At 39.4% G+C, this 57671-nt stretch carries 51 protein-coding genes and 2 CRISPR repeat arrays (2 of these 53 only partly in view); of the genes, 13 read left to right on the forward strand and 38 right to left on the reverse strand.

Annotation, left to right across the window (positions count from 1 at the left end; translation table 11 throughout):
• Positions 1-147 carry the beginning of a glutamate decarboxylase gene (locus MSHOH_RS10285; protein ID WP_048139423.1) on the reverse strand. It extends 1260 nt beyond the left edge of the window, so only the first 147 of its 1407 coding nucleotides appear in the window; its start codon is at positions 145-147; its stop codon lies beyond the left edge, outside the window.
• A 715-nt stretch (positions 148-862) separates the two neighbouring features.
• On the opposite strand from MSHOH_RS10285, the gene MSHOH_RS10290 reads away from it, so the two are divergent.
• Positions 863-1498 carry a DUF2284 domain-containing protein gene (locus tag MSHOH_RS10290; protein WP_048139425.1) on the forward strand — a complete coding sequence of 212 codons (636 nt, stop codon included), beginning with the start codon at positions 863-865 and terminating at the stop codon, positions 1496-1498.
• 285 nt (positions 1499-1783) lie between these two features.
• Here the strand turns inward: MSHOH_RS10290 and MSHOH_RS10295 are convergent, their stop codons facing one another.
• Both MSHOH_RS10295 and MSHOH_RS10300 read right to left on the reverse strand, forming a co-directional pair.
• Positions 1784-2755, reverse strand: a complete 972-nt coding sequence (locus MSHOH_RS10295) for an MBL fold metallo-hydrolase (RefSeq protein ID WP_048143364.1) — start codon at positions 2753-2755, stop codon at positions 1784-1786.
• A 195-nt stretch (positions 2756-2950) separates the two neighbouring features.
• The gene (locus MSHOH_RS10300) at positions 2951-3826 is read right to left on the reverse strand and encodes an SAM-dependent methyltransferase (protein ID WP_052730813.1); all 876 of its coding nucleotides are present in this window, start codon (positions 3824-3826) and stop codon (positions 2951-2953) included.
• Positions 3827-4332: 506 nt separating this feature from the next.
• Here MSHOH_RS10300 and MSHOH_RS10305 point away from each other — a divergent pair.
• Positions 4333-5538, forward strand: coding sequence for a tetratricopeptide repeat protein (locus MSHOH_RS10305; protein ID WP_048139427.1), 1206 nt, complete (start codon positions 4333-4335; stop codon positions 5536-5538).
• A gap of 99 nt (positions 5539-5637) precedes the next feature.
• Here the strand turns inward: MSHOH_RS10305 and MSHOH_RS10310 are convergent, their stop codons facing one another.
• Complete coding sequence (locus MSHOH_RS10310) at positions 5638-6150, reverse strand: NAD(P)-binding domain-containing protein (protein ID WP_048139429.1); 513 nt, start codon at positions 6148-6150, stop codon at positions 5638-5640.
• Positions 6151-6542: 392 nt separating this feature from the next.
• Here MSHOH_RS10310 and MSHOH_RS24310 point away from each other — a divergent pair, with 392 nt between their 5' ends.
• The gene (locus tag MSHOH_RS24310; protein WP_239451326.1) at positions 6543-6812 is read left to right on the forward strand and encodes a hypothetical protein; all 270 of its coding nucleotides are present in this window, start codon (positions 6543-6545) and stop codon (positions 6810-6812) included.
• A 246-nt stretch (positions 6813-7058) separates the two neighbouring features.
• Here MSHOH_RS24310 and MSHOH_RS24315 read toward each other — a convergent pair whose 3' ends face one another.
• From MSHOH_RS24315 to MSHOH_RS10325, 3 genes are all read right to left on the reverse strand, one after another.
• The gene (locus tag MSHOH_RS24315; RefSeq protein WP_162197586.1) at positions 7059-7211 is read right to left on the reverse strand and encodes a hypothetical protein; all 153 of its coding nucleotides are present in this window, start codon (positions 7209-7211) and stop codon (positions 7059-7061) included.
• 2 nt (positions 7212-7213) lie between these two features.
• Positions 7214-8029, reverse strand: coding sequence for a pyrroline-5-carboxylate reductase family protein (locus MSHOH_RS10320; protein WP_048139431.1), 816 nt, complete (start codon positions 8027-8029; stop codon positions 7214-7216).
• A 183-nt stretch (positions 8030-8212) separates the two neighbouring features.
• A complete protein-coding gene (locus MSHOH_RS10325; RefSeq protein WP_048139433.1) occupies positions 8213-8707 on the reverse strand; it encodes a hydrolase in 495 nt (164 codons plus the stop codon).
• A gap of 173 nt (positions 8708-8880) precedes the next feature.
• Between MSHOH_RS10325 and MSHOH_RS10330 the strand changes: the two genes are divergently transcribed.
• Positions 8881-9705: a class I SAM-dependent methyltransferase gene (locus tag MSHOH_RS10330; protein WP_204245412.1), complete on the forward strand. Its 825-nt coding sequence runs from the start codon at positions 8881-8883 to the stop codon at positions 9703-9705.
• A gap of 187 nt (positions 9706-9892) precedes the next feature.
• Here MSHOH_RS10330 and MSHOH_RS10335 read toward each other — a convergent pair whose 3' ends face one another.
• The 6 genes from MSHOH_RS10335 to MSHOH_RS24320 all read right to left on the reverse strand — a co-directional run bounded on the left by MSHOH_RS10335 (position 9893) and on the right by MSHOH_RS24320 (position 13752).
• A complete protein-coding gene (locus MSHOH_RS10335) occupies positions 9893-10663 on the reverse strand; it encodes a carboxymuconolactone decarboxylase family protein (protein ID WP_048139435.1) in 771 nt (256 codons plus the stop codon).
• 192 nt (positions 10664-10855) lie between these two features.
• Positions 10856-11512 carry a hypothetical protein gene (locus MSHOH_RS10340; protein ID WP_048139437.1) on the reverse strand — a complete coding sequence of 219 codons (657 nt, stop codon included), beginning with the start codon at positions 11510-11512 and terminating at the stop codon, positions 10856-10858.
• Positions 11513-11573: 61 nt separating this feature from the next.
• Positions 11574-12224 (reverse strand): hypothetical protein, encoded by a 651-nt coding sequence (locus tag MSHOH_RS10345; protein ID WP_048139439.1) that lies wholly within the window; start codon positions 12222-12224, stop codon positions 11574-11576.
• A gap of 359 nt (positions 12225-12583) precedes the next feature.
• Positions 12584-13153 (reverse strand): plasmid pRiA4b ORF-3 family protein, encoded by a 570-nt coding sequence (locus tag MSHOH_RS10350; protein ID WP_048139440.1) that lies wholly within the window; start codon positions 13151-13153, stop codon positions 12584-12586.
• A gap of 69 nt (positions 13154-13222) precedes the next feature.
• Entirely contained in the window at positions 13223-13498 is a 276-nt protein-coding gene (locus MSHOH_RS26135; protein ID WP_449405453.1) for a DUF3024 domain-containing protein, read from the reverse strand.
• Positions 13499-13572: 74 nt separating this feature from the next.
• On the reverse strand, positions 13573-13752 hold the full coding sequence (locus MSHOH_RS24320) for a hypothetical protein (RefSeq protein ID WP_048139442.1): 180 nt from the start codon (positions 13750-13752) through the stop codon (positions 13573-13575).
• Positions 13753-14177: 425 nt separating this feature from the next.
• Between MSHOH_RS24320 and MSHOH_RS10360 the strand changes: the two genes are divergently transcribed.
• Positions 14178-15752, forward strand: coding sequence for a peptidoglycan DD-metalloendopeptidase family protein (locus tag MSHOH_RS10360; RefSeq protein WP_162197626.1), 1575 nt, complete (start codon positions 14178-14180; stop codon positions 15750-15752).
• 383 nt (positions 15753-16135) lie between these two features.
• Here MSHOH_RS10360 and MSHOH_RS10365 read toward each other — a convergent pair whose 3' ends face one another.
• The 11 genes from MSHOH_RS10365 to MSHOH_RS22775 form a co-directional block, all read right to left on the reverse strand.
• Complete coding sequence (locus MSHOH_RS10365; protein WP_048139446.1) at positions 16136-16993, reverse strand: hypothetical protein; 858 nt, start codon at positions 16991-16993, stop codon at positions 16136-16138.
• Positions 16994-17016: 23 nt separating this feature from the next.
• On the reverse strand, positions 17017-17343 hold the full coding sequence (gene crn3 / locus MSHOH_RS10370) for a CRISPR-associated ring nuclease Crn3/Csx3 (protein ID WP_204245413.1): 327 nt from the start codon (positions 17341-17343) through the stop codon (positions 17017-17019).
• 40 nt (positions 17344-17383) lie between these two features.
• Positions 17384-18061 (reverse strand): CRISPR-associated endonuclease Cas6, encoded by a 678-nt coding sequence (locus tag MSHOH_RS10375; RefSeq protein WP_048139450.1) that lies wholly within the window; start codon positions 18059-18061, stop codon positions 17384-17386.
• 64 nt (positions 18062-18125) lie between these two features.
• Positions 18126-19991 carry a TIGR03986 family type III CRISPR-associated RAMP protein gene (locus MSHOH_RS22150; RefSeq protein WP_052730814.1) on the reverse strand — a complete coding sequence of 622 codons (1866 nt, stop codon included), beginning with the start codon at positions 19989-19991 and terminating at the stop codon, positions 18126-18128.
• A 5-nt stretch (positions 19992-19996) separates the two neighbouring features.
• Positions 19997-20638 (reverse strand): type III-D CRISPR-associated protein Csx19, encoded by a 642-nt coding sequence (csx19, locus tag MSHOH_RS10385; protein WP_048139452.1) that lies wholly within the window; start codon positions 20636-20638, stop codon positions 19997-19999.
• Complete coding sequence (locus tag MSHOH_RS10390; protein ID WP_048139454.1) at positions 20635-22122, reverse strand: RAMP superfamily CRISPR-associated protein; 1488 nt, start codon at positions 22120-22122, stop codon at positions 20635-20637. The genes csx19 and MSHOH_RS10390 overlap by 4 nt, the downstream gene beginning before the upstream one ends.
• Positions 22122-23879: a hypothetical protein gene (locus MSHOH_RS10395; RefSeq protein ID WP_048139456.1), complete on the reverse strand. Its 1758-nt coding sequence runs from the start codon at positions 23877-23879 to the stop codon at positions 22122-22124. The genes MSHOH_RS10390 and MSHOH_RS10395 overlap by 1 nt, the downstream gene beginning before the upstream one ends.
• 1 nt (position 23880) lies before the next feature.
• Complete coding sequence (locus MSHOH_RS10400; RefSeq protein ID WP_052730815.1) at positions 23881-24546, reverse strand: RAMP superfamily CRISPR-associated protein; 666 nt, start codon at positions 24544-24546, stop codon at positions 23881-23883.
• Positions 24533-25942 (reverse strand): Cas10/Cmr2 second palm domain-containing protein, encoded by a 1410-nt coding sequence (locus MSHOH_RS10405; protein ID WP_158024116.1) that lies wholly within the window; start codon positions 25940-25942, stop codon positions 24533-24535. Before MSHOH_RS10405 ends, MSHOH_RS10400 begins: the two co-directional genes overlap by 14 nt.
• Positions 25943-26289: 347 nt before the next feature.
• Positions 26290-27096, reverse strand: coding sequence for a hypothetical protein (locus MSHOH_RS10410; protein WP_158024117.1), 807 nt, complete (start codon positions 27094-27096; stop codon positions 26290-26292).
• 207 nt (positions 27097-27303) lie between these two features.
• Positions 27304-28437 carry a reverse transcriptase domain-containing protein gene (locus MSHOH_RS22775; protein ID WP_158024118.1) on the reverse strand — a complete coding sequence of 378 codons (1134 nt, stop codon included), beginning with the start codon at positions 28435-28437 and terminating at the stop codon, positions 27304-27306.
• A 247-nt stretch (positions 28438-28684) separates the two neighbouring features.
• Positions 28685-30133: a CRISPR direct-repeat array (repeat unit 37 nt; unit sequence GTTTCAATCCTTATTTTAGTGGAAGCTACTTCTCGAC).
• Between the two features lie 606 nt (positions 30134-30739).
• On the opposite strand from MSHOH_RS22775, the gene cas1 reads away from it, so the two are divergent.
• The 4 genes from cas1 to MSHOH_RS10435 all read left to right on the forward strand — a co-directional run bounded on the left by cas1 (position 30740) and on the right by MSHOH_RS10435 (position 33488).
• Positions 30740-31750, forward strand: a complete 1011-nt coding sequence (cas1, locus tag MSHOH_RS10420; protein WP_275425580.1) for a CRISPR-associated endonuclease Cas1 — start codon at positions 30740-30742, stop codon at positions 31748-31750.
• Between the two features lie 41 nt (positions 31751-31791).
• Positions 31792-32097, forward strand: coding sequence for a CRISPR-associated endonuclease Cas2 (cas2, locus tag MSHOH_RS10425; RefSeq protein WP_048139461.1), 306 nt, complete (start codon positions 31792-31794; stop codon positions 32095-32097).
• A 138-nt stretch (positions 32098-32235) separates the two neighbouring features.
• A complete protein-coding gene (locus tag MSHOH_RS10430) occupies positions 32236-33015 on the forward strand; it encodes an HFX_2341 family transcriptional regulator domain-containing protein (protein ID WP_048139463.1) in 780 nt (259 codons plus the stop codon).
• A gap of 101 nt (positions 33016-33116) precedes the next feature.
• The gene (locus tag MSHOH_RS10435; protein ID WP_048139465.1) at positions 33117-33488 is read left to right on the forward strand and encodes a hypothetical protein; all 372 of its coding nucleotides are present in this window, start codon (positions 33117-33119) and stop codon (positions 33486-33488) included.
• Between the two features lie 70 nt (positions 33489-33558).
• On the opposite strand, the gene MSHOH_RS10440 is transcribed toward MSHOH_RS10435, so the two are convergent.
• Complete coding sequence (locus MSHOH_RS10440; RefSeq protein WP_239451329.1) at positions 33559-34170, reverse strand: hypothetical protein; 612 nt, start codon at positions 34168-34170, stop codon at positions 33559-33561.
• A 443-nt stretch (positions 34171-34613) separates the two neighbouring features.
• On the opposite strand from MSHOH_RS10440, the gene MSHOH_RS10445 reads away from it, so the two are divergent.
• A complete protein-coding gene (locus MSHOH_RS10445) occupies positions 34614-35732 on the forward strand; it encodes a hypothetical protein (RefSeq protein WP_048139467.1) in 1119 nt (372 codons plus the stop codon).
• A 311-nt stretch (positions 35733-36043) separates the two neighbouring features.
• Here MSHOH_RS10445 and MSHOH_RS26015 read toward each other — a convergent pair whose 3' ends face one another.
• From MSHOH_RS26015 to nifS, 7 genes are all read right to left on the reverse strand, one after another.
• Positions 36044-36250 carry a Fic family protein gene (locus MSHOH_RS26015; protein WP_082089310.1) on the reverse strand — a complete coding sequence of 69 codons (207 nt, stop codon included), beginning with the start codon at positions 36248-36250 and terminating at the stop codon, positions 36044-36046.
• A gap of 36 nt (positions 36251-36286) precedes the next feature.
• Complete coding sequence (locus MSHOH_RS23720) at positions 36287-36505, reverse strand: hypothetical protein (RefSeq protein ID WP_158024120.1); 219 nt, start codon at positions 36503-36505, stop codon at positions 36287-36289.
• Between the two features lie 74 nt (positions 36506-36579).
• Positions 36580-39830: direct repeats of the CRISPR family, unit length 37 nt; unit sequence GTTTCAATCCTTGTTTTAGTGGATCTTGCTCTCGAAT.
• A 282-nt stretch (positions 39831-40112) separates the two neighbouring features.
• Entirely contained in the window at positions 40113-40721 is a 609-nt protein-coding gene (locus MSHOH_RS10455) for a metal-binding protein (RefSeq protein ID WP_082089311.1), read from the reverse strand.
• Between the two features lie 2993 nt (positions 40722-43714).
• On the reverse strand, positions 43715-45310 hold the full coding sequence (gene metX / locus MSHOH_RS10470; RefSeq protein ID WP_048139476.1) for a homoserine O-acetyltransferase MetX: 1596 nt from the start codon (positions 45308-45310) through the stop codon (positions 43715-43717).
• A gap of 418 nt (positions 45311-45728) precedes the next feature.
• Positions 45729-46643, reverse strand: coding sequence for a quinolinate synthase NadA (nadA, locus tag MSHOH_RS10475; RefSeq protein ID WP_048143373.1), 915 nt, complete (start codon positions 46641-46643; stop codon positions 45729-45731).
• 134 nt (positions 46644-46777) lie between these two features.
• Positions 46778-47167 (reverse strand): Fe-S cluster assembly scaffold protein NifU, encoded by a 390-nt coding sequence (gene nifU / locus MSHOH_RS10480; protein ID WP_048139478.1) that lies wholly within the window; start codon positions 47165-47167, stop codon positions 46778-46780.
• Positions 47168-47263: 96 nt separating this feature from the next.
• A complete protein-coding gene (nifS, locus tag MSHOH_RS10485) occupies positions 47264-48448 on the reverse strand; it encodes a cysteine desulfurase NifS (RefSeq protein ID WP_048139479.1) in 1185 nt (394 codons plus the stop codon).
• Between the two features lie 426 nt (positions 48449-48874).
• Between nifS and MSHOH_RS10490 the strand changes: the two genes are divergently transcribed.
• The 3 genes from MSHOH_RS10490 to cysE all read left to right on the forward strand — a co-directional run bounded on the left by MSHOH_RS10490 (position 48875) and on the right by cysE (position 51602).
• Positions 48875-49234 carry a transcriptional regulator gene (locus tag MSHOH_RS10490; RefSeq protein ID WP_239451330.1) on the forward strand — a complete coding sequence of 120 codons (360 nt, stop codon included), beginning with the start codon at positions 48875-48877 and terminating at the stop codon, positions 49232-49234.
• Positions 49235-49670: 436 nt separating this feature from the next.
• Positions 49671-50597 carry a cysteine synthase A gene (gene cysK / locus MSHOH_RS10495; RefSeq protein WP_048139484.1) on the forward strand — a complete coding sequence of 309 codons (927 nt, stop codon included), beginning with the start codon at positions 49671-49673 and terminating at the stop codon, positions 50595-50597.
• A 42-nt stretch (positions 50598-50639) separates the two neighbouring features.
• On the forward strand, positions 50640-51602 hold the full coding sequence (cysE, locus tag MSHOH_RS10500) for a serine O-acetyltransferase (RefSeq protein ID WP_048139486.1): 963 nt from the start codon (positions 50640-50642) through the stop codon (positions 51600-51602).
• A 327-nt stretch (positions 51603-51929) separates the two neighbouring features.
• Here the strand turns inward: cysE and thiE are convergent, their stop codons facing one another.
• The 6 genes from thiE to MSHOH_RS10535 all read right to left on the reverse strand — a co-directional run.
• Positions 51930-52646, reverse strand: coding sequence for a thiamine phosphate synthase (gene thiE / locus MSHOH_RS10510; RefSeq protein ID WP_052730817.1), 717 nt, complete (start codon positions 52644-52646; stop codon positions 51930-51932).
• Positions 52647-52897: 251 nt separating this feature from the next.
• Positions 52898-53683: a hydroxyethylthiazole kinase gene (thiM, locus tag MSHOH_RS10515; protein ID WP_048139490.1), complete on the reverse strand. Its 786-nt coding sequence runs from the start codon at positions 53681-53683 to the stop codon at positions 52898-52900.
• A gap of 173 nt (positions 53684-53856) precedes the next feature.
• Positions 53857-54663 (reverse strand): formate dehydrogenase accessory sulfurtransferase FdhD, encoded by an 807-nt coding sequence (gene fdhD, locus MSHOH_RS10520; RefSeq protein ID WP_048139492.1) that lies wholly within the window; start codon positions 54661-54663, stop codon positions 53857-53859.
• Between the two features lie 44 nt (positions 54664-54707).
• Positions 54708-55904 carry a cysteine desulfurase gene (locus tag MSHOH_RS10525; protein WP_048139493.1) on the reverse strand — a complete coding sequence of 399 codons (1197 nt, stop codon included), beginning with the start codon at positions 55902-55904 and terminating at the stop codon, positions 54708-54710.
• A 465-nt stretch (positions 55905-56369) separates the two neighbouring features.
• Complete coding sequence (locus MSHOH_RS10530) at positions 56370-57101, reverse strand: (Fe-S)-binding protein (protein WP_048139495.1); 732 nt, start codon at positions 57099-57101, stop codon at positions 56370-56372.
• Positions 57101-57671, reverse strand: the 3' portion of a protein-coding gene (locus MSHOH_RS10535) for a GTP-binding protein (protein WP_048139497.1). 134 nt of this gene lie beyond the right edge of the window; the window shows 571 of its 705 coding nt (coding positions 135-705); its start codon lies beyond the right edge, outside the window; the stop codon is at positions 57101-57103. The genes MSHOH_RS10530 and MSHOH_RS10535 overlap by 1 nt, the downstream gene beginning before the upstream one ends.

Raw genomic sequence — 57671 nt, forward strand, 5'->3', positions numbered from 1 at the left:
TGCCCTCGGGCTCATGCCCTCCTCAGGAAATTCATACTTGGGAACTCCTTTTTCTCTTGTTTTTTGGATATATCTGGCACTGTATGCACCGACATGATGTTTTTTCGACTCATCCAAACTTTCCAGATTAATTTTCCTAGAAATCATAATTTTGACCCCTCTCAGATACAGTAACAAAATCCTCTGTCTTCCCCAGCTTACTTTGAAAAAAAGAAAGTACAAAGCTGCTGGAAGGATAGTCCAGGCTTCTAATTAATTATCTTTCCTTATTTTAATAATAATCTTTTTATTATTTTTAATTCTAACATTTGCATCTTACTTCTGAAAATTTCCATAAATGCTGCTTTTATTTTGATAACAGTTTTATAATTTTTTAACAACAACTCTCTGAAGAGATTTTATGATAATCACAGAAATGACTTAGCACCCTTGACCCCTGCCTTTTTTTCAGGCAGGGGCAAAAAAGAGTTGCAGGTGCTTTCGACAATTTAGGAGGCGGTTAAAATTTGTGTCTGTCGGGTAGAGACACTTATCTATACTCTCAACTATTATTTAACAATTTTGTTTGTAATTTTGCTATTTGTTATTAATATTATTCGTCATTGTATTAATCATCTTGAAACAGGAAATTTCTGAAAGTTGACAATATCTGTTGTTTAAACTATTGGAATATTAGAAGTAAGCCAAAGAATTCGAAATTTCAGATCCTGATAACGAAAAAAAAGAAAAAAATAGAGCAAACTTTTAGTGAGACAAAAATATTTGAAAAAAGCTAAGTAGTATACGGTCTTCGGGAAAATGGTAAAGAGATAAAGTAGCTTAATGTTACTCTTGAGAAAATAGGTTTTGAGAAGGGAAGATTATGCCGTTTCGAGATATAACCCCTGATGAGCTTGAGTTTCTTGTGAAAAAAGCCCTTGAACTGGAAGCTGTTGATGCAAAAATAATCCCTACCTATCAGGTCTTTGTAGAGAAAAGAGTGGTCTTAAAATGCAGGGGATGTATAGGGTACGGAAAAAAACTGACCTGCCCGCCCCACGTCCCCACTGTTGACGAGTTCAGGGAAATCCTTAAAGAGTACAGATATGCCCTGCTTGTAAAATTCAGATCCCCTGCAGTAGCAGACGAGGAAATCGCAAAAGCCCCTTATAAGACCTGGCTTGATCCTGCCGAACCTGAAGAAACAAGAGAAAAAGCATCGAGATTCTGGTCTGATTATTTTGATTACAGCAAAAAGATGCTTCTCTCAATGCTCGAGCTTGAAAAAACAGCCTTTAACGAAGGTTTCACCTTTGCAGTTGCATTTGTTAACGGTTCTTGCAGGCTCTGTGAGAAGTGCAATGTGGAAAAAGGAATCTGTATACACTCGAACATGGCAAGAATCCCGGAACATGCTGTTGGGATAAATATGAAAAAGACGGCAGCAGAAGCAGAAATGCCATTAGTATTCCCTATCAAAGGGCAGCCCGAGCCAATGTCCATCCTGCTTATTGATTAAAGACGGGAAAAGAGAGAAGCAGTTTTAAATAACTGTTTACATAATAAGTCAGAGTGTTATGCCCCTGACAGGTCAGAAAACTAGTAATAGATGCACTAGCAGTTCTAAACTCCTTTCAGTAAAAAGAAAAACCTCACATGTTTGAGAAATACTTTCCCTGAACCTGAAAATCTTTTAATCAACAGTAATAGAAATGCCCCTGCAAGTCTTTCCAGTGGTTCTTCAAAAAAGAAACGAAAAGAAGTAAAAAACAGAAGCGGAATTAAGTATATAAAAAATTCCAGTTTAAAGACTCTCGCCAAAAACATAAGTAGTGCCGACAGTGTTGAGCAGGAACTGTTCAGGCATCTCTTCGGCAAACTGGTTTATTGCTTTCCAGCCAGTGCAGTGCATGGGCACGATATGGTCAGGGCCAATCCTTTTCATTTCATCAATCGTGGGCTGGATAATAGGGTCAAAGAGTCGCCCGGTCAGATGGAAACCTCCGAGGACTGCATGAACCTTGTCTGTTCCTGTTATTTTTTTTGCGTACTCTACGGTATTGATAATCCCTGCATGGGCGCAGCCACTGATAACGACAAGCCCTTTGCCTTTCAGTTTTATCACAAGCCCCTGGTCATCCCGGAATGGGTCAGTTATCCAGTTTCCGTTAATATTAGCCTCAGCCCAGGGAAATCCTTTCTCGAATGGGATTTTGCGCTCAATCTCCCCTGTTGTGTGGATAAGACTGTCAGCAATCGGGAAAGCTTTTTTGGATTTTACAATATCAGCTCCCGATCCCTTCAGAACATCTTCATCGAGTGCGGGTATCATGGCAGGGTGCCCGATTACAGGAATATTAAAGCGGCGTTCAAGAAAGGCATCGGGATGAAGAATAAGTGGGATTTCTTTATTCTGTTTTTCACTTACGTGTTTCAAAAGCTCTGCAAGCCCGAGAAAGTGATCAGGATGTCCATGGCTAAGGGCAACAGCTTCTATTCTGCCAAGATCAGCCTTTAAAAGCTTTGCGTTACTAAAAAGGCAGGCTGGAGTAACTGCTGCATCCATCAACACGGTATGCTCCTCATTCCCGGCACATACTTTGATTAAGCACGAAAATCCGTGTTCGGCGAAAAGGATCTGCGGGAAATAAGGTAATTGAGGCCGTTTGCATACGTCAGTGCTTTCTATTTGAAATATATCCGTATAATTATCCATGAGGACTGTTATTTCCAGCCGGTCAGCTTCCCGAATATCCAGTTTATTCGTATCACTCATATTACTCATATGTAACACCCAGCAGTTTTGTCTTTCTGACTGTTTTTAGCCATTATATATGTTCAATGGCTGGAATCTTTATAAGTCTTTCAAAATTACATGTATGGGTACTGGTAATATTTCAAGCGATCCTGTGTTCCTCAATTAGCCTGTCAAGTAGTTAACCTCTATTTGTTTCTAAGTTCGTCTCTGAACTCATTTCCAGTTCATTTCTTTATCAGTCTGCACTTTCCTCGCTGCTACCGCTATCCAGTCCCCTCCTTCCCTGTAGGATTCTCCGGAAAGACTGTTCCATACCTGTTCAACTTTAAACCCATTTTTCTCAAGAATTTTGCTTATCGTCTCAAGAGAATAATCGTGTAACCAGAGCCTGTATGTTTTTACCGTTCCATCATCATCGGCGACAATATACTGGTTCAGCCAGGTATTATTTTCCGGATAATCGAATCCTTCTTCCAGCACAAGGTGCCTGCCCGGTCTCCAGAACCCGCCTTCTGAGGCATACCACCTGTTTTGGAGTCCTTCCCGCATTCGCAGCATCCTTGTGGACACGTCAAAAATGAAAAAACCCCTGTCCTTAAGTGCTCTGTGGATAAGGCTCAGAAGTATGTTCCGTTTTTCATCGGAAAAGGTACAGATTTCTCCATATGCCTGAAGTACAGCATCAAAAGTTTCCTCATACTCAATGCTGAAAAAGTCTGCACAGATATAATCGATATCCAGTCCTTCCTTTTCAGCCTGCGTGCGGGCATAGTCTATAGACCTCCGGGAGATATCGATGCCTGTAACCCTCACTCCTTCCAGGCAAAGCCTGCTGCTATACAATCCAGGTCCACAGCCAAGGTCGAGCACCCGGTCCCCTGTTTTCAGGAAGCCTGAATATGTCAGGTGGGAAACCGTTTTTTCGATTTCGGCAGTTCTCCGGCTTGCCCTGTCATGGGTCTGGTCAAGATGAGCTTCAAGCATACTTTTTGAGATGTGTGGATCGTTCCAGAACTGAAGTTCTCCGGGTTCGAAAAGAGGAGGTTTTGAGGTTTGAGAGAAGATAGATGGAAAAAGGTTATGGAGCATCTGGATATATTATTTGAAGTTATGACATATAAAAGTAATAAGATAGTATAAAGATAGTGTAAAATTTTCAGTATATTTTTTATCGTTAATTTGTCTGTGTTTTAATTTATCTGTATTATATCTCAAAGAGTTTCGATTCAGTTTTTCCCACAGGCACGAGTTCAATTTTTTTCCTTTAATAGCCAATATACCTTAATAGCCAATATAATATTTATCTCATCAACAGATACCGTCACTATGATGAGTACTATTCTCAAATAAAAGCAGGCATGAAAGGATTAAATCCAAACCTTGAAGGAGAGTTTTTACTTTCAGATGAGTAATCCAGCAGTAATCCAGCACTTCTGCTCTTAAAATAATTAACAGGATCAGTTTAAAATAAGAGAACGGAGTTTGAAATAAGATTTCCCAAAGAATAAATCAAATTTTACCGCCCATCAGGGGAGGTTGGGTGTGTATCTTGTTACAAAAAAATTACTCTAAAACAATTACACGGGACCGATACTATGGCACGCGATTTTAACGAAAAAAGAGGCGGACAGACAGGTAGACCCGGCAGAACGGGCAAGGCAGGCAAGCCAGATAGGGCAGGCAAAGCAGGTAAAACCGGCAAAACAGGCAGAAAAGGTACGGGTAAGGTGGATAAAGCTAGTGAAACTGCCTATGACAGACTGAACAGGGCTCTTGCACCCTATGAGAAAACCCTTGAGAAAAACCCTGAAGATGCAGCCGCATGGGCCGGAAAAGCCTCAGTGTTTCTAAGGCACAGGATGCATAAGGATTCTTTGAAAGCCTTCGAAAAAGCGCTCGAAATCGAACCTGAAAATCCGGCCTACCTTTATGAGAAAGGTTTCGTACTCCTCCAGCTCAACCGGGAGGAAGATGCCCTGCAGGCCTTTGACAGGTTACTTGAAATAAAGCCGGATAGCGACAAAGCCTGGAACCTTAGAACCTCAGTTCTCTGCAGGCTGGGACAGCACGAAAAAGCTCTTAAAGACTCCGAAAAAGCCCTTGCTTCAAATTCAAGACTTGCAGGTGCCTGGCACTCAAAAGGCTCTGTACTTGCTGACCTTGGCAGATATGAAGAAGCCATACAGGCTTACGATGCCGCCCTCAAAATAAACCCGAGTATGGCAAGAGCCCTGGAAGGAAAAGCTTTTGCTCTCTACAGCCTGGACAGACCGGTTGAAGCCATAATAGCATATGACTCTGCCCTCAATATAAACCCTGACAATGCAAAAACCTGGATTGGAAAAGCAATGGTCCATCTAAAGCTCGGCAAATATAAAAAAGCACTTGAGCCCTGCAACAAAGCTATCTCAATAAAACCCGATTCTGCCGATGCCTGGTACTGTAAAGGCCTGGCTCTCTCTGGGTTAGATAAGAATGAAGAGGCCCTTGGAGCCCTTGAAAGAGCCCTCAGAATCAACCCTGAACATATTGAGGCCCGGAAAACCAGAAATACCGTAAGCTCCAAACTCGGGATCGATCTTGGTGAAGAGGAAGAAGACGAAGAAGTGGAGGAGAGAAAGCCGGAAGTAAGAAGGAGCGTCTGGGCAAGAAAAGAATCCGTAAGTAAGATAATGAAGAGAACTGGAGAGCAGGCAAGAGAGTATAGAGAAGAAGAGACAAAGGGAACCGGAGGACAGGAAAGAGAGAATAGAGGTAAAGTAACCAGGAAAAATATCGGAAAAGGGAAAGAAAAGAAGTAATATTTCGTGCCTTGTATAGCTTGATAGATGAGTAACCCTTTGTATATAAACAATTTGTTAAATGCTTAGCCGCCTGTCTATGAATAGCTGGTCGGATGCTTAACTAATATCAGATAACTGGAGCCTGGCAAAAGTAGATATCTCTTTACTTCTTGCGATGCCTTTTCTTAATGCATCCAAAAATGTATCTCCGTAATTAAGGCTCTCAACTATAGTTTCCGTTATCCCTCCCTTTGTACTCATATGTTCTATGTATTTTTCCTCTTCTTTTTCAGAACCAAAAGCAGGTAAAACATTTTTTGCCCACACATGAATTTCTCTAAAACCAGTGTATTCTTTTTCGATGACTCCTATCGCATGATCTACATTCAGTCTCTTTTTATTCGCAATTAGAAGGGCCGCCGGAAGACATACTCCCACTGTAAAATTTTCAATTAAACCTGCCTTTTTTATACTTTCAAAAGTAGAAATTTTTCCTCCATAAGAGATCATAAGTTTTTCTTTGGGAAATCCACACTCAATAAGCATCTGTGCAAGAGTTTTCCCGAGATGTCCTGCTCCAATTATACTTATCGTCTCATTAATCGGAGGGACATTACCTTTCCAGACCATATAGATAAACCTTCTTTATTCCGAAGGAAAGTTTAGATGAAAGATTTTACGTTTCAGTCTCTCTAATGATTGCTTCTTGGCTTGAGTTATATCTTGCAAAAGCGGCAAAGTGCAGACATCTACATCGAAATGATAATAGTTTTAAAAATGGAAGTGATTTTCGAGTTTTTTATTTTATAACGTTTCTGTATCTCCCCTGGATTATACATCTTTATTCGCAGTTTTTCCTTTAGATGGATTTTTATATCTTGAAGTATCTTCATCCCAAAAAATTGGTCCGATATTACAGGCTCCAACAATTATTTAATAATCTGGAAGACGATTTTATGATACAAAACATTACCCAAGTGTGTAAAGCGAACCACTCGGCAGAAAATCCTTTAAGGCATGGAATGAGTGTTCTGTTAAGCACTTTTAGTGATATGGAATTTGATAGGCCTCTTTATTGCTTTACTTTACCAGGTTTCATCCTTGTAGCAGGCGGGTTATATATTAACCTTAATTCAGTACAGGCATTCTATCCTGATGGGAGCTTGAGTTTAGAATCAACTGTTGTGATACTGCTACTGCCTTTCATAGGGATCTTTATGGCTTTTATCGGAATTTTGATGCATTCGATAACCGGACTGATCAGATATAAAATGAATAACCAGAACAAATAACCAGAATGAATAACCAGAATGAATAACCAGAATGAATAACCAGAACAAATAACCAGAATGAATAACCAGAATGAATAACCAGAATGAATAACCAGAATGAATAACCCTTGAAAGCTTACGAATCCGGAAGAACATCAAGACATTTTACCAGGACATTTTTATAAATAATGTTTTATTGAAACTAAAGACGAAATATAAGAAAAGAAGCATGATCATAGAGATTTCTGTGCTTTCTGTGATTACTTATTAAATCTCGGCAACAATCACAACGTAATTTTTCCCATATTTTTCGGTACAGGCTGGATAGATAGTATTACTACATGTACTACTTTTTAATTTCCATACCCTGGCTTTTTGCATATTCCTCGAAGTCCCTGCACCATTCTCCTGTGCTGGCAAAATTAGAGTGTGAGCCTGGCAGAAGTAGAGATTTCTCTACTTCTTGCAATGCCTTTTTTTAGCGCATCCAAAAATGTATCCCCGGAATTGAGACTGTTAACTATCGCTTCAGTTATTCCTCCTTTTGTGCACATATGTTCAATGTACTTCTTCTCTTCTTTGTCGGAATCAAAATCGGGTATAACATTTTTAGCCCAGATATAAATCTCTTCAAAATCAGCGTATTCCTTTTCAATGGCTTCTATCGCATAGTCCATATCCAACCCTTTTTTGTCTGCAACCATAATGGCTGCCGGAAGACATACTCCCACTGTAAAAGTATGCATCATTTCTTCATCCTGGAGTTCATAGGCTTTTAAGCCCAGAACGGATAAAATTTCTGTTAAAGTATAATTTTGTGGATAAACCGCCGCAATACCCTTACCCTTTCTTATCGTATCCGGTCCGCTAGGCATTATTCTGAAAACATCAATACCCAGTATCTCTTCCAGCAAAACCGATGAAATACCGGCCATGCAGGAGACGACAAGGGAACTGCCTGTAAAAGGAAGGCATTTAAGCTCCTTAAGAGCCTGAGGTTTAACCGCAATAAATATGATTGTTGATCTCTGGCAGATCTCGTTATTATCGGCTATATTCTCAACAAGCTTTGCCTCTTTTATACTCTCGAAGGTGGAAGGCTTTCCACCATAAGAAACCATAAGCCTCTCTCCGGGAAATCCGCACTCAACAAATGTCCCTGCAAGAGTTCTCCCAAGGACTCCGGCCCCGATTATGCCTATAGTTTCATTAACCAAAAGAATTTCATTTCCATCCATGTAAAAAACCTTTTTATTGTAAAGAAAACTCAGAGTAGAAAAACTTAGAGCTGAAAAACTGTATTTTTCAACTCCTGCTTAATGGGACTTGTTCCTCGATGTCGAGATAAAACCCTTAATACTGAAAAAAGTTTGGTTGCTCCCTTCGCGATAAACTGTCAATCTGTCAGCAATCACTCTGGTTTATAACTTCATTATTTGTACTTCCGCAACAATCACAACGTAATTTTTCCCATATTTTTCGGCACAGGCTGGACAGGTAGTATACCACATGTACCATTTCTTGATGTCCAGGCTTTGGCTTTTTGCATAGCCTTCAAAGTCCGCACACCATTCTCCTGTTTTTTCAAAATCTCCTTCGTAAGCTTTGGTCAGGAATTTCCCACTTAACGTTACGTTGTCTGCACCTTCGACTTCCCTATCAACAGCCAGATAAATATCCATGTTACTTTCAGAGGTGTGATCCGACAGGCAGAGCCAGTCAGGCATTTCCGCGCCAGCCCTGATAACTTTCTCGTTCATCCTCATAATTACCTCTCCAAAATTAAGAGGCATGTAAAACTGCGTGATAACCGAATCTTTAATGAACTTTTTATTATTCCATTCAAAGATCTTTCCATCCCAGGGGGTGGGGTCAAACCGGGGGCAACATTCCGGAGTTTCGATTTCGCTTGTCATAAATTTTCACCCTGTTAAGTAATAACTTCTTAGGTTATTTCAGGTTTTGGTTTTGTTCTGGTCTTTTCTTTGGGGAAACTATTTCTCAATAAAATAAATTTCCGTAAAGAACCTTACGATAAAAATCAGTATAAGTAATGGATGACTTAAGATCATATAAAAGATGAGAAAACATGGAGAAGATTGTTTTAACAGAAGAAAAAGAAACTATGCTTATTCCTTTATTTGCGAAAGCAAAGGAAAGCGAAAAAAAGCACCCTGTAATTATTGACAAAAAAGCAGTTGAAATAATAAATCAAATTGATTATGATTTCACATCATTGAAAATCCCTGAGAAGACAAAATTGATGATGTGTTTAAGGGCAAAGCTTATTGATAACTTTGTTAGAGATTTCTTTTTAAAGAACGATAAAAGCATTGCTTTGCATTTAGGCTGCGGGCTTGACAGCAGATCTGACAGAATCGATAATTCTGACGTTGACTGGTACGACGTGGACTTCGAAGAAGTAATTGATATTCGCAAACATTTTTTCCGGGAAACGGATAATTATCACCTGATTCCATCCTCAGTTACGGAAAAAGAATGGCCGGAAAAAATCCCCGGGAAAATTTCAGAGGAAAACAAACAATATATAGTCATAGCCGAAGGGCTGTTCATGTATCTTAAAGAAGATGAGATTAAAACATTGATAAGTCGTCTTAAGGAGAGAATTGGCAGTTATATTCTGATTTTCGATGCTTTCAGTGTTCTTACAGCAAAAAAAGTAAAAAACCAACCCTCGATAAAGAAAACAGGTGCAACAATTTACTGGGGTATTGACAATCCTGAAGAGCTCACCGGATGGGGGCTGGGAATTCAGTTTATTGAAGAACAGTATTTTACATCAAACGAAGAAATAGAGAAGTTAGGTACTCTGACAAAGCTTATGTTTAAAATGGCAAATTTATTTTCGATCACTAAAAAAGCCCACAGAATATTAATTTATAGAGTTAGTTAATTCCATTTCTAATCAATTTCATCTGGATAAGGATCTTCTGTTCATTAACTGCGTGAAAAAATCTTTTATCCTGGTTTTAGCTGATCTTGCTATATATTACAGTTTGAAAAATGAAAGGTTTTGTAAGTTTTGGTGTGCTTTTCCAAATCTTGCTCTTGATTCTGAAGAAAATGATTCTTGAATCTATTTAAAGATTCGAGAAGACCTCTTTTGCAGTACTTATGCCGTTTAATGCAGCAGGGAATCCGGCATAAACGCACATAAGGATTATAGTCTCAATTATTTCTTCTTCTGTTAATCCGACATTCAAACCCGCTTTAATATGGAAAGCAAGTTGAGGTCTGGCAGTACCCATGGCTGTAAGTGCGGCAATTGTGGCGATCTGTCTCATTTTCACACTTAAATTTTTTCTGCTGTATATATCGCCGTAACCGTATGCAATGATATATTCAACCATGTCCGGGGCTATATCATCCAGGTTTTCCTTCAGTATTTGCACCTGGTTTTTTTCTAACCGGGATAGCTGTTCAGCTCCAATTGAAAATCTATCTCCGTTTTTATCTTCTTTAACAGGTTCAAAGGTTATTTTTCGATCTTTTATGACTTCCTTCAGTACGTTTATCGCATTTAACGAACCTGGAAACCCGCTATAACTTGACATCTGTATTATAACTTCTAATATTTCTTCTACAGAACAGCCCACGTTTAATGCCCCGTTAATATGGACATTCAATTGCGGTGCGGCATTTCCCATTGCAGTCAGTGCAGCTACAACTGCAATTTCTTTTTGCTTTAAACTGGTACCTTTCCTCGAATAAACATCTCCAAAAGAGAACTCAATAATATATTTACCCAAATCTGGAGAGATACTCTCTAAACTTTTAAATATTTCTTCCCCTATTTTTCCATCAATTTCTTTTAATTTTGACCATCCTCTTTCGTATCTTTCATTTTCCATACTATTACGCTCCAGACTATACTCCAAATTTCGTTTCAATTCTTATATAATTGGGATCTACTTCCTGGTTGAACTGTGCATGATAACTTGAAACAGTTTATCGTCCATGTTTCTAAATTAATCTGTTTCTAAATTAATCTAATTGAAATATTTTAGATATAAAACGGTACTATTTCAAAAAAATTCGCAGTTTTACCGCTCTTTCGTAACAAAAGCAGGATACTGATCTTTAGATAGCGTTCTTGTAAGTTTATCAGGATCGAAATCATAATACGTCGGGATATACTCAAACCTCAATTTTTCGTTCTCCAGATAAAACCTTATTTTTGCATCAAAGGCAACCGGGCGATAGTTATCATTGTCTGCTGGCATGTCCCTGTACAGCAGTTGCTGTTCTTTCCAGCTTAATTGACTGTTTTCCAGCTGCAAGTCACATACCCCGTAAGCAATCCCTTCCATCGTATGCTCGCGGACAGTGGAAGAAACCAATCTCATTATTCCGGTTATCCTGGAGGTACTTCTGCGCTCTGCCAGTTCGTATCGAAATACGCTTAAACCATTAAAATCTTTTTTGACTGTTCCCCTTTTTTTATCCGGATCCAGAAAGTATATTTTTTCAAGGGTGACAGTGGTCATGTCAAACCGGAGGCCGTGCTCGGACAGCACTAAATTCGAAAAAAACATTTCATCGGAATAAACCCCCTCCAGCTTACCCTCTTCAAGCTGATAAACTACTTCATCTGTAACAAGCTTTTTACCAATTACATGGTTATTTAGAAAACCGATTATTTTTTCTCTGTCGGTGCCGTAATTCAGGCAAAGTGGCTTTTTTGCTTGTGTTGTGCTCATACTTATTCGCCTAACTTTCTTTTGTTGTATTTAAACGTATAAAGCCGGCTTAAAAAATACATCATAAACCAACCACGTTATGCACTATAACCAGGCTTATATACAGAGCTATACAAAAGTTGAGTATTCCGTTAATCGAAAAGCTTCTGAATCTTATAAACTCCTTGATTGCTCCTTCCTTCAATGATAAAATACCGGCGGCCATGACCAGAAAAGATACAAATAGTGTTGCCAGGAGAAAAGGTTGCTCACGTGGATTTACCATTCCTGAAACCAGCTTAACATTTGTTTGGAAATCGGCATTACTTATTTTTATGTGATGCATCCCTGACACTTCTGGTGTAAACGAAAAGTAACCTTTAGCTCCTCTTTCAGACCCACGGGATCCTCCAATTGTGGATCCATAGAAATCTTTCTCCCAGGAACGCTCTATATTTTTTGAATCAACTATAACGATCTTTAACAGTTCAGATCTAGAGTATGGTTCCTCTGTTTTAAACACAATAGTCACCACTTCGTTTTCAGTGAGCATGACGTCATTATTGATATCTTTTGATGATCCGACAGAGTCGCTCAAAATCTCTTCACCTAAGACATATTCTCCCGCGTAAAGAAAAAGACCTGAAAGTAATAAATTAAAAACAGAAACCATCCAGATGATTTTAAAAATAGGATTAGTTAATTTATCCTGTTCTCTAATTTCGACCACCATCTATTCAATTAAAACGCTTCTCCGTGTATCTTAAACATAAGTTTTCCTGTATGAACTCCTTTTTTGATAATAGACGTAAGACCTTAGCATTTTTAAACTTTATGATTTTTTCGTGTAAATTGCTTAATAATTCATAAAAAAACAAGATGCTAGATTATTTAATGATTCACTAAACTATTTATCTCAAGATTAATTTCAGTGACGTTGGCTTTATACTAAGACACGTTTGAATGAACCCTCAACTTTTTGTATCTCTCTACAGGTTTGTTAATCCGCAAAAAATTTCGTGAAAACTTAAAAGAGAAAAGCGATGCTACAGTAAAAGGATGAAATAAATAAGGATAAATAAAGACTATCTCTTAGAACGAAACGTCTTTAGGGTCAAAATATTCGGGGTCAAAGTCTTCCCCCAGCCATTCTATTGTGTCTTCGTATTCCTCATGTTCCGGATCTTTCAGGATCTCCAGCATATTTTCATAGCCCCATATCCCGCCGATGTCTTCAGGGACGGCTGCTCTTTTTCCTGCAGTACAGACAGGATACTCCACCTCTTCTTTTCTCGGAAGGATTTTTTCAAGCCGGACTTTTACCTGCCAGTTGTCTCCGAAATCGTATCTGTATAGAGCTTCCTTATTTTCCAGCGTGAAGTAGTTAGAGATTTTAGTTTTCTTCTCAGGCACGAGTGACTCATCATAGAAATCTTCATAATCGTCGCTTTTTGTCCCTATCCTGTCAAGTTTCCCGGTCTTCAGGTTCAGCATTTCGAATTCATGCAGATGGTAATCCTCCCAGTTCATCGCAGCCTGGATAGCATAATGAAGGTCCAAGAAGGTATAATTTTCCGGTACCTGGATCCGCCGCCAGATCTGAGGGACAATACCCTTCATGGAAAGCTTTAACTGATATATATTTTTAAAGGTATTTTTCATAGTTATTCATCCGAATAAACATCTGATAACTTCCACTAACATCCGCTAATATCCGTAAACCGATAACGATTAAATGGATTTTTTTATGGCATGAAGTGGGGGAAAATCCCTAATAGTTTCTAAACATTCATCTATGGATAGGCCTTTAAAAATTTCAAACCACTTCCCTGTGTGCCTCATATATGAAAGATTGAAAAGGCCATCTCCAGCATATTCCATGCGTGCAAACTTTGTTTCAAAAGATGAAGATATAGCCTGCGGGCCTGGGCATGCGTATGTCGCACAGAAATAAAAGGAGCTGCGGTACCACTTCGTATAAACGTCCACTATATAGTTAAAACGCATATCTTCCGGGGGAGATTTAATGTATTCCGGTTTTTAAAATGATTCTACTAGTTCCCTTGCTTTCGTTTCTACTTCTAGTTTAACATCTTCTGGCACTTTAGGTTTTGGAAACTTTTGTGGATAAAAAACCCAGAATTTTTGTCTTCGATCCATAGTATTCCTAATATTATACTGGGCATTATTATTTCTTCCCCTATTTCTCCATCGATTTCTTTTAGTTTCAACCATCCTCTTTCATATCTTTCATTTTCCATAGTATTACACCTCAGATCCTGTGTTAATCTTTATTTTGATGGAATTTTCTCTCGAATCTATTAGAACTCACAGGAACCTGGGGTAAGAAAAGTTTCAATCCCTGTTTTGGTGGATTTTGCTCGCGAATCTTAGATCTTTTGGAGATAAATTGGTTTCATGTAAGATTGATTTTTCCTGAGGGATTATAGTTTTTGTTGCCTAGTGACCGGAATATTTTTGAGTTATTATTTTTCTTCAAATAATATCTATTAACCCAAAAACTGGATTTAAAATACAAAAATATGATTAAGATAAGAACATAAAATAAAAACAATTTTTTACTTTGAGTTAATATATCCTAATGGTCCATAATTTTGGAAATATGTGGGGTGAATAGATGAGTGCCTTTCGAATTAAAATTATTGTTAAATTCTTTTGTATGACTATGATAACGACTTGTCTTGCAGGTCTTTCTTTAGCAGCAGGCTCACTTGATTTTGATCCTCTCCACCAGCTCCCGGCTGAAAGCGGGAAAATTTCGTACTTCAGCTCGATGGATCACGGAAGCTGTGAAGGAGCTGCCTGGGGAGAATTTCTTGGTCCCGACTGTGGAAATGATGATGCAACAAAGTACTGGTATGTGGCAATGCGCTGGCCCTATGCAGGCTTACAGGGAGCTGAGCTGTATAAGGTAAAAGACTGGTGGCACAACAAAAAGATACTCGTCACCAACCCGGAAAATGGCAAACAGGTGGTCCTTGAAGTTAAAGACTGGGGTCCGAACATAATTACCGGCAGGGTGATAGACGTCTCGAAAACCGCAATTGATGCTCTTGGTGCAAACACGGATGACATTGTAAATATCGAGTTTGCAGACCAGAATGCAGAGCTTGGAGTGTATTCCGGCGGATCAGGTCCTTCAACCCTTGAGAATTCTGAGGATAAAGGTGGGGTCGAAACAGAAGTGTTTCAATGGCCTGCGGATATGAAAACTTGCTCCGCTTCGTTAATTTACAGTACATTAAGAAATGGTGGATATCATTCAGGAATAGATATCTCAGGATCTGGGGAACAGAAAATCCTTGCAGCAGCAAGCGGTAAAGTGGTCAATATCATTGAAAACGATGTGGGTTGTGCTTCTAACTGTGAAGGGCCAGCGAAGGGGTGCAAAGACCATGGTTTTGGAAACACAGTTATAATTGAACATCAGCTGACAAATGGAAAAAAGATCTACTCAATGTATGCTCATCTTGCTTCCATAGAATCTGGTATTGAAGAAGGGAGCTATGTAATGGGTGGAATCACAAAAATTGGAATTATGGGAGCTACAGGATACGGTCAGGATGATTACTGGATAAAATGCATAAAAAATACTAATCCTCACCTTCATTTCGAAATAAAAGACTCAAATACTCTTACAAACCCCAAAAACCCATCTGAAACTGCAGAAACTGTTTATGGATATGCAGCTGGAAACCCCGACGACTATGGTTATCATAACCCGGAAAAATACATCAACAACGATGAAATCCTGGTTGTCAAAAGCTATGGTCCCGATTCGGAATCCACGTACAAAGGCAAGACTTCCGCCCAATGGGAATTCAACATTCCCGGCAACCTCGAAGGCTGGGAACCCCACAATATGGAAGGAGCCCAATATTCCGTAGAAGGAGGAAGACTTTTCATCGACCCGGCAGGGTCTGATCCCTGGATTGAAACAAATGGTCTTTACATAGATGCATCAACTGCAAAATTTATAAACCTGAAGATGTCAAGCAACTGTCCTGATAACGTCGGTGCAGTTTACTTCACAACAACAGAATCACCTGCTTATGGAGACGACAAAAAAGTAGAATTTACGACATCAACAGGGCCGGATTGGTATGAATATTCTATTTCAATGGCTGAGAATCCCCTCTGGAAGGGTACAGTTACAGGGTTTAGAATAGACCCCGCAAATAATGGGATTGCAGGTACGAATGAGGATACGGTCGGTTTTGAGTACATAAGGGTGGAATAGACGAATCTGAAAAAAGTATAATTGGGCAAATTTCCGGTGGGATAAGTGTTGATCAGATTTTGGAGAAAAGTCCTGTTAGCGAAGAAAAAGTAGAAGGAATTATGGGATGGTGAATGAGTTTATTGAGGTGCTGATGGGGTTGTTTGAAAGGCTGATTTAAGGTAGGTTAATTAGAATATCAGATAAATCGGAAATAGTTCAAATTTCCCAGGCTCCCAATTAAGAGCCTATCCGAAAAGTATTGTGACTTACTGTATCTTTAAAATTGACAGTACCGTAACCAGAGCTGATTTCAGATCAGACCTACTGCAACTTTAAAGCGTGCCATTATTGACTTTTCGGATAAGCTTTAAGTTGATATTAACCCAAGATTTAATTTTTAATCAAACATTCTTTACATCAATGAGTTCAATACTATCTTGATCTACATACTGCATGTTTCTTTCTGGAAAAACCATACATGCCATTATGATTGCTCCACTCATAAGTTTTGTTCCTCCTGTAATATCAGAGATTACATCACTCTCTTCTAGTTTTAAATCATCGTCCAAGCTATTCAACTCTTCAATTTCATTAGAAAAAATTTCAGTATTAACTGTTTTATGTATGCTTGTTAAACTAGAAGGATTTTCTATAAGAATAGGTCTAGGTATCATATCAGGTTGAACTTTTTTAAGGAAATGAATAACTATATCTTTTTCATTTTCAGACTTATCTGTATACAGTAACCAGCATACTTTCAATTTACCCTGATGTTTCATAATCGCTCTAAAAGTTTGACCGATACCCTCAATTCCGAAAAGTTTAATATATAAATTATCCAGTTGTTTTTCCAGTGACCTGACATCTACACTATTCTTTGCAATTTTTAGATTACTTTTGATATTTTTTTCAAGTTTGCTTACTTCATCGATTAAACCAACGACTTCTTTATCGGGTACCTTGATCTTACTTATGGAAACAATTAAACCTTTATACTTATTTTGGAGCTCTTTTAATTCCACCGACTTTTTATTCCTGTTCCTTGAAAGTAAAAAATCAAAGACAATTATAAAAACAGAGATAATTACAAAAATAAAAAAAGTAGTTATAATATCCCCAAAGTTAAACAATGACGAAATATAACTACATAGATCTTCACTCATAAATCCAAAAACAGTAATTATTGCACTTATTATAAAACCATAGTACGGTTTTCTTTTAGTACAGAATATAATAAACTGATTGATTACTTTGACCATGTATGATCAGTCTCGCTTTTGGATTACAGTCTCAAAATAGAACCAACTTTATACTCAGCCACATGTCTTTCCACAATAACAGCCCCTTCCAACCTCGGGTCATATGTGGCCACGAATTTTGTTGGATGGTAAAAGTGGGTCAGGAAACAGTAGAGCCATATGGGGCCTCTTCCGCTAAGGACTACTCCTTTTGCTCCGTTGATTTCTGGGGGAGCGATTGTTGATAGGTCTTCTGGAGCGAGAACGTCGGGTATTTCAAATAAGACGAGAGTATAGTCATCTTTTTCTACTGTGTTGAAATTTACTTTGCTCATAATTTCCCTACTTTCACTTAATTTAATATCTTTCACTTAATTTAATATTTTAGTTTCAAGCATTAGTTTTTCTTACTCAGCCCTGAAAAATTTCATCACTACGAATCTTTCGAACTGTTCCGAAACCTTTGGAAACAGATTTACCTATCCCTAGATGGTCAGGTATGCAAAAATTGGCCATGAAACCACCATCAAATGAGGTTATAACAGTATCTTTGTATCTCGACTTTGTAGGGAGAAGGTCAATATCGCATTTTATCTGGTCAGGAACAGAATAACCAAGAGATTTTGACATCGAGAGCAGGTTTCCTTTCAGAATATTTCGTAAAAGCTCCACTTTTTCTTCATTATTCTCGGTAAGTTTGAATTTCTCGTAGTTTTTCTGACTGAGGGCAAACCAGGGATGCAAGAATTCGTAAAAGTAGATCTTGCTGCAGAGCCCGAACTCTTCTTTCTTGAGCTTCATCGTCCTTTCGACGATTTCGTAGTCCTTGCCGTTTATATTGATTGTATCAAACTTATCAAAAATTTCTTTTAGTATATCAGTCCCTTCACTGATCCCGATCAGGAGAGGGTCTTCTCCAATAAATTTAAACTGAACAAGAGGATAGCTGTAAACAAACTGGTCAGTATTATGGTTATGCAGCTCAATTAGATCATTAAATTTTGATGCGAAGAAGCCTCGCATCGAAAATAAACTTCTTTGTAAGTCTTCAGTTGATCTGAAGGTCATTTCAAGGATTTTCAGGATCATAGGTTTCAAACTTATAATAATTCATGCCTGCAAGAGGATTAGCAAAAACTTGTTTCTATGAGATTCATACGTTTTCTGGAATTGGTAGCACTTTTCTTTCTTTGAACTCTTTAATGCCCATGTAGGTTGTTTTCTTACTTTTCTCAAGTTTTTTACCATTTTCTACATCAAGTAATATTCGAAGCTGTTTAAGACGGGGAGTATTCCAGAGTGAATCACCAATGCCTTTCTCTTCAGTCAGAATCTTAGTCAATATATGATTCTCAAAGATCGAAATGATATCCTCTATTGCATCGCTCCTTTGCTCAGTTTCTGCCAAATTCCATGAATTACTAACAAAAAGAGTTGAGTATCTTTTAGATCTCTTTGAACTGTAAAGTTTAAGAGTTATCTTAACACTCCCTAATCCTAAAGGCTTACCCATTCCAATTTTGTGAGCGCATCCATCTGGAAGCTTCAATACAAAAAGCAATGCTCCCAGTTCATTTTCAGTAAGATTTTCATAGCGTATTTTGAACTTAAATTTAGTATTGGGTTTCACAGGTTTTATTTTCGTTAATATATTTTTGTTTTTTGCAATAGAGTCACGATTTTGTTCCCAATTTTTTCCAGATTTGTGCCAATAGAATTTATTGCCTCTTATTCTAACGTTGTCGTTGTAGTTTTCCAAGTTGTCTTTATTATTTTCTTTCTGTTCCAGATAAAGTTGGATAGACGTTGGTTTTGGACCTAACATTATTTGGGGGATTGTCTCTCTCATAACTGGATTTTCAGTAGGATTTAACAAAAGAGCATCTTCGAAAAATACTCTACCAGCCAAAGAACTTTTATCGAGATTTCTTCCTTCCTCAAAAGTTGTTCCAAATAAAGCATTCGCAAAATCGAGTTTATTTTTATATTTTGTGTTGTTTACTGGTATATGCTCTCCAATAGATTTTTTATATGATAGTCGGAAGAGTGCAGTATGTCCAAAAGAAACTCTCTCTTTTTTTTCGTTGTCTACCCATTCAACATAAAAACATGGGACTTCACTTTTTTCATCACATAATTTCAAAAGATCCGGGACAAACTTTCCTCTGTTTTCATCCAATTTATAATTTAAGATATCTTCTTCTGGAATTTTAACTCGACTTTCAGTATCCCCATTTATTTCGTTTATGATCCAATCATGTTTCTTGTTATCCATTTTTCCCGAAACGACAATGTGAACACCATCTTGGATTTCATAAAAATGAAAATAGCGTCTTTCTTCTCCTAAGTTTCTAATTTTATTTTCAGATTCTTCTATTTCAATACTTTTAAACTGTTTTCCTTGCAAGTCTATTTTAGCCGGGCATATGAAATAGTCGAATCCTTCTTTCACGAGGTATCCAGCGGACATTTTATATATTGAGTTCCCTGAAATTTCATCTATCGGTTTCATCTGATTACTGTATTCTTCTCGCAAACTTTTGCTACTGCCTGCAAAAGCCCTGAAGTAAAGGTTCTTTTCTTCAAAAAAGCCAAATTTCCCCCAACTAGCGACTTCCAAAAGATTACGCACCATTCCACGAAGACTGCTGCCAGGGATGCGAACTTGTTTAGCTGGAGAAAAGAAGTCTGACTTATCTTTTGCTAGCTTTTGCTCTCTTGCTTCTTCTTCAGTCAAACTTCCTCTTATATAAGTAGGTGTTAGAGTTTCGAGTTCGCATTCAATATATCCTGTGCACCTACTCTCCATATAACTTCCATGTATACCTTTGCTTGGCAAACTATCCGCCAGAACCAGTTTACCATTTAATGGAACAAAATTATATGGCGCCCTTGAAACATCGTTCAAAGGGTCGTTTTCAGAAAATCCTACATTCTCTATTTTTTGTTCGTGAAAACTGAGATCTTGGTTTTGAGATCTTAAATTAATATTATTGCATGTCCCTACTTTGCTCGCCATCTATATCACCATCCCAATAATTTACCATGTTTGTTTATGAACGAAACAAACCTAGAATCAAAATAACTGGCCTGCATGTAGGAGGAATTATCATTTTGGAACTCATTAGTTTTAGATCCGTCGGTTTTGTAAGTTATGTAATTGCGGGTCAGAATAAACAGTCTGTTTTCGCCATCGTCCACTTCAATTCCTATTAATGGAACAATAATCTTCATTCCCCTTTTTTCAGTAAGCTCTGTGAAGTTTTCGTCAAGGCTATTTGCTTTTGTTCCCCATAAGACCTGCATCGCATCAACAACATCAGTATTATCGCCTACTTCGTCTACTCTCAACCTAAAGGCAAAATCACCAGAGTAACCATTCCATCGTTTTCTCCACAGCAGGAGTTCCTTATCCTGATTAAATAATCTCATTTTCTGTATAAACTCAGGTTTCGGAAGATCTTTCCTATAAAAAAGGAAACTAGTACCATCGTATCTACCGAACAGAACTTTATTGTCAAGATAAAAAACGCAAAATCCCGTCTCTCCAAACTTATCACATGCAAGGGCTTCGAGAGAAGAGAAATCTGATAGGCTATATTGTTTACAGGTCTCGGTGCAGGATTTCTTTTCTCTCAAGTTAAGTTCAAGTGCCTTTACTTTCATGCTTCCAGCTCCTGTTTGACACTTACTGCAAACCTGTTCAACTCTTCAACAGCATCCTTGTCAGAAAAAATTAAATTTCCTTCTTTTTCTTCAATCGAAAGCTCTTTATCTTCCCATTTTATTGCGGCAGAAAGTCCCTGCAAAACGCCTCTTCCTACATTTTTCTCTCCACCGATTGCAAGATCTCCGCACCATAGGTCCTTAAGAACCTGCATCATCAGACCCGCTTCCCATGGCTCATATTTTTCAATTTTGATTTTTACATTTAGAGCTTCGTCATTTCCTTTTGACCAGAGAGGCATGCTCTCAAAAAGGGCTGATTTTACAGTCCCTCCAGTGAAACGGTCTATTTTAATCCTTGTCTGTAATTCAGGCTCAACATTGGTGATTTTAGTTTCTTCAACCTGGACACGGCTCTTTATTTCTGCTTTAGACTCGTCACAATCTCTTTTATCTCCACATTTTAAATTCTTCCCGGCAATACCGAATAAGCAATCGATCTTATCTTCAGCAGTATTCTCTTTGGGATTAAGGGTTTTGAGAATTTTTAATGCCCTGTGCCTGATTGCTCCTTTTAAGGAGGTTCCTGGGAGTACGTATTTACCGGCTGAAGTCAGGCTTGTTGAATCGGGCATATTAGCTTTTTCAGAATAAGCCCGGATAATTATGGAATTTTTTATGGCAAATTTTGCATCGATCGAGAAGGTTCTATTTTCTATCAGGTACGGTTCCATTTTCCATTCCGATCCCTCTCCCTGATAGTCCGATTTCTGCCATTCCTGTTTTAACCATTCCAAAACATCATTTTTATTATTAAAATCTAAATGAATTACATGGATATCCTGAAGCTCGCACCTTCCAAATCCGCTGTTTGTTTTAGCACCTATGGACAATTTGCCATTTTTAAGGACATCAATAAGTGTTGCAAGAATCTTCTGGTACTTTTCTTTCGAATTATTCCCTCTGAGAGTTAATTCCCAGAAAAGATCAAATTCAGCATTTTCTTCTATCAATTCAAAGTCATATTTTCCACTTTTTTCCGCAGTCTGGCTTCTTGGATCTATTTTTACACCATCTCTAATCCTGACACTTGCATCCTTAGGGAAGAGGTCGTAACAGATGAAAGCACTTTGGAAAGATTCTTTACAATAAATACACAGCCTTCGATACGGACAATTCCGGTCGTCACATATTAAAGCGCTCAGATAAGATTCTTCTTTCTTTCCATTTCCTGTTTTTTTACGGTGAATCCCCCAGAAGCATTCTGAATCATAATATAATTGATCCTGGAAATTGTCTTCAAAATAATGCCTCAATGCACCTGCAAGAGAAGTTCCGGGAATAAACGGATTTCCTTTTGAGTCCTTCATTACTTCTATGTCAGCCAGATCATCATTTCCGCTTCCAAGAAGCAATGGGGACAGGAGTTTAAGCTTCCCTTTTACAATGGTTTTTCCAACCACAGATTCCTCGGTTAGGCCCATCAGTTCTCCCTCCTTTCTCTTACAGCCGGGGTTTTCTTCGATTCTTTCCTCATTTTTGCCAAAAAAGTTATCCAGTAGTGGAAATAAAGTCTGGATCTTGTGTCTTCATCTTCTTTAGGATCGAAATTTATCAAAGTGCAGGTTTCGTTCAGATTGTAGTCTTCATCGAACTGGGTGAAGATCTCATACTCCTTCGCTTTATAGACATCTTTATTTACAGAAACATCTTTTTCGTCTTTGGAATTGTTCTTCTTCGGTACTACAAAACTGTACAATGTTTCCTTTATTTTCTCATTTCTGCACTTATCCAGTTTATTTTTTGTAAGTTGAGGAAAAGCTTCAACAGCGGTCATAAATTTTTTAGGAGAACCTGAATCTCTTAACATAAGATCCATTCTCCCGATAAGAGAATTGGAAGGTATCCTGCTTTTTTCCTTTAAAAAGCCTGAACAATCTTCCAGTGCTCTCGCTTCAATTCTCGTGTAATACGAATTGAGTATGACATTTTTGACGATATCTTTCACCAGGTCAGGAATTTTTCCACCGGGCTTACTGACATTTCCTTTCGGTTCACCTTTTGTTTCTTCTTCCGGCTTATGCAATTCATAGTTTTTCTCTTTCTGCAGATCTATGGCAAAACGTCCGAAACCTTCACCAGTCCGTTCGCCTATTCCTGTTTTTTGAAGCTCCAGGAGGGACTTTTTTAGCAACTCTTTTATGTCCTTGTCAAGTTGATCGTTTGCTACTCGGATTTTTATTTCAAAGCAGGAACCTGCTTTGATCGAATTTTCGCTTGGTTTCTTCAAGAGCCACTTGCTTACAAAATTTTCAACAATTTCTGTTTTTTTGAAGCTTTTTGTAATTTCAATATTATCTATGGTTAAATTTAGAGTATCCACGTTCAAAGATTTGGCAAGAGACTTTCTCAAATCGTTAATCGAAGCCGAAGCAAATCCACATTCGTTGTTGATGAGCGCAGGCGACAGGAAAGTCAAAATAAAATGATTTTTCAATTCATCAAGCGTTAAACCCTGCAATTCTGACTCATATTTTTCCGGTTCTTTAGAGACCCATGTAAGCTTTGCTTCACCGTATTGGGTACTTTTCGATCTTCCAATTCTGATTTTCCCGCGGCTTTCAAGCAAAGTTTTTATTTGTCTGAGATCAGTTTCACTTCCAAGAATTCTTCCAGCAAAAATCTGGCCAGAGTCCAGAGATTCATAGTTAAAAATGGTTCCTTCCTCACTGTGCCCTTTTAACCTGTTTTCTCTTGCATGGTGGAAATTTATTGACTTTTTTACATTTTTAGTGAAAATTTTACTGTCTTCTATGTTACTGTCTTCTATATGTTGCCGTTTCTCTATCCTGCAGTAAGTGCCTACATGATTTTTTTGTTTCGTATCTGGGTCTTCTATAATCAAATCAAAGGCTTTATTTGCTTCAGTTTCAGGTTCGGCAATTTTATATTTGTTGATTGAGAATGGAGTGGGGAAGAAATAGTTTTTTTGACCATTTTCTTCGTCTGCGATGTAAGCGTTGGTAAAGATAAGCCCAGAGTTTAAGAACCACCTGTGGAACGTGGGGTCTTCGTGCGCATCTGAGTGGAGATTCGCCTTTTTTATATAGTTATTAGCGAAAATACCCTGAACGACAGTTCCCGGAATGTAGTCAAGAGTAGAGACCATGTTCGTATCTCCTGAAATCTGTGTCAGAAGCACTGGGGACAATGTTTCTATTTCATAAGTGAGTTGATACATTTTAAACCTCCACCAATTTTCGAAGCTTTACAATGGATTCATCATATTCGGGAACCTGTTCTCCACTTAAAGAACAGCTTACAAGCCCGAATCCCCTGTTCCTGTTTGTGCCAATATGTCTCAAATTCCTAGCAGCAAAGGATAGAAAATCAACTTTTTCGATTTCTATTTCTCCTGAAGTTTCCATCTTTGCAGAGAACTTTAATCCTCTGTTCAGGACTCTTGACGTCCTTAGAGAATGTTCTTTTTTTATTCCTTCTTTCTTAATAGCTGTCTGTCGCCGGATAGAAGTGAAAGTATTGAGGACAGTGTCTTTTGAAAAAATACTTCTATGTTTGTCTTCCAGCCACTCAACCCACTGCTTGTTTAAAGCATAATCTTCGATGTAAGCATTTGAAAAAGAAAGCTCACCACTTTCCGTTTGGCCTATTTCCCCGAAAAGAGAATCGATTTCTTTTTGTGAAACGAACCCAATACTTGCTTTTTCGAATATTTCCAGTACTTCTACTGCTGATTCCCTGAGGCAGCCTTTGATCCTTTTTGCAGGAATGTATGGAAGCCCATATTTATCAAAAACAATGTCAGAATCAATTGTAGCTCCCCATCCTTCACCTGATCCTATAAGAGTGTCAGAAAGAAGTCCAATATTCAGGTTAAAGCTGGACATCACTCACCTCCTTCTCTTCGAGTTTTATCGGGTAAATTTCCATCAATTCAAGCATATCAAAATAAGGTGTAAATTGTTTCTTATTTTCACATAACCACCCTGTATCTTTACATTCAGGATATCCCTCAATTTCAGGCAAAGTACGACCTCGATAACTCATTTCTTGAATGAAAATTTTAGCAGAGTTGGAGCCCATCGTCAGTACTTCTCTTAATTCTTTAATTTTGGAATTAGGCCATCCTTTTTGCTCGGGTTTTTCAGCCTCTGCGCCGTCATCCATTCCTTTGAAATGCTTGATACCCTTTATGCATTTGGAAAAGTTCCGATAATCGTTTTCATTACCAACAACTCTGTAAGGTCTAAGACAAAGGTATCCAGTAGTTACTTCGTAATTGGCTCTGCGGATGTCGTCCAGTTCCCCTGAGAGACCCCCATATGCAAGGTGAAAATCCAGCCAGGAACTGTTTTCTTCCTTCTTCTTTCTGGATTCTTTTTTAGCATTCTTGCAGAGATCTTCAGCTAATTCGTAACCACGATAGAAAGGATATTTTGTTTTAGTGATGGCTACACCTGCGCAGGATGACAGCTGTATCTTCTCATCTCCTTTCGTACCTTCCTTTTCAGCAAACTTTTCCATGAAAATCTTAGCAAAGTAGATTCCTAGTTTTCCGGGACATACGAAAGTAATATCATCCCCGCCTATGATTATAGGCCTGATTGGTAAAAGGTGCCAATTGAAATCAAAATAATCATAAATATAATCGTCCGTTTCTATCTTTTCGATTATAATTCCTAAAAGCTCTTCCACTGATTTCTTTGTTGAATTTTTTACTGATTTAGAGAGGTTTCGTATTTCTCGAAGTGTTTTACATGATTTGAATGCAGAACCCATGCTATTTCCATCAATATGTACGATGGCTATGTGGCTGTCGTCATCGCACTGTCCAAGTTCTTCAAACTCTTTGGGAAACTTATATATTTGCTTTAAAACTTTTTTAAAATCCTCATGTAATTTATCGGTTGCAGCATCAGCAACAGCTAATTTCGCCCTGGCAACTGAAGAAATGTAAACTTTTTTATCTTTCATTGTTTTATCCAAACATTCAGCCGACAGCCCCGTCCTATTGCACTCGGCGGTTATCCCATGTCTGGGTAAAGTTGTCTGAGGCTGGTATTTTAATTTGTTTTCAGTCAGCTGTTTAAATATTTTGGTAATGATATCCGGAAATTTGTCTTTATTGTTCAGGTATCCATCATCAATTGCGCAAATTGCAATATTCGGATTCAGTCCCGGAGTATTTATTAAAAGTTCTTTTGACCACTCTTTTGCGAGATCTTTTGCCTTTTCTTGATCATTTAAAAAAAGAAGTGCGTTTCCGCCTCCAATATACCCCACTTCGGCCTCAACCCCAGAGTCAAGGATTCGGATCTCGTCGGCAAAACCATCCGTAGCATCTTCATTTTTTGTCCACTCAGTCCAGCTTTCAAAATCTTTTGCATCAAGACCGACTCTTTGCCAGGCTGTCTTAAGATTATCTTCGAATACGTTTTCGACAAGATAAGAAGCTCCGTAGTTCTCCTTCAATTTGTTACTTCCGAAAACATATCTCTGGATAGAAGCAACTTCCAATAAAACGGCGTAAATAGTGCTCATGTATAACCAACTCTACAAATCCCGAAATATCATAAGACTTCTGTCGTTCCTGAAAATTTACAAATCAATATCATAATTTTAATTAAGTCTTACAATTCAACTCCCTTAAACTTGGGGGATATATTCACCTCAATTAACTCATTTTTGTTACTTTGTTCTATATACTCGAGGCCGCGGTCAGAATTTAAACACGATAATACCATTGCAGCTGTCATTGGTTTATTTCCTGCAGTAATGTCTGCAACGATGTCGGTTTCTCTCAAGTCAGAAGGTAAATCGTCGTATATCTCATCTATAATTTCCTTTATGTGTTTACTGTTATTTGGATCATTAATTCTCACAGGTTCTGGTTTTATCGCGTTCTCGGTTACTATTTCAAAAAAGCTTTTCACAACATCTAAATTCACACCGGACTGGTCAGAATAGATCAACCAGCAATGCCTTAATTTTCCTGTTTTTAAATGATAATCCAGAGCCCTGAAAGTTTGCCCAATCCCGCGGATACCAGCAATTGTTTCAACATTACCTGTTTCTTTATAGTTCTTGATGTCTTTTTTGCATTTTTCCAGGTATTCTCTCTTTTCTTTGTCGCCTTTTTCTTTATTGTCACTTACGAAAGCTATCAGTCCTTTATACTCACCTCGTAATTTTCTACTGTTAATTGAGCTGTCTATTAATTTTCTCAGCTTTTTTTCATTTCTTTTCTCAAAAGCAACGAATAAAAGGATCAGACATAGAAATAAGAAGACAATAATTAAAACACTTTGAAAATTACCAATGTTGTAGCTCAAAATATTGGAGAGGAGATTTATAAAAATTGCAAACAAGCCTGACCATATCAAAAAAGGAACCAATTCATTTGTATTCAATAATTTTCTAGCAACTTTATTTGACATAAATCTCCCAACCAACATGATTTAAAGATTTCAAGACTATTTCTGGATCATTCTGAGGATTTTAAGTTCAATGCTTCCCTTATTTACAATATCTGTAGATAATTATTTGAGAATACTTCTTTAATTTTGGTTATATTTGTAATGTAATAAATAAATTTTTGCATTCATTAGGACATCTTTCTACATAAGAAATTACTGGGTATATATTTAAATAAATTCTTTAATTTTTTTATTGAAACACTGTTCAATTCTTTCAAGCCCGGCTGCATAATCGGTATGTTTGTAATAGTTCACCCAGGGGTCAACAACATTATAAATATTATTAATTACAGTATTCAGAGCCTTAACCTTATTTTCATTGACGGAAAAGACATTTTCTACTCCTTCTTTATTATTTATGCTCTCAGCACTCACAATATTCTCGATGCTCTCGACGACCTTCTCAATAGACCCTTCAGTAGGCATAACTCTTATAACGCTTCCAGCCCCGTTTTCCTCTTCAATTACCTCAAAGTAGAACCCCACGAATTCAAACCCATTTGCGGCAGTCCCGACATAGGTCTTTTCTTTATTCAATTCGAGGCCCAGGTCGCCCATAAAAGCCTTTATCCTTTCCGGGTCTATCCACTCCTTTGAAAGGACCACAAAGTCATCGGAAAAACGCACAAGGTGCTCTATTGATTCTCCTTCAACATTCTTGAGCCCGATCTCAGTCCAGTGGTTGTCGAACTGGTCCAGGTAGAAGTTTACAAGAAGTGGAGAGATTATCCCGCCCTGGAGCAGCCCTTTTCCGGAAGCTTTTCCGGAAGCTTTTCCGGAGCTGCCTGCCTGTGAGCCTTTCTTGAGCCAGTCCTGGACAAGGGAAAGTATCAATTTGTCTTCGATTCTCGTTTTAAGGATCTTCATCAGTTTATCATGGGGGATGCTGTCAAAACAGTCCTCTATATCTCCCTTTAAGTAATGGGTGCTTCCGGCTTCGAGCCATTTGTAAACTTCAAGGCTGGCAAGTTTTGCAGACCTATACGCCCTGTAGCCGTAGGAGCAGTTTTCAAAATCAGCTTCAAAAATAGGCTCAAGGACGAGTTTTACAGCTCCCTGGACAAGCCGGTCTTTAAGGGTTAAAATTCCAAGCTGCCTTGTCTCCCCGTTTCGTTTGGGGATTTCGACCCTTCGGACTTCGTCAGCAGCATACCGATTTATTTCAAGTTCCTTCTTTACTGCCCGGATGAAGTTTTCAATCCCTGAAGCCTCTACCTGCTGGATGGTAAGGGAATCCACACCTGTACCCTTTGTGGTTCTGTTAAGGCTCTTCCAGGCCGTGTACAGGACCTCGTCTTTCAAAAGCAGTTTTTTAAGTTTCTTAAACTTCTTTTCTGGGTTTCTCTTCGCTTTGCTGTACAGTTTCAGTTGAATCTCGGCTAGTGGCTGGTTCTGTATATCAGGTTCCTCCTTAAATGGTCATTAATTTTCAGTCAGCTACAGAACCTGATATACTTAGCCGCGAAGAATTCGGTTTTTTTCCGAATTAGAGTTGCTGATACTGTTTTTTAGGAGATCTTTTCAAAAAAATTATTAGTGCAGGGGATAATTTTCAATCCTTATTTTAGTGGAAGCTACCTCTCGACCAGGAAAAATCGAAGGAGGTGAAAGAATAGGATGCCACAGGTTTCAATCCTTGTTTTAGTGGAAGCTACTTCTCGACGCACTAAAAGAAGATTACCAAAAAGAAGCTGAAAAGGAGTTTCAATCCTTGTTTTAGTGGAAGCTACTTCTCGACGAGGAAGGTGATATCGTCTTTGTTGACGTATTGAAAAGGTTTCAATCCTTATTTTAGTGGAAGCTACTTCTCGACGCATTATATTTGAATAACAACAATATTTCTTTAAAGAAGTTTCAATCCTTATTTTAGTGGAAGCTACTTCTCGACCCATAGAGAAGAATTGCTTCGCTCGGGAGATTTTAGTTTCAATCCTTATTTTAGTGGAAGCTACTTCTCGACCGTTTGAAGCAAGCGGTGCGAGCGTAAGAATGAGGGTTTCAATCCTTATTTTAGTGGAAGCTACTTCTCGACTATTTTTGATAAAAACGGCATAAAAACAATCGAAGAAGTTTCAATCCTTATTTTAGTGGAAGCTACTTCTCGACCAGGGAAAAATAATAGAAGAAGCTATTGATATCGGAAGTTTCAATCCTTATTTTAGTGGAAGCTACTTCTCGACGAACTTCTGAAATGCGGAGAAGTCCTGGTTATTTCTGTTTCAATCCTTATTTTAGTGGAAGCTACTTCTCGACCTGGAAAACTTATTACTTTAAACCAGACAGACATGGTTTCAATCCTTATTTTAGTGGAAGCTACTTCTCGACGAAAGAAGAATCCAGAGTACAGGCTTGCCCGTTTCAAGTTTCAATCCTTATTTTAGTGGAAGCTACTTCTCGACCTATGGTCGTAGCTGTACAGAATGTGAACATCCACTGTAGGTTTCAATCCTTATTTTAGTGGAAGCTACTTCTCGACTATGACAGAAGAAGCGGTCGATAGCATCAGAGAAAATTGTTTCAATCCTTATTTTAGTGGAAGCTACTTCTCGACCTAGTAGAACAGATAGCGAATAAAGCAAGAGCAAATAGTTTCAATCCTTATTTTAGTGGAAGCTACTTCTCGACGAAAGAAATGAGAACCTTCCCGCTAAAAGCAGCGAGTTTCAATCCTTATTTTAGTGGAAGCTACTTCTCGACTGGAATGCTTGATGATCAAGCGGATGCAGCTCTAAAGGAAGCAGTGGTTTCAATCCTTATTTTAGTGGAAGCTACTTCTCGACTTAGAAGTAGAGGATGTTTATGAGCCTCTAGAAAAGTTTCAATCCTTATTTTAGTGGAAGCTACTTCTCGACAGGAATACAGAACCAACGCCAGATCCATTTGAAAAGGTTTCAATCCTTATTTTAGTGGAAGCTACTTCTCGACTCCGAGAGTCTGTGACATTACATCCAGAATTTGCGAGTTTCAATCCTTATTTTAGTGGAAGCTACTTCTCGACAGGGTCGTTTTCCCTTATTTTCAGCAAATTATTAAGTAATTTCAAATCTGAAAACTAATATCAAACAGCTTATTTTTCACTTTGACTGTCTAATATTTGGAATTTACCTGTTTTTGTTTTGGTCAACAAAATTTGCTGGTCGACAAATAACTGGATAGTATATAAGGAGCAGCAAGTTATAAACTTTTTCATTTTTAACTGCTCGATGTTGATATTATTTTTTTATCAATGTACATGTCTGTATACTTTTTCAAAACTGTTTGGGAAGTTAGGGATGAGCAGCAAATCTAAAATTTAATTATAACGTTGTGCTCTTCCTGTGCATTGTGATTTTTACATTTCATCTCGAACAGAAAAAGAAAGAATTATTTCTAATTATTTCAAAACAGTTATTTACGATGTTTCGGACGAATCCGTTTTTCTGTAAATTAGTTTGTGAAGTTGAAAAAAAGCGTGATTCTTCTGGAAAACGGTCAATAATTTCCAGGATTCGGAAAAAAGCCGAATTCTTCGCGAAATAGTATTTGTATGTCTGTAGGGTTAAAAGAATATGGGACCTGTAGTACAGAGTTCTCAAATAACAGGGGGAATTACTAAATTCGCCTGATTGTTGATGAATATGGGACTTATATACATAAGAAAAGCAATCGGTTTATTTTCGTGGATAAGACTGAAAAGTTGCTTAAAAAGGGCTTTTCGGCAGATAAGGTCTCACAGATCCTGATTTACACGGGAGCTGCAGTTACTGCTGATGCAATCGAGCTTGCGGTCAAAAAAGGAATTGACATCGTTTACCTGGACAGGATGGGGAAGCCTTTTGCAAGGACTTATTCTTGCGGACAGGAAAACTCTGCAACCGTACAGCGCTACCAGGCAAGAGCTTATGATGACGGGAAAGGGATTTTTCTTATGAGCTCTATGATCGGGGCTAAAATCCGGAATCAGGCTTATTTTTTAAAGAGTTTGGCAAAAAACAGAGACAATGAGCGTCTGGCAGGACAGGCAGAAAGGATCATGTCCCAGGCAGAAAAAATAAAAAAGCGGGCTGAAGAATGGGGCTATATCGAAGAAGCAAGGGATAGTCTCTTCGGGATTGAAGGCGAAGCTTCACGGATTTACTTTCAGGCCCTATCAAACGTCCTTCCCGAAGCCGTGTACTCGGGGACGAGAACAAAAAGGCCGCCCGGAGACCTTTTCAACGCAATGCTCAGTTACGGGTACGGTATCCTCTATACAGAAGTGGAAAAAGCCTGCATACTCTCAGGCCTTAACCCCTACATGGGTTTCCTGCATACCGACCTGCCGGGAAAGCCTTCCCTCGTCCTTGACCTGATTGAAGAATTCCGGCAGCCGGTTGTGGACAGGTCTGTGCTCAGCCTGATTTCAAAAAATCTGGTAACAAAAAACGACCTTAAACCGGTTGAAGGCGGTTTTTACCTGAACAGGGCTGGAAGGCATAAAACTCTGGAAGCCGTCTCCGAAAGGCTGGCAAAGGTTATAAATTATCGGGACTTCAGGCACTCTTTTTCCAGCCTCGTCCTGCTGCAGGCAAGGGCGGTTTCAAAATTCCTGACTGGTGAAAGAAACGGTTATGCTCCTTTTGTTTACTGGAGATAAGGATTTGAGGACGGTACTGAGGAAGTTTTTGGAGATTCAACATGTTTTTATGGCTTGTCTATGACATAACCGATAACAGCCTCCGGAACAAAGTTTCGGAAAAGTGCCTGGACTTCGGGCTCTACAGGTTCCAGAAAAGCGTATTTTTCGGGGAGCTGGAACAGGAAAAGATGTATTCCCTTGCAGAAGAAATCGAACAGGTCCTTGACCATGAGGAAGGTACCGAAGAAGATTCCGTGCTCCTTTCACCGGTTTGCACAGCCTGCCTTGGAAAAAGGCTTGTAATCGGGAAAAACTTCGACATTGACACATACGCAGAAAAAGAATGCTTATTTATTGCTGAATGAGCTGAAACTGTAAGGAAAAAAACAGGAAATAAATAGGAAAAAATACAGGAATAAAGCGAAAAAAGATAGAATAAGGAAAAACGGGGTGAAGTCCAAGAAAAACAGGAAGTAGAAAAAGCACTGCAGGAACGGGAAAATATGGCTGTGATGATTGCAACCCTCGGAGGGTCTGGAGATATAATAAAACTGGGAGTCCGGCTGATGGAAAATGTAGATAAGGTCCTGATTGTTGCCGGAAAGCCCTTATACGAACTTTATCCTGAATCTGAAATCAAAGAAGGTACGGAAATTGTAAATCCCCCGGAAAAAGCTTCAGAACTCACTAAGCTCCTTGACGGGTTTGGAATCGGTGTGGAAACTTTCAAAGTAGACCCTTTTAATTTTAAAGAGTGCCTGATTACGATAATTGAGCTGATCCATTCCCAGCCTGAAGGTGTTGAAGTTGTTTTAAACGTAACAGGCGGAACAAAAATTCTATCCCTTGCAGCCATGAGTGCTGCAGGCATGTGCCGCTGCAAAGCTTTCGTTATCCAGGAAAAAGGAAACGGAAGCATCAAACTTGAACTCCCAATGCCTGATTCCGGCTATTTCGAAAAAATAGGAAAGCAGGGAAAGAAGATCCTCTCCTACCTTATGCAGGAAGAAAAGAAGCTGAAAAAGCCCCTCGAGCAGTGCAGTGATGAAAAACTCAAGCCCTTCATAACTAAAAATATAGCAAACCACCTCGGAGTCACCCCCCAGACCATCACCCCAACCCTCAAGGCCCTGGAATTTTCCGGGCTTCTCTCCAGCAGGAAAGGCGCAGTAAAAAGAGGAGAGCCCGCAGGAGGGAAATCTGGAGTAAAAATCTGGAGTCTGACAGATGAAGGAAAGATTTATGCTGCCTATTTCAGTAAGGAAAAGCTTCGCATGATATAAAGTAGAACGCCAAAACATTTAACCGAATGCGATGGTCAGGTTTTGCTTATAAAAATCATCTAAGGAAGCTTAAAATTCGTGATGTTGTATAGGTATTTATCATGAAAGAAAATAAAGGCAAAAATGCGGATTTTACAGGAACATGGCATATTTACGAGATGGAGCTATGGGATGAGGACTATTTCAATATGGACGTTCAGGCTTATATTAAGATAAAGCCGGATAACCTCGGGTCTTTTCAATTTGGTCTGATTTGTGGTGAAATAGATGGAAAGATCGTTGATTACGTTGAAGGCACAAGATTTGAATTCACCTGGGAAGGAAATGATGAGTGCGACCCTGTCTCTGGTTTCGGCTGGGTCAGGATAAGAAAAAACGATGAACTCGAAGGTGAGTTCAGGCTTCATCTGGGAGATAGTTCTACTTTTTTAGCAAGGAAAGTAGAGGAATTAAATCAGGGTTTTGAGAGTTAACTTAGCGTTTAAGAGTTAACTTAGAGTTTATCTCATACTCGCAAACCTTCGGAAACCATCTGAAAACAACTCAATCTATCTCCTGTAATAGTTTTTTTGCTGCTTCCAAATCCCCAAGCTCAGTGTATGATTCAGCTTCTGCTCCGAGCATATTTCTTATTATCGATTCATCCGAGTGAGGGAAAAGCCGACGGAAATCCTGGCAGTATTTTATCCTTTTTACGTAAAAGGCTTTATCTTTCAGCCCTGCGTTGCCCAGTTCAATTTCAAAATCCTGACACCAATTAAAAATACTTTGCATAAGATCCGGAATGAATTTATCGGCTTCAGTAACGGATTTTATATGAGGAGGGACAATACTTACTATCATGTTCCAGGTTTTTTCCCACTTTTCCAGTCCTTCGCCGTAATTCTGTTTATCAATGTCTTCGTAGCCTTCCTGCATCAAATCATCGATCATTTCTACATTGTGTTTCTCCGGGGTTATACGGTTCCATAACTCTATCATTGCCAGCCAGATGAAATCTTCATCCGGACCTGGGGCATGGAAGTCCTGTGTATAATAATGATCTTCTGCTAATTGAATTGCAGAGATATGATGTTGAGCCTGTTTTTTAAAACGTTCTATTTTGAAATCAATGTTCATTGATTGTAACTTTTCAATTATTTCTGAAGTGCTCATCTTTCTTACTTTATCAAGATTCGATGAAAAAATTCGCTGATTTGTTTTTCATCTAATTTATATTTTTTATTCAACTCTTTAAGTGTCCCATTATATGCTTCTGAATAAAGATTAAAAATTTTTCCAGATATTTTTTGATAGAATCGTATAGTAAGCTAGAAATTATGTTAGAAATGTAGGCTGAAGCTAATACTAAAGATAATGATGATAATAAATACGGATCTATCGTTCATATCCCTTTGACATTGGGCACTTCATAATAACAACGCAGTTCATTATTAAAAACGTATAAATTAATTTTTCTATTTTAGGTTCTGTGTAGTCTATGAGGGCTAAGGGTTATTTTCAGCTGTAGTCGGTCATGTAAAGTTGTTCATACCTCATAGACTACACAGTAAATAAAAACATAATGTTTATATACCGATATTCCCAATAAAAAAATTATGAGCGATTACTTAGAATCGAAACTTGCAGGAATTGATATTGCAGTCGGATGGGCAGTCGATTCTTTTCTTTTCCCTACGAAATCAGGAAATTTTGATCCTTGGGGGAAAAAAATCACAGCTGATTTCATTGATCTTGTAATTAATCATGAATCAACAGTATTTCCTTCTCCATCTCCCAAATCAATTAAAATGCTGGATCTGAAGGAAAGCGATAGTTATTTGCCAAAAATTTATTCAAAAAATATTGGATTAGTAAAACCATACTTAGGTCGAACCGCAAAAGATATTCCATTGAGCGATGAGAAATTAGTTAAAGAATTTGATGCATTTAAAGCTTGGATTTATAATCCAGAAAATTACAAAAAATTAAAAATTTGGCTGAAGTATCACTTGACAGAAGAAAGATTGCTCAAACGAAAATTGGCGGTCATACCTACTTATGAAGTTAATGATTTTTTAAAGAGTGAAAACCGATTAGAAATGGCTAAAGTTCTCAACATTAAAGAGGAATATTTTATCTATTCTTTTGACATTTGGATAAGAACAATAAAGTATTACGAAATTTTTGGAAATGATGTCACATATTTTCCGCATGAATATCGCGCAAATGCAATCATCCATAATTTTGATTTTCCATCACAATTAAACTGGAGCTTACAAACACCCAGCGACTATGAGTGGTCATGGGGACAATATTTTGTTTCAGAAATGTCAAGAAATAAGGATTTTAATAAAAAAGATTTACTCATTAATCATATTCCCTTAATCCATGAAGAAACTCTTAAAAGAAAGGCTGATTTTGAAAATAAAAAGCCAGAAGAGAAAATTGACGCTGTTACTGAAATTGCTGCCGAATTGAATTTACCTGCAAATATAAAAAGTGATATATTTAGTAAAGCGCAGCGTGCTTATCAATCACTCACAACTATAGCAACTATAGGGTCTCTTGCTTTACCTCCATCCCCTCAGCTTAATTTAATTCGAATTCTTATACTTGGAGGATTGATACCAGTTACATGGTGGGACGGGAGAATACCTGGAAAATTGGGAAAAGTTAAATTTTTAAAGGGGATTATTGAATGGCAAAATTTAGTAAAAAGACCTGGTTCTCCTTAAGGAATTATGAAAAATATAAACTGTACGTTAGCGTCCTTCTCCGTTCGCCTTCTGGCTTCTGCCCGAGCACTGGCGTGGAAGCAAAACAGAATCGGTTGGTACGTACACAGTAAAAGGCTCAGGAGGAGTTGTGTGTTACATTAGTTCGTTTCTTTAATTCGTTTTTTACATCCCTAATCATTCTACCATAATTAATTTCCATGAAAGCAGCAAAAGCTTTTACCATTTCAACATCCATATTTGGTTACCTAACAATTTCTGGTGACCACAGTTCAGTGCGTAAAAGTAAGTTTCACCCTGCTGAGCCATAACTACTTATTCCCGCCCGTAAATGGATGTAAAGCTTCAAATGCTTGATGAAATAAGACAGCACACTCGAAAGGATGTTTCTTAGCTGCGATATCGGCATAATAACCATCAATTAGCCTCTGCAAGTCTTCCTCAAGAGTCTCAGCGTTTCCAACCTCGATAGGACAGCCACGAATATACACATTTGAGTGTCCTGAACTTTCCAGCATCACTTTGGATATTTGCCATTACAAGCGCATGGATTTTCAGGATGAACTTGAGAGTGACTTTTCCCTTGTAAGACGACGTATACTTCCTGACCTGCACAAATTCTGAACTTCATTGACTTCACGCAGTGATTTGTCTTCAGGTACGATTCCTTTCTCAAGCAAATCTCCGACTTGGTTCTCAGACAATTTATTGCCCTCGATAGTTGTTGTGTTGTGGACATGCATCGTTTCGAATATATCTTCTTGATACTGCACATCTTCAGGGTCGAGTGCTTCTATGTACAGATTGCTCTCGAATAACTGGAGGTAGGAACGTTAGATGGTTGGATGTTTCAATCCTTGTTTTAGTGGATCTTGCTCTCGAATCTAAAATCAAAACCTACTAAGCTTAATTCATTTTCCAGTTTCAATCCTTGTTTTAGTGGATCTTGCTCTCGAATCCTTTTTAGAGGAAGTGCTCGCCTTTAGATAATACTGTTTCAATCCTTGTTTTAGTGGATCTTGCTCTCGAATTAGAACCATTTGGCTTCCCGGTGTTAAAAATGAAAACGTTTCAATCCTTGTTTTAGTGGATCTTGCTCTCGAATAATTGTCTCCGGTCCTGGAGAGGACAGCACTTTGAGTTTCAATCCTTGTTTTAGTGGATCTTGCTCTCGAATTGGAACCCATTCTACGAAATCAACTGGTTGATTTTGTTTCAATCCTTGTTTTAGTGGATCTTGCTCTCGAATATTCCTGCAATGCTTGAAAAATTCGATGTAGAAAAGTTTCAATCCTTGTTTTAGTGGATCTTGCTCTCGAATTAGAGTCCTGCGAGGCATTATGGAGATCCCCCATCAAGTTTCAATCCTTGTTTTAGTGGATCTTGCTCTCGAATTTTTCATACTCTCCCCCAACAGGGACCGAAACGAGGGTTTCAATCCTTGTTTTAGTGGATCTTGCTCTCGAATTAAAATAGTTATGGCGCAGAATTGGTTTAGCCGGGGGGTTTCAATCCTTGTTTTAGTGGATCTTGCTCTCGAATGTTCTCATGTGATACCCTCTGGGTTATCGCCGTCATCGATCAAACAATGTTTCAATCCTTGTTTTAGTGGATCTTGCTCTCGAATTATTACTATTAATTGTAATAGTAAGTAAAAACGGTTTCAATCCTTGTTTTAGTGGATCTTGCTCTCGAATTTTTTCTAATTCTACATTTTCTATTTTTCCATTTGGGGTTTCAATCCTTGTTTTAGTGGATCTTGCTCTCGAATACTGCATTCTTTTTCATATCCCTGAGCATTGCATGTTTCAATCCTTGTTTTAGTGGATCTTGCTCTCGAATTTCACTTGCTTTTCGGGTCCACCTTTGCCCTTTGTAGTTTCAATCCTTGTTTTAGTGGATCTTGCTCTCGAATCACTTCTGCTTGTCTTTGCTTTTGTGGAGTGGACCCGGGTTTCAATCCTTGTTTTAGTGGATCTTGCTCTCGAATAACGCATATCTTCAGAAAATGATTACTCTTAGAGATGGTTTCAATCCTTGTTTTAGTGGATCTTGCTCTCGAATAACTTGCAGTCATGGACAGGTTTTGGGTATGGGGCTAGTTTCAATCCTTGTTTTAGTGGATCTTGCTCTCGAATCTTTTCATTTTTACTCAGTGGGGTGTTTTCATCTCACTTGTTTCAATCCTTGTTTTAGTGGATCTTGCTCTCGAATAGGTACTCATTAATTGCCCTTGTACACTCTGGACTGTTTCAATCCTTGTTTTAGTGGATCTTGCTCTCGAATCTGGACCTGGGCGCGCCAATCTCCTAAGGATTGTTTCAATCCTTGTTTTAGTGGATCTTGCTCTCGAATTCATTTAGATTTTTCTTGAAAATTTGTGTATTTCTCGAGTTTCAATCCTTGTTTTAGTGGATCTTGCTCTCGAATATGCCGAGATATACAACCCTTGCCGGACTTTGAGAAACGTTTCAATCCTTGTTTTAGTGGATCTTGCTCTCGAATGAAGACCTATTTTTTTCTATTTGGGACTTATGTAGTTTCAATCCTTGTTTTAGTGGATCTTGCTCTCGAATCATAATATATTTCAGCTTTTATGCGACACTTATGTTTCAATCCTTGTTTTAGTGGATCTTGCTCTCGAATAATTCAATCTTTTCTATTAGTAGATGTGGATGCAGAATGTTTCAATCCTTGTTTTAGTGGATCTTGCTCTCGAATTTGCCAAAAAAAGACATATGGGGTGAACCTCTCCTGTTTCAATCCTTGTTTTAGTGGATCTTGCTCTCGAATCAATTGAAATGTGATTTCCAGATGTTGATGCATTTTGTTTCAATCCTTGTTTTAGTGGATCTTGCTCTCGAATCTCTTCCTGTAGTGTCATCAAAATCTAATCCAAGGTTTCAATCCTTGTTTTAGTGGATCTTGCTCTCGAATTCGGAAAACAGACAGTCTGCACTCTCGCGAGTGAAAGTTTCAATCCTTGTTTTAGTGGATCTTGCTCTCGAATCTGAGGTCGAACTATCGGTCTACTCAAAACTGTCTGGTTTCAATCCTTGTTTTAGTGGATCTTGCTCTCGAATTGCAAATGCCGCGGCCATTACTCCAGGCACTACAGGGTTTCAATCCTTGTTTTAGTGGATCTTGCTCTCGAATTCCGTTTCAGGTGCGACTTTAGAAAGAACAGATAAAAGTTTCAATCCTTGTTTTAGTGGATCTTGCTCTCGAATCGGTGTAGTAGTAGACTACTACACTGGATCACCTGTGTTTCAATCCTTGTTTTAGTGGATCTTGCTCTCGAATGTGGATTTCGTATAGAATCCTACGATGTAGCAGAATGTTTCAATCCTTGTTTTAGTGGATCTTGCTCTCGAATAATATTTAATCTTTATCTTTGGTTGCATATTCACAGTTTCAATCCTTGTTTTAGTGGATCTTGCTCTCGAATCAATCAGAGAACGCTTAAAATTCAAAACATCGAGAGTTTCAATCCTTGTTTTAGTGGATCTTGCTCTCGAATCCTGACTCTCAGCAATTCGGCAACTGAATCAGGAGGTTTCAATCCTTGTTTTAGTGGATCTTGCTCTCGAATACCAATGTTGACGGCATGAAAGCAATGATTGTCAAGTTTCAATCCTTGTTTTAGTGGATCTTGCTCTCGAATTCCACCGATTACTAGGGCGATTGGCATTAGTTGACGTTTCAATCCTTGTTTTAGTGGATCTTGCTCTCGAATATTGAATTTCTTTTGGGGTCAAATACTTCATTTTGTTTCAATCCTTGTTTTAGTGGATCTTGCTCTCGAATCCACGAGGCAGCCGTCTCATTCAAAATGATGGAAAGTTTCAATCCTTGTTTTAGTGGATCTTGCTCTCGAATATCTTGTTACAGTTTACGATACTGTAATTGCAGGTAGTTTCAATCCTTGTTTTAGTGGATCTTGCTCTCGAATAACGTATGCAACTGAAGATATGAATATCATACTAAGTTTCAATCCTTGTTTTAGTGGATCTTGCTCTCGAATCGCGGGCAACTGTTTCAATGAAGTTTGTAAGAAAATAGTTTCAATCCTTGTTTTAGTGGATCTTGCTCTCGAATAGGGCAAAAATTTCCTTTATTTGGCCAGAAATTGCCTGAAACTGGCTCTTTTTCAGAGCTAAAATTCTTGCTGGAAAATTATCAAATCCTTTATAAATACAAGAAAAACATCTCATACGCAGATATTCCGGTAAAGCAATCTACGCATTTGCTAGAAGTTTAGATGTTTTTCGATATATATTTTTTGACTTTTTCCGCTGATTCCCCTATTACATTAGGGTATATGAGGATCAGCGGCATATTATTCTTCGAAAATGGACTGAAAGCTGTTCAATTTTATTATTACGACCTGGAGGTGTGAATATTTTTCAGTTTCTTTTTTATTTTTGTGGATTTTGTTTTTGCTCTGGTATAAATTATATCTGCAACTATGTGCGATTCAATAGACACAACGATTCCTGTCAACAATGAAATAAGGTATTCTATAGGGATCTGAGTTATGTCGAAGTCGAATAACTTGACAACCGGTGCTATAATGAATAAACTTACAGTTGAGATGATTATGATGGGGCCTGAAAATGGGTGGTGCAGTTTTCCACGGTGCTTGAATATTTTTTGATAAGGCCACCAGATGTATTTGAGAATACCCCATCTTTTGAAGGGCTCGCTTTTGGTATCAAGGTCAGGACTTAGATAGTACGTCCCGAATATGAGTGCAAACGAAAATATTGCAATAATATCAAATTCAAGATATTCAGGTGGAATATGCGCTTTTATATAGTGCGTGTGTAAACCCAGCAATATACCAAACAGCAGTGCAATGTTTATTTTTGTATGAGCTTTTCCATTAGGCATTCTGAACACCGTTTTTATACTGGAAAGTATGTACCTGACTCGGAACCTCTTCTCATTTAACCGGTCAGCATACTTCCTCAAATTTTTGTAAAACATTTTATATATTTTATGCTATTTAGGCAGTAATGGTTAATATTTCATTTGGGCCGTTATCGACTGACTTTGAATAAAATGGGTTCCGGTTTTATTCGCTGTTTAGTAATTCTTGCTACGAATTTGCAGATCCTTTCTCCGGCATAGCTATACTCGTACTATAAAATCCGCATGCTGCGAAATGAAAGGACATCTCATGTTCTGTGCCTGGACTTTGCAAAGAAAGGAATAAAGGGGCTGAAATAACTGGAAGATTGAAAAAAAGAAGGGTAAAAAACAGTTATTGAGTGACTTATGATATTTGCTTTCATACTAAAAATTTTTAGTTTAATATTTTTATGATATAGTAACAGGCGCCACAAAATATTTTCCCTGGAATCATGCCGATTTGTCAGTGGACATGCTGATTTGTCAGTGGATCTTGCTTACAGGCAAGCTCTGCTGAAAAATGCAGGAGAAAGTGATCAAGAGTTTCAATCCCTATTTTAGTGGAAGCTGCTTTTCAACGCGTGGGAGAAAATAGAACTCGAAGGAAGGACTGTATACTCTTATGAAACCATTTAGAGGGTTAGGGTTGAGCAGTAAGTTTAAAATTTTATTCTTATATTATGCTCTTCCTGTACATTGTGACTTTTACATTTCATGTTGAATAGAAAAACAGAGCCTTTTAAGCACTCTTTAATTATTTTTGTGTTTGATTAAAGAATTTATCTTATCAAGAGTTACCTTTTGACCAACAGGAATTTGTTCTTTCCCTATCACAAGGGAATATAAGTATTAATAAGTGTAATAAGTTGCATTGGGAACTATAAATGCAATAGACTTATTAGGGTGAGATTTATTCTAAACAAATTACCTTTCAACACAATTATAGCAACCTAGATCAACATTGCACCAGTACATTCCTGAAAATCCGTAGGTTACCTGGTTGAAATAAATTTATTTATATCTCAGGATGTATTTCTAAAAGATGATAGACAATGAAATTTGACACTATAATTCGAAGTTTTCTGATAGCCGGTTTGATATCCCTTTTGGCATTGCTTCTGGAATCAGCTTACTATGGGCTGCACAACGAGGTTTATTCAATTACCAGTCCTTTTGTCAGCGCAGTTATAAACAGCTCCTTAAACATGACAGTACTCGCTGTAATATTCGTATCCACTTTCGTGATAGTCTTGAATACGTTAGCTAAAAAAGAAAGAGCATGAAAAAAGCAAAAAGATGAGAATAAAGAAGTGAAACAGGTAAGCGATGTTAAGAAAGGACATACATTGCTATTTGTTTAAACCTCCTTATCAGTCAAACCTGCCAAGAGACCCTACAATCTGAGACTCGGATATCCGGTATGAAACAGACTTTAAGCTTAAAGAAAACTCTGTCTTGAACTTCTGACAGATCTATTGGAAAGAAAAATTTCACAAGCTGATTATAAAACTCGAAATTATCTCCTTGATATCAGACTTAGAGCAGTTTATCGAATTCTGATTGTGAAGACAGTTCTGAAGCTTGTAACAATAACTGGAGTGAGGCAAATAATTATAATTAGCTCTTCATAGATGCAATTATAAAGCTTCATATGATTGACTATATTACCAAAAGTAACTGTCTGTTTCTTTATCAATTTATAGATTATCTTGTTTAACATGGTCACTATCCTTTGTAGATTTGTTTTTCAGCCACAAGGGCGACCACCAGTTTGCCAACAATAGCCATCATAGACTTCTATTCTTTGCTTTCAGGATCACCGCTGAAAAAGGAATAAACACTACAAAATATAGAACTATAAAAATAGAATCTGATATTGTTTTGTTTAGCTGTGTGCCCATTGTTAATGAGTAAGTTATTCCCACGAATTTGCCTATATTACAGCATATTAATAAAAATATAAGAACTCCAAAAAGATATGCCTGGTTAGGGTGTAGCTTGACAAAGTCATTTTGTTTATCACAAATGCCTTTACCTTTCATATATTTCATAAAAATTAAGAATACAGAAATATTTAACAGAAATAGATAATCCACCAATGCTTCATACCTCACTTCAACAATCAATCTCACACACATTTTAAATAAATTCTTATTGTTATAGATAGTTGAATCTGTATATAAATTATGCTAATGTTTGATCATTATTTTGATGTATCTCGATAATTAAAAAGAAATTTCAAAAATTTAAATTCCTGTAGATTACAGCACGATTCTAGAAAAAGTGATAGCAGAAAGTTTGCGGCTTTAAAAAACCAGCTCATAGGTTACTAGCACGCATAATGTAATAGCACTCTTTCAGCTTAGAGCTAATTTAGCTCTAAATTTCAAAAAATATACGCATCAAACATATGAAAGCCAAAAAATTTGGTCTCGAATTTCTGAGAAAACGCCTAATGTGCTTAATTTTGTGCTCCAAATATGTTAGTCCTGCCTGAGAAAAGAGCTATAATTAACTCGAAATTTTTTACTTCAAATTAATTTTTGCTTGAAAACAATTTTTGATACAATTTATTTAATATAATTTATGCTATTACTATGTACTGGAGTTGGGGAACAGAACTGGGGTATCATCTAGCACCAAAAGAATTACCTGGGGGTCGCTGATCCTACTTCGAATTACTTGCTTGGGGGAGCATAACATTCGAATTGACTGTATTGGGGGATGCAGTAAAACAGCGCCTCTGGGTTTCTTCTTACATTACGAATCCTGAAGATTTTTATCAAATTTGATAATGAAAGTTCAAGAGGTTTATATTCACGAGACGTCTTGAATTTTGTCCAAGATGCCAAGACAAACTGAAAGTGAGCTCAGACGGCAAGACCTATTACTGTACTAATTGCAAATACTGGAGAAGACTGGGCCCTGTAAGACTCGATTAAATAATGATTTATGCATGAAGAGTGCCGAATTTTGAATCTTTTGCGATCGTCAAAAATGCACTCTGCAAGCTGAAATAAACCGATCTTTGATACTTCCGCTGTGCATTGACTATTCATTACTTATCTTTAATCAGAAATAAGCGCACTTATACTCTCACTTGTAACAATGCCTATTACACGGTGCTTGGAATCTATTACGGGGAGTGCGGAAATCGAATGTTTTTCCATTATTGAGGATGCATGTTCAATCCTTTCGTCTTCGTATACGTACTTTACATCCCGTGTTATGATTTCGTCCAGTTCATTGATTTTACATGCTACTGCTTTTGTAATGTCCCAGGAAGTGACTATGCCTTCGAGTTTTCCGTCCTCCGATATGACAGGCAGGTGGCTCACACATTCCTTTACCATCAGCCTTGATGCGTGCTCGATTGTTTCGTCTCTTGAAACCGTATAGAAATTCCGGTTCATGACATCACTTACAAGGACCTCGGAAAGGAAGCTTCTTATCAGATAACTTAGCTGCCCCTCTTCAAGCAGGAAAGCGTCGTGCCCGTACTGGGACCTGATTTCTTCATACCTGGCATCGACTCCGTTTGCGGTAAGGGCTGATACGATCTCCTGAGACTGGTAAGGAGGGTAGAGCCAGTCAGAGGATATGGAGATTACAAGGTATTTTGCAGTAACTCCGGAGAAGCCTTCTATAAGGGAGCCGTTCTTTGAGAGGTCGAAGTAGTCCACGGCTTTTGTAATATAGAGGTACGAGTTGGCATCAAAGCGCTTTGTAAAATTATCTCCCTGATAGTTCAGGTAGCTTTCAACCTGGAAGTTTGGAGCGAATTCATGGGAAAGTTCCGGAGAGAGTTCAGACAAAGTCGTGCCTGTTGTACCTGTTGTGCCTGCGGTGCTGCCCATGCTGCCTGTCATGCATGCCGTATCTTCATCCCGCTGGAGCCTTCCGAACTTCTTTTGCATTGAAGCGTCGCTCAGGTATGTAATATGTCCTATCATGCGGGCAAGTGCGAGGCCCTGGGACGGGATCTTTTTTCCGTAATAGTCCCCTCCGTTCCATTTAGGGTCATCGGTTATGGCTTTCCTGCCGATTGCTCCGAATGCTATTTGCTGCGGGGTTGTAGATGCTGTTGTCGCTATTGCGATTGCTTTTTTCACCATCTCGGGATAGCTTACTGTCCATTGAAGCACCTGCATTCCGCCCATGGAACCACCTGCAACCGCAAAAAGTTGTTTTACTCCAAGGTGCTCAACCAGTTTTCTCTGGGCATTTACCATATCTTTGATAGTGATTACAGGAAAAGTAATGCCGTAAATTTTTCCTGTTTCAGGGTCTATGGAGGAGGGACCTGTAGAGCCTTTACAGCCTCCGAGAATATTTGAACAGATTATGCAGTATTTTTCAGTATCAAATGCCTTGTTTGGACCGATTACAATGTCCCACCAACCGGGTTTTCTGTCACTCTGGTGGAATCCGGCAGCATGAGCATCTCCTGTAAGGGCGTGGCAGATCAGGATAACATTGCTTTTGTCAGCATTCATTTTTCCGTAGACTTCGTACTCTACCCTTACACCGTGAAGGATTTTTCCGCTTTCAAGTTCGAAAGGTCCGGGGATTTTATAGTTCATTGAGCGGACTATCCCGACGCTCTGACCTTTTTTCCCCGAGAAGATACTTTTAAAAGAAGGGCTTCCGGAAGAAACTGCCATGCTCTGCCTCCTTCTTATTTCCGTTTTTATCCACCATCTCACCTTATTTCCATAACCTGTCCAAGGAAATTTTCTTCATAAACTGTTTAAAAGTCAGAAGTGAGAATCGAACTCACATAATTCCGGGTTGCAGCCGGAAGCATAACCACTCTGCCATTCTGACGGATAACGTTTTACGCGTGTTCACAATTGTGATTGCACATTCACAATTGTGATACTAATATAAAAAATTATCTGTTCACCTGGAAAAAGCAACAGAAAAAATAACCCCCAGGTCAAGGTATGGTTAAATCCTGATATTATAACCCCAGACGTCTTGCCTGGAAATCCTGCCAGAAAGTAAGACCGAGAAAATAAAAAACATACCGGGTAAAGTGAAAAATGGCTTAAAAGGGAAATGACTCTCAACTGCTTTAACTTAACTTCCGTCGATTTCAATCATTCTGTCAAGCGCCTTTTTTGCTTTTACCCTTATATGCTCCGGAACATTGACTTCATATTCCATGTTCTCAAGACTGTTCAGGATGGATTCTAGGGTAATTTTTTTCATATTATAACAACGAGCCTTTTCAGAAGGAGGATAGAATTTTTTATTCGGGTGTTTTCTTTTCAATTTTTCAAAAAGCTCTTTCTCGGTCCCTATAATAAATTCTCTGGAACCTGATTTTTCTACCAGTTTCACTATTCCGGTGGTGCTGAGAATATGGTCTGCAAGGCGCAGGACTTCAGGCCTGCATTCCGGATGTGCGAGAAACTCCGCATCAGGATGCAGGTTTTGTAAATTATGTATGTCATCTTCGCTGATATTATCATGAACGTGGCAGAACCCGGGCCAGAGGTGTATTTTTTTATTGGTATGAAGGGACACAAAAGCACCAAGGTTTTTGTCCGGAACAAAAATAATTTCCCTGTTTTTTATTGAATTTACCACGTTTACGGCATTTGCAGATGTGCAGCAAATATTCGATTCCGCTTTTACGGCAGCTGAACTGTTTACGTAGCAAACAACCGCTGCATCAGGATGTTTTTCTTTTTCTTCCCTGAGAGCCTTCACAGTGACCATATCTGCCATAGGGCAGCCCGCATCCGGGACTGGTAAAAGGACTAACTTTTCAGGAGAAAGAATCGATGCAGACTCTGCCATGAAATGGACGCCTGCAAAAACTATGACGTCGGCTTTTGAATTCACTGCTGCCCTGCAGAGGGAGAGGGAATCTCCGACGAAATCCGCAACTTCCTGTACTTCCCTGCGTGTGTAGAAATGGGAGAGAATTATCGCGTTTCTTTCTTCTTTAAGTCTTTTTATTTCTTCTATAATTAACTGATCTTCCATAACAACTCCATTTTTCATAGTAATTCCGTTTTCAAAATTCTTTCATTTCGAAGTGACTTTAATTTCTAAAAACTTTATTTTAGATTACAAGTGGCTTTGTTTTCAAACTGACTATATTTCAAACACACTGCAACTCACTCTGTCCACGGCTCAAGTCCTTTTTTCCGCAGATAATCGTTAATTGCCTCATGGATCGCCTCTTCTGCAAGCATAGAACAGTGCATCTTTATAGGAGGAAGCCCATCGAGTGCTTCTGCAACTGCTTTATTTGAAAGTTGCCAGGCTTCTTTGAGTGTTTTTCCTTTAATAAGTTCGGTTGCCATACTGCTTGACGCAATCGCAGCCCCGCACCCGAAGGTCTGGAACTTCACATCGACAATCCGATCTTCCTCTACTTTAAGGAATATCTTCATTATGTCTCCGCATTTCGCGTTTCCTACTTCTCCTACTCCATCACAGTTTTCAATGCTTCCCATGTTTCTGGGATCCGAAAAATGATCCATCACTTTAGCGCTGTAATCCATGAATTGTCCTCCTGCACTGTAATTTAATTTTCAGATCTTTAATTCTGATTTCCAAACTAGTTTACCTAAACGGTTTTTTGTTAAAGAAGCCTGCATTTAAAGGGTCCTGTACTCCCGAGGAGTCAATGGCGACATATTCCTGAGCTTCTGAACAATTTCGGGCAGAACTTCAAGCACTCTCTCCACTTCTTCAGGGGTATTCATTCTCCCAAGGCTCAACCTCAGGGAACCGTGAACAATCTCGTGCGGAACTCCACAGGCTGTAAGCACATGCGATGGCTCGAGAGATGTAGAATTGCATGCGCTTCCTGTGGATGCAAAGATTCCTTTTGCATTCAGGAGCAGCAGGAGAGATTCTCCTTCTATGTATTCGAATGTGACATTCACATTGTTTGCAAGCCTTTCCGTGGGATGCCCGTTAAGATGGGTTTTAGGGATCTTCAGAAGTCCCTCAATCAGGCGTTCTCTCATCTCAAGAAGGGTTTTATTCTCCTCTTCAAGCTCATCTATTGCAAGTTCTATGGCTTTTCCGAGACCAACAATAGCCGGGACGTTCTCCGTGCCTGCCCTGCGTTTTCTTTCCTGGGCTCCACCGTGGAGAAGGGATTCGATTTTTGTTCCTTTTCTTATGTAAAGCGCCCCGCAGCCCTTTGGTCCTCCGAACTTATGGCCTGAAAGAGATAAGAGGTCAATATTCATTTTTTTAACATCTATGGGAACGTGCCCTATTGCCTGCACCGCATCCGTGTGAAAACATATCCTTTTCTCCCTTGCGATTCTTCCGATTTCCTCAACAGGCTGAATCGTCCCTATCTCGTTGTTTGCAAGCATTAAGGAAATGAGTATAGTGTCGTCCCGAATTGCATTTCTCAGATCCTCTGGTGATACCATTCCGTATTTGTCAACAGGAAGGTAAGTAATCTCAAACCCCTGCCCTTCAAGCCATTTACAGGCGTACAGGACAGCGTGGTGTTCGATAGAGCTTGTAATTATGTGCTTTCCTTTGTTCGTATTTGCAAAGGCTGCCCCCTTTACTGCCCAGTTATCGGACTCCGTACCTCCGGACGTGAAATAGATCTCATTCTCTTCTGCCCCGATGGCGCTCGCAACCTTTTTTCTTGCCTCTTCTATTGCACGCTTTGAGACTTTTCCAGGATCATAAATAGAGGAAGGGTTTCCGAAGTTTTCTGTCAGGTAGGGAAGCATCTCTTCGACAACTTCTTTTCTTACAGGAGTCGTAGCAGAGTTATCCATGTAAATGGTCCTGTTTTCCACTGTCATACTTGCACCTTCACAATTGTTATGAGTATCACAATTGTGACTATTTAAGTTTTATCCTGAAAGATATCCTGGGGAGGGAATCTGATAGAAGAAAATAAAAAAGTGCGTTCTTACCATTGCTTTTTGATCACAGACACTTTTGACCAATGCAACCTTACTCGTTTTCCTAACCATTCTCTGCTTTGTGGGTAGGGCAGCCAGACAAGCTGGCGGAGGCGTTAGGAAGAATACCGAGAGATTCTCTTCTGGATGCCGGTATAGAGTAACCAGTTAATAAACAGCCGTAAAAACAGTAAAGTTTCAAAAATCTGGCAGTTTTTTTGAAAATATTGCTTCGCGTGGAAATCTAATTATTATTTTTTGTACTGATAATAAATATATATGTATATAAGATATATCGTTCTCAATTGTAAATCTCAAAAAGTGATGGTAATTATGGAAACTCCGTGTCAGAAGATTGTGTGGGATCTGGTTCCCACAATAAGGGCCAGTCTCGCAATCGAACTTGTAAACAAAGGACAGTCACAGGCGGCTTCCGCAAAGCTGCTGGGGATTGCCCCATCGGCAGTTTCCCAGTATATTTCGGGGAAAAGAGGGTACAGGATAGAGTTCCAGGGCGAGACAAAAGAATTGATTGAAAAACTTGCCCAGGACCTGATAGACAATGCTGTCGACGACTTTGTTCCAAGGATTTGCAAGATTTGCGTAAGTGCAAGAGGAATTGAGAGTAACTGCAATAGTACCTGCGGTCCGAAAGAACAAGAACAGAATGAACCAACAGAATAAATCAACAAAATAAATCAACAAAATAAATCAACAAAATAAATCAACAAAATAAATCAACAAAATAAATCAACAAAATGAAACCTGAGACACAGGTGCATGTGAAGATCTCTTTTAACGATCCCTGTATCGTTTTCAGGCCCATTATATACCTTTTAAACGAAGAAGCTTTTCGATAACTATATATCCAGGATAACCTAAGATAAGCATAGTTCACAATTGTGAATCTCTTATATAAATTCTCTTATATTACACTGCTGACATTACGGGGTTCGAACTCTCCGCAGGTCAATGTGCTTGAGACAAATAATCGTGAAATCCCGGGCTGACTGTGAGTCTGAATGAAAAAACACACACTATTGACCGTATAAATATAGGCTTGGACAATTGAAATATAGGGAATCCGGAAAGAAGTAAACTGCAAGAAAAGGTGAATGGTATGGGGCGAATATATTCCGATATTACCTGGACAGTTGGCAACACACCGCTTGTCCGGTTGAATCACGTAACAAAAGGTCTGCATGCGGATGTGCTGGTTAAACTGGAGTCCTTTAACCCTATGGGGAGTGTAAAGGACAGAATCGGCCTGGCAATGATCGAAGAAGCCGAACGTGCCGGAAGAATCAAAGAAGGCACAACTATTATTGAACCCACAAGCGGCAATACCGGCATTGCACTTGCAGGCGTATGCGCTGCCCGCGGCTATAAACTCATTCTTGTCATGCCTGAGACCATGACTGTAGAAAGGAGAAAACTGCTCAAGGCTCTCGGAGCAGAACTAATCCTGACCCCAGGGCCTGAAGGAATGAAAGGTGCAGTCGATAAAGCAGAACAGATGGCTGCAGAAGATCCCGCTCTTTATTATATACCCCAGCAATTTCAGAACCCTGCAAATCCGGAAATTCACCGCAGGACAACTGCTGAAGAGCTGTGGAGAGATACGGACGGTAAAGCAGATGTGATTGTTGCCGGTGTGGGAACAGGAGGGACAATTTCAGGTGTTGCCGGTGTTCTCAAAAAAAGGAAACCCACTTTTAAAGCAATTGCAGTAGAACCCGCAGAATCTCCGGTGTTAAGCGGCGGAAAACCGGGACCGCACAGGATCCAGGGGATCGGGGCGGGTTTCGTTCCTGATGTACTTCAGCTAGACCTTATTGATGAAATTATCAAAGTAAATGCAGACGATGCCGTTGCCACAGCCAGAAGACTGGCAAAAGAAGAAGGAATCCTTGCAGGAATATCATCAGGTGCAGCTGCATATGCGGCACTGCAGGTAGCGTCCAGGGAAGAGATGAGCGGAAAGACGATTATTGTCATCCTGCCGGATACAGGAGAGCGTTATCTGAGCACCGATTTATTTGACTGATTTACTTGACTTAACATCTGATAATTAATTCGGAAGGTTTCAATGGGAATCAGGGAAGATATAAGAATAGTCTTTAAGAAAGACCCTGCAGCAAGATCAACACTTGAGGTGATTTTCTGTTATCCAGGCCTGCACGCGATCTGGATGCACCGTGTAGCGCACTCTCTCTGGAATAAAAATTTATTTTTCCTTGCTCGTTTGACATCCCATATCTCAAGGGCGCTCACAGGCATTGAAATTCATCCGGGAGCAAAGCTCGGGGAGCGGGTTTTTATTGACCATGGGTCAGGAGTGGTGATCGGAGAAACTGCCGAGGTTGGGGATGATGTTCTCATATACATGGGAGTAGTGCTCGGGGGCACAGCTCTTGAGAAAAAAAAACGCCACCCTACTGTTGAAAATGATGTAGTTCTCGGCTCAGGCTCAATCGTGCTCGGACCGATTACTATCGGGAGAGGGGCAAAAGTAGGTGCCGGATCCGTTGTTGTTCGGTCAGTCCCACCCGGAGCTACCGTAGTCGGGGTTCCCGCCAAGATTGCAGGAACGCCACAGCCGTCCACACCCTCAGAGCAACTGGATCACAATAAGTTGCCGGATCCCGTGCTTACCGTAATAAGTCAGGTACTTGACCGCTTGAGTAGATTAGAGGAACAGTTTCAAGCCCATGAAAAAGCATCACCTATGCCCGTGCCGGTATCCATCATAACCTCGGAAAAAATTCCGCTCAAAAAAGATGAGCAAATTTATTCCCTGCTAAAAGACGTGATCGATCCTGCAATTGGAGTAGATATTGTCAAGCTGGGGTTTGTCAAGGAAGTTATTGTGGACGGAGCAAATGTAGACGTGAACCTTGTATTGACAACAAGCTCATGTCCGGTGATAGAATACTTTAAAGATCAGGTAAAGAGAAAGGTTCTGAGCATTAACGGGGTAGAAAACGTTAATGTTAATATCCTTGACGAGCCCTGGAAATGGGATAGGACAAACAGGCAGTTTTTCCATTAAAATAAGTTTAGCTACCCCCGAGTTTCAATTATACCAAGCAGAGCAAAATTAAATCCATTTAAAGGATGTTTTTCGATGCTCTGTGTTCTTTATTTGTGTTTTTCAACTTCCTTCCTCTTTCTTCTCTGTCTTTCTGCCTTTTTTCCAGACCTCCATGCAAGCTGGTGGAGGTGCTAATATAATCTCTGGATCTAAAAAGGTCTTCAAGGCCAGACCCAGGTATTTCAGACCAGATTTCTCTGCTGGCAGTCCGGCTAAACCCGTGCAGTACGGGAGAGAAAAACTGAAAATTAGATTTTCGACTATTCCGGAATATCAATCGAGTGATTATGGGCTGCTTGAATTCTTTATTTCCTTAATAATATCAATAAACTCTCTGGTTTCTTTTTTTACATCGTCACTGCATACGACTGCAGAAATCGCAACAAGGCTGTCAGCCCCATTTTCAACAACGCTCCTGCAGTTTTCTTTGTTTATTCCGCCAATTGCAACTACGGGAACTTTTATCGCGTTCTTAACTTCTCTTATTCTTGCAGGCCCGATTCCCTTTCCTGCATCTTTTTTAGTGGAAGTATCGAATATGGAACCAAGACCTACATAATCAGCACCTTTTTTTTCTGCTTCGACTGCTTCATCAACGTTGTGTACTGTGAGACCTATTATCTTATCTGCACCCAAAAGTTTTCTTGCAGTTTCAATTGGCATGTCATCCTGGCCTATGTGGACTCCATCCGCATCAACTGCTAAAGCAACATCGATTCTGTCATTTACAAGAAAGATTGCTCTATCACCGCAAATTCTCTTGATTTCGGACGCTTCATCAATCATCTCTTTTGTGCTCTTGTCTTTTTCCCGGTATTGAATAATCTTGCAGCCGGCTTCAACTGATTCCTTTACATCTGACAGGGTTCCTTTCTTTGAGAGCCCGGAATCCGTTACAAGATAAAAATCGATCTCCTTTAAAAGAGAATTTTTCAGGGAGACATCATTCTGAGTGGAAATTTTTTGATTGGAAATCTTCTGACTGCAGTTTTTCGGATTCATTATGTTTCAACCCATTCGGTATATGATTTAAAAATAAGTTACAGAAAGTCAAATACCAGATTGATAAAGTTTTGATAATCAACTTTTTAGTGCCTGATATTTATGACTTCCATTTATTCAAAAAGGGCAGGCCCTGGTTGCCAGAGCGGGGCAGGAATGATAATAATTACAATTCACTCCGGGGTGGCCCTGGAACAGCATCTGACCAGTTAAACAAACCGCTGAAAGTGCTGAAAGCCCTTTTTCCAGGTTCACTTTTCTTCGACTTTCATCATGTCCTTCACTTTCTCATCGGACAGATTGAACACTTCGTCATACAGGTTAACCTTAAAACTTCCAGGCCCGATCGATTTTTCAGCAGCAAGTTCTCCTGCAGCCCCAAAATAGCATAAGGCATCTTTGGCGGCATCACAGTAATCCGGATTGACCGAAGCAAAAGAACCGATTATTGACGCAGCCATGCATCCGGTCCCGACAATTGAGCCCATCAGTCCGTGCCCGTTTTTTACAATAAATGTTCTGTTCCCGTCGCTGATTATATCTTCTTTTCCTGTCATTACAACAACGGAAGAACTTGATTTTGCGAATTCTTTTGCAACTTTTTCGGGGTCGGCGCTGATAGAGGTTGCTTCAACACCTTTCGTTTCAGCGTTTTCGCCTGCAAGTTTTGCGATTTCGGAGTAGTTGCCTTTGATTATATCGATACTGACGGAACTAAGAATTTTAGCAGCCATCTCATCCCTGAATTTGGTAGCCCCAACTCCGACTGCGTCAAGTACTACGGGGATTTTCGTTTCATTTGCAGCGGCAGCAGAGAGAAGCATGGAATCTATGATTTCAGACGTCAGGGTTCCTATGTTCAGAACAAGCGCAGATGAGATCTTTGTCATATCAGCACATTCTTCAGGGGCATGCGCCATTACAGGGAGTGCGCCAAAAGCGCGTGTTATATTTGCGCAATCGTAAATTGTTACCCAGTTAGTGATGTGGTGTACAAGGGGTTTTGTTTCCCTTATTGTTTTTAGCGAGTTATTCATCAGTATTCCTCAATAGATGTTTTAAATTCTGCGTGGTTTAAAGTTATAATGATAAAATATGAGTGGTATGTATCGAGTAGAAGATATATCCTTACATTATTTGTTTGAAAAATGGGCAGGACTTACATTCAAGGCATTAAATACTCATGTTAGGCTAAGGCTCACAATTACGTTTACTCCTGATTCCTGACCCTCTCGCTGCCGGTGTAAATATTCATTTTCTGGCTCCGGACAAAACCAATAATAGTAAGACCTGCCTGTTCTCCCATACTTATAGCAAGAGTGGTTGTTGCACCTCTGGATGCAATGACAGGAATATTAGCTATCAGGCATTTCCTTACCATCTCAGAGGAAAGTCTTCCCGAACAGGTTACAACCGTTCTGGAAAAATCCACACCATGTTTCAGCCCGTAACCTATTACCTTATCAAGGGCATTATGCCTGCCAATATCTTCTATTACGCAAATTTTTCCATCCTGCCCGAAAAGCCCTACAATGTGTATGCCACCTGTTCTGGAGTGTAGGTCTGAGACCAGAGTTTCTTTCATTATGCTCTTTATTATTAAGACATCGGTGATCAGATCAGACTGGATTTTCGGAAGCCTGTCAGCATCCACGTATGATGTATCACCGCCGCATCCCGAAAGGACGGTTTTGCCCGAAAGCATTATCGAAGAGGGATTTTCTGTAAGAACACTGGCACTTAGAGTAAGAGGAAGATTTTCTTCTCTATTTTCCTCTCTGTTTTTGTCCCCATTTCCTTCTATATGCAGCGACTCGATGTCCTCAAGTTTCCGGATAATCTTTTCTGTGTATAAAAATCCTGTTACAAACTCTTCGATCATTGTCGGGCTTACCATAGCAGTTAGTGCATGGCGGCCGTTGACAAAGACTGCAAGAGGGACTTCCATTACAACCTCATGCGATGAAGGGAACATTTCTCCGTTATCATATTTTATACAGGGGACCGTGATGTACATCTTCACACCATACTCCTTATACAGTATTCCTTATACCATGCTCTTTACACCATACGAGCGATTTCTTCAACTGTTTGAATAAGCAGGTCGACCTCTTCCAGAGTATTATATAAGTAAAGGCTTGCCCTTACAGTACCATTTTCAAGTCCGAGATATCTCATCAATGGGATACAGCAATGATCCCCCGAACGAACAAGAATTGATGCTCTTTCGTCAAGCAAATAGGCTACTTCGTGGGGATGAATTCGGTCTATGGTAAAAGAGACAACCCCTATCCTGTTTTTAATGTCCTGAGGTCCATAAACATTGACTTTATCTATTCCGGCAAGCCCTGCGAGAAGACGTTCGGTTAGCTTTTGTTCGTGCCTGAATATGTCATCCATTCCCAGATTTTCAAGATATTTCACTGCCTGTGACAGTCCAATTGCTCCGGAGATATGCGGTGTGCCAGCTTCATACCGCCTGTAGCCTTCAGTTAAAACATATCCTTCGGCAGTGCCACCTTCGATATCTACATCATCAACAGTGCCGCCCCCCACCATAAAGGGAGAAAGGATCTCCTCCTTCATCCACAGAATACCGGTACCGGTTGGTCCAAGCATCTTATGTCCTGAAAAACACATGAAATCGCAGCCAATATTCTGGACATTTACCGGAAAATGAGGAACGGACTGAGCCCCATCAATCAGGAAATACGATCCATACTCTTTGCAAAGGGAGGCAATTTCCCTGACCGGTTGTACGGTACCAAGCGCATTCGAAACATGGCTTATTGCAACCAGTTTTGTATCAGCAGTAATCGCCTCGTCAAAAGACCCTGTATCAAAAGTACCTTCAGAATCCGGTCGAATAGTGATTACCTCAACGCCTTTTTGACGCAATCGAAGCCAGGGGAGCAGGTTAGAGTGATGCTCCATAACTGTTGTAACTATCCGGTCTCCGGGTTCCCATTCCAGTCCGGCTGCAACCATATTAATGGCTTCTGTTGTATTTCTGGTAAAGACTGTTGTGCCTTCCTGACCTTCGATAAAACCGCTGACCCTGTCATGCGCATCCTGATATCTCTGTGTTGCAACCCTTGTGAGCCTGTGCATTCCTCTGCCTACGTTTGCGCGGTACTGCCTTTCGTATTCGTTCATTGAAACAATGACAGGCTCGGGGATAAGACTGGTTGCAGCGCTATCCAAGTAATGGAGATACTGCGGGATCTGAAAGTCAGCCAGACAGTCTTCAATATTCATAATACCTCATCCATAATGCCGTTTCAGTATAATACTGCTTAAATATTTTTTAAAACTCTTGTAAAGTTTACGGTACGGAGTTCCTTCTGTACAGGTAATGTATAAGTAAGATAGTGCCTATACCCGACTATGGAATAAGCAAGCCTTTGATTCTTGAAAGTCTTTTGATCAACGTATCGTATAAACATTCCCTTTGCATGATATATGCCGGCGGTTTACTTTGGGAGATCCTGTTTTGCAAGTTTCACGCGATTTAAATCTTCAAACTAATTCACAATTGTGAATAGCCTTGTAAGGCCTCTATTGGTAAAATACTTTTTGTCCTTAAAACGAATACACGCATACAATGATATCGAATCTACAGAAAAATTTGGAAGTGCAGTAAAAGCAGATTCAGGTTATACTGCCTATTCTCTTTTTTTGAGAAAGGTCGCTTTCCTGTATCGAACACGGAACAAATAGCCTTTAAAGAATCCTTATGTCTTCAAGTCTGACATGAAGCCCGGAAGGTTTTTGAAAACTCATGTTCACAAGGGCAGTATGCGCAAGCCCTATCATGCAATTTCCAGGCAGAAAATACTGGCGGGTTCCGAAGACAGGGGGCTTTCTTACGGTACTTGCAATTCCTTCAAAAGCGTGGACATGGTATGCCTGGACATCATGAACGTCCTCTGTTCTTGCAGCCATGGGACCAACAGTATGGCACTCAATAACCCCGGTAACCGGGTTTGCACTGAGAACTCTTAAAGCATGATAAACAGGACATCCAGGACCTGCCGGCCTGCCGGTCACAAGGTCTCCTTTTTTAATATCCCATTTTTCCACAAGGTCTGCCCTGAAAGGCACTATGAATTTGCGGGCTGACGGCTCACCCGGAAACGGAAGGAGAACGAAATCGTACTCTTTCCCGACAACGTCCACGCCTGAGTAATTGATGTTTCTTGCCTGGATTGCAAGCTTTTCCCGGCTCAAAAGGTTCTCGCGGCTCAAAATGCCATCCTGACTCAGAGTACTACTCTGGCTCAGAACATTATTCCGGCTTAGAAGGTTGTCCTGATTTATGATATTGTTTTTTTCGTAGAACGGGCACAGTTCCAGTTCTACCAATCCGGCTCCAGCCCGATCAAGAAAGTCAGAACAGGTCTGAGAACCGCATGCCCCACAATTTTTACCAGGGGGGTTCCAGCTAATCACCATCAGTCACCTCTGTAAAGGGGATCTGGCATATCCATAGGTCGGATGACTCCAAAGTGATTTTTCCATCCGATCTCTTTTTTCCCGATACATACCGTACATACGCCAAGAGGGGGAGAACCTTTGAGCACGATAGGGTCCGAACCTATTTCGGGCTGATTAACAATTCTTCTCATCAGATATCTGAGCCCTGTTCCCTGAATTGCATTTGTTTCTACGATGTCAATATCCGGGACAACTTTCCTGATGCTCTCCCTGAAGACCTCTTTTTCTGCCTGGGACACGAGATCGGTTTTCGTAACGACTGCCACATCTGCAAGAGCTAGCAGAGGTGCCATTTTAAAAGGCGAATTTGTTCCTGATATCGAGCTGACAACTGCAATCCCTAGGGAATCGGTCGTGTAAGGAGTGCACCTGAGACAGAGCCCTGCACTTTCAATTATGAGCATATTTCTTGATAGGCTCTCAGCCCAGCGCAGTGCATCGTCAAGGACGAGAATTCCCATATGGTCAGGACATACATCCCCGGAATATATTTTTTTGACAGGAATGCCAAACTCTTCTTCAAGTTCC

It is taken from the genome of Methanosarcina horonobensis HB-1 = JCM 15518 (assembly GCF_000970285.1).
GTDB classification, from domain to species: Archaea; Halobacteriota; Methanosarcinia; order Methanosarcinales; family Methanosarcinaceae; genus Methanosarcina; species Methanosarcina horonobensis.

Bases quoted from the DNA above. Each gene is read 5' to 3' on its own strand.
- MSHOH_RS10290 (WP_048139425.1), top strand. From the start codon at position 863: ATGCCGTTTCGAGATATAACCCCTGATGAGCTTGAGTTTCTTGTGAAA.
- MSHOH_RS10295 (WP_048143364.1), bottom strand. From the start codon at position 2,755: ATGAGTGATACGAATAAACTGGATATTCGGGAAGCTGACCGGCTGGAA.
- MSHOH_RS10300 (WP_052730813.1), bottom strand. From the start codon at position 3,826: ATGCTCCATAACCTTTTTCCATCTATCTTCTCTCAAACCTCAAAACCT.
- MSHOH_RS10305 (WP_048139427.1), top strand. From the start codon at position 4,333: ATGGCACGCGATTTTAACGAAAAAAGAGGCGGACAGACAGGTAGACCC.
- MSHOH_RS10310 (WP_048139429.1), bottom strand. From the start codon at position 6,150: ATGGTCTGGAAAGGTAATGTCCCTCCGATTAATGAGACGATAAGTATA.
- MSHOH_RS24310 (WP_239451326.1), top strand. From the start codon at position 6,543: ATGAGTGTTCTGTTAAGCACTTTTAGTGATATGGAATTTGATAGGCCT.
- MSHOH_RS10320 (WP_048139431.1), bottom strand. From the start codon at position 8,029: ATGGATGGAAATGAAATTCTTTTGGTTAATGAAACTATAGGCATAATC.
- MSHOH_RS10325 (WP_048139433.1), bottom strand. From the start codon at position 8,707: ATGACAAGCGAAATCGAAACTCCGGAATGTTGCCCCCGGTTTGACCCC.
- MSHOH_RS10330 (WP_204245412.1), top strand. From the start codon at position 8,881: ATGGAGAAGATTGTTTTAACAGAAGAAAAAGAAACTATGCTTATTCCT.
- MSHOH_RS10335 (WP_048139435.1), bottom strand. From the start codon at position 10,663: ATGGAAAATGAAAGATACGAAAGAGGATGGTCAAAATTAAAAGAAATT.
- MSHOH_RS10340 (WP_048139437.1), bottom strand. From the start codon at position 11,512: ATGAGCACAACACAAGCAAAAAAGCCACTTTGCCTGAATTACGGCACC.
- MSHOH_RS10345 (WP_048139439.1), bottom strand. From the start codon at position 12,224: ATGGTGGTCGAAATTAGAGAACAGGATAAATTAACTAATCCTATTTTT.
- MSHOH_RS10350 (WP_048139440.1), bottom strand. From the start codon at position 13,153: ATGAAAAATACCTTTAAAAATATATATCAGTTAAAGCTTTCCATGAAG.
- MSHOH_RS26135 (WP_449405453.1), bottom strand. From the start codon at position 13,498: ATGCGTTTTAACTATATAGTGGACGTTTATACGAAGTGGTACCGCAGC.
- MSHOH_RS24320 (WP_048139442.1), bottom strand. From the start codon at position 13,752: ATGGAAAATGAAAGATATGAAAGAGGATGGTTGAAACTAAAAGAAATC.
- MSHOH_RS10360 (WP_162197626.1), top strand. From the start codon at position 14,178: ATGATAACGACTTGTCTTGCAGGTCTTTCTTTAGCAGCAGGCTCACTT.
- MSHOH_RS10365 (WP_048139446.1), bottom strand. From the start codon at position 16,993: ATGGTCAAAGTAATCAATCAGTTTATTATATTCTGTACTAAAAGAAAA.
- MSHOH_RS10375 (WP_048139450.1), bottom strand. From the start codon at position 18,061: ATGATCCTGAAAATCCTTGAAATGACCTTCAGATCAACTGAAGACTTA.
- MSHOH_RS22150 (WP_052730814.1), bottom strand. From the start codon at position 19,991: ATGGCGAGCAAAGTAGGGACATGCAATAATATTAATTTAAGATCTCAA.
- csx19 (WP_048139452.1), bottom strand. From the start codon at position 20,638: ATGAAAGTAAAGGCACTTGAACTTAACTTGAGAGAAAAGAAATCCTGC.
- MSHOH_RS10390 (WP_048139454.1), bottom strand. From the start codon at position 22,122: ATGGGCCTAACCGAGGAATCTGTGGTTGGAAAAACCATTGTAAAAGGG.
- MSHOH_RS10395 (WP_048139456.1), bottom strand. From the start codon at position 23,879: ATGTATCAACTCACTTATGAAATAGAAACATTGTCCCCAGTGCTTCTG.
- MSHOH_RS10400 (WP_052730815.1), bottom strand. From the start codon at position 24,546: ATGTCCAGCTTTAACCTGAATATTGGACTTCTTTCTGACACTCTTATA.
- MSHOH_RS10410 (WP_158024117.1), bottom strand. From the start codon at position 27,096: ATGTCAAATAAAGTTGCTAGAAAATTATTGAATACAAATGAATTGGTT.
- cas2 (WP_048139461.1), top strand. From the start codon at position 31,792: ATGTTTTTATGGCTTGTCTATGACATAACCGATAACAGCCTCCGGAAC.
- MSHOH_RS10430 (WP_048139463.1), top strand. From the start codon at position 32,236: ATGGCTGTGATGATTGCAACCCTCGGAGGGTCTGGAGATATAATAAAA.
- MSHOH_RS10435 (WP_048139465.1), top strand. From the start codon at position 33,117: ATGAAAGAAAATAAAGGCAAAAATGCGGATTTTACAGGAACATGGCAT.
- MSHOH_RS10440 (WP_239451329.1), bottom strand. From the start codon at position 34,170: ATGAGCACTTCAGAAATAATTGAAAAGTTACAATCAATGAACATTGAT.
- MSHOH_RS10445 (WP_048139467.1), top strand. From the start codon at position 34,614: ATGAGCGATTACTTAGAATCGAAACTTGCAGGAATTGATATTGCAGTC.
- MSHOH_RS26015 (WP_082089310.1), bottom strand. From the start codon at position 36,250: ATGCTGGAAAGTTCAGGACACTCAAATGTGTATATTCGTGGCTGTCCT.
- MSHOH_RS10455 (WP_082089311.1), bottom strand. From the start codon at position 40,721: ATGTTTTACAAAAATTTGAGGAAGTATGCTGACCGGTTAAATGAGAAG.
- metX (WP_048139476.1), bottom strand. From the start codon at position 45,310: ATGGCAGTTTCTTCCGGAAGCCCTTCTTTTAAAAGTATCTTCTCGGGG.
- nadA (WP_048143373.1), bottom strand. From the start codon at position 46,643: ATGGAAGATCAGTTAATTATAGAAGAAATAAAAAGACTTAAAGAAGAA.
- nifU (WP_048139478.1), bottom strand. From the start codon at position 47,167: ATGGATTACAGCGCTAAAGTGATGGATCATTTTTCGGATCCCAGAAAC.
- nifS (WP_048139479.1), bottom strand. From the start codon at position 48,448: ATGACAGTGGAAAACAGGACCATTTACATGGATAACTCTGCTACGACT.
- MSHOH_RS10490 (WP_239451330.1), top strand. From the start codon at position 48,875: ATGGTAATTATGGAAACTCCGTGTCAGAAGATTGTGTGGGATCTGGTT.
- cysK (WP_048139484.1), top strand. From the start codon at position 49,671: ATGGGGCGAATATATTCCGATATTACCTGGACAGTTGGCAACACACCG.
- cysE (WP_048139486.1), top strand. From the start codon at position 50,640: ATGGGAATCAGGGAAGATATAAGAATAGTCTTTAAGAAAGACCCTGCA.
- thiE (WP_052730817.1), bottom strand. From the start codon at position 52,646: ATGAATCCGAAAAACTGCAGTCAGAAGATTTCCAATCAAAAAATTTCC.
- thiM (WP_048139490.1), bottom strand. From the start codon at position 53,683: ATGAATAACTCGCTAAAAACAATAAGGGAAACAAAACCCCTTGTACAC.
- fdhD (WP_048139492.1), bottom strand. From the start codon at position 54,663: ATGTACATCACGGTCCCCTGTATAAAATATGATAACGGAGAAATGTTC.
- MSHOH_RS10525 (WP_048139493.1), bottom strand. From the start codon at position 55,904: ATGAATATTGAAGACTGTCTGGCTGACTTTCAGATCCCGCAGTATCTC.
- MSHOH_RS10530 (WP_048139495.1), bottom strand. From the start codon at position 57,101: ATGGTGATTAGCTGGAACCCCCCTGGTAAAAATTGTGGGGCATGCGGT.